Consider the following 57,671-nt stretch of genomic DNA (forward strand, 5'->3'; position numbering starts at 1 on the left):
TGTTAGTTTCAGTTTGCTAACTGTCACTTTTGTATTTTGACCTAGGAAGGGAGCTCAAACTTGAGATATAGTAAAGAATATTTACAAGCTCATTTTGATACTCAAGGTATTCAATATACTGATGAGGATATTCATCTCGTTCAAAAAATTCTAGATTTCATCAGTGAAGGTGAAGAACGTTTAAACGAGTATGAAGACCTGCAAAGCACGAAGATATTCTTGAGAAATAATATGGAGGTTATCGATCATGAGTAACAAAGAATTATTATTCAAATCTGCACATGAACTAGCTGACATGTTAAAAAATCAAGAGATCACATCAGTAGAATTAACCCAGACTTTCTTAGATCGTATTCATGCGGTTGAAGATGACGTGAAAGCCTTCATCACGGTAACAGATGACCTTGCTTTAGACCAAGCCAAACAGGCGGATCAAGAAATTCAAGCAGGAAATTACAAAGGCCCTATGCACGGGATGCCAATCGCCATTAAAGATACCTACAAAACAGCAGGTGTCTTATCAACCAGTGGTTCAGGTATGCTAAGAGACTATGTGCCTGAAGAAACATCAACTCCCGTTCAAAACATCTTAGATGCTGGTGGCGTGATACTTGGTAAATTAAACATGCACTCATTAGGCCCTGGCTCTGCTGGTTTTAACCCGTGGTTTGGTCATACCCGCAATCCATTTAACTTAGATCATATTGTTGGTGGTTCTAGTGGTGGTTCCGGTGCCGCTTTAGCAGCAGGTATGGCACCAATCGTTACCGGTACAGATATGTGGGGGTCCTTACGTGTCCCAGCATCTATTAATGGGGTGTATGGCTTTAAGCCAACATATGGCCTACTAAGCTCTGCTAATAATATTCCAACGTCAGAAACCCACGACTCGACGGGTCCTATGGCGCGCCAGGTTGACGATCTAGCCATGCTAACTAGTGTTATGTCCAGTTATGATCCCAAAGACCATAACAGTCTAAAAGATGTCGAACGTCCAGATTATACGCGCAATCTAGATAAAGGCATCAAGGGCCTAAAATTTGGTGTACCATCTTATTACCGCCAAGGACTAGATGCTGAAGTTGAACGTCTATTTAATGAGTCAATTGAAAAATTAGAAGAATTAGGCGCTGAAGTTGTGGATATCGAGATTCCAGAACTTGAGATGACTCAATATGCTGGCCAAGTGACCCCTGTCGCAGAAGCGGGAGCTAACTACTTTGAAGAACTGAAAAATCAACCAGAAAACATTGCTAAAGACGTTCGCGCCTTCTTAATGGCAGGTAGCGTGGTAACCGGTCAACAATACGTTCGCGCTCAAAAAGTTCGTCGTAAAATGGCTCTAGCATTTAATGAAGTTTTCCAAGAGGTTGATGCGATCCTTGGCCCAACGATTCCAGTCCAAGTTCCAGCATTCAAAGAAGAATCAGAAATGCCAGAACAAGCGATTGACGTTGTCCAAAGCGTGCTACCATTCACTGTTCCAGCGAACATGACTGGGGTTCCAGCACTTTCTGTTCCAATGGGCCTAGATAAAGATGGCTTGCCAACAGGGATGCAATTCTTTGGTCGCCCATTGTCAGAAGAAAAATTACTACAAATTGCCAAAGCTTGGGAATCAACTCATCCAATCTCTTATGAAGACATTGTTGTCTAAGGATTTCTCAAGCTGAGTCATTGAGAAGAGACTAGAATGAGTTAACAGCTATTTAATAAGAAAACAGCTCCCCTATCAGTGAAAAGTCACTGGCGGGGGAGCTGTTTTGGTGTAGAAAAATCTTAAGGAAGTAAAGTCAATTTTTACTCCTCTTCAGCTACCAAGGCATAGACCCGGGCAGGGAAGCTGGGGGCGCCTTTGACTTTGAGGGGAGCAACGACAATGACTGCGCCTTGGGTTGGTAGGGCGGAGAGGTTATTTAAGACTTCGACTTGGTAGCGGTCTTGGTCCAGCCAGTAGAATTCACCGGGGAGGGCTTCTTGGTCATAGTAGATGTGCCCAGAATCGGTATCCAGGTTCTCATGGCCAATGGCTTTGACGTCGCGTTCGTGGGCGAGAAATTCTAAGGCCTCCACTGTCCAACCAGGGGTATGAGCTTGGCCATTTTCGTCTTCATTATAGAAGGCTTGGGGATCGTCCCAGCGCTTGGACCAGTCACTGGCAAAGGCAACAAAAGTTCCCGCGGGAATCTTGCCGTGGTCAGCTTCGTAGTCTAAGATGACCTCCTTGGTGACAGAAAAGTCCGGGTCAGCGGCAACTTCTGCTTCTAGGTGGAGGACATAGAGCGGCAGGATCAGTTCATCCAATCCCACCCCATCTAAGAGCCGTTTGCCCGCTGCAAAGTGGCCGGGTGAATCGATATGGGTCCCGTAGGAGGTGGCTAGGGTGTATTCTTTGGCGTAGAAGCCATCCTGGTCGATTGTGTTCAAGGTTTTTTCCTGGATGGGATCAAAAGCATTGAACAAAGGAATATTTTCGTGCAATTCATGGGAAAGGTCGACGCGTTTGGCGTTAAGTAAGTGGGAAAGATCTTGTGACATAGGGCATAACTCCTTCTAATTTTTCGTTAGTAACTTATTGTTTCATTAGTTCGACTGAATTGCCCTTATCTTAGAGAAGCAAACAGGGAAATGCAAGAGTAGAGGAGTCGAGCCCAAGACTGTCGGTCAGTGGAAGCTTGGTCTAATCGGCTTTTTAGCAGGAATATGGAATAGTGATCAATGGTGATTTTAGCTGTGGGGGCCATGTCTACTTCATAACCAAAGCGTAAAACTTATTCAATTTATATCGCTATTTATCAAGTAAAACGATTAAGAAAGGGAAAAACGTTAATCTTACTGGGCTTCGGTATAGGGTATCGAAAAAGAAGGAAAAAGCCTATCAAATCAGGGATTGACAGGCTTAGTTAAAGGCACTATGATTGACCCACAATAACTTATAACTAAATGAACGAGCGGGAACACGGCTTGACAGGGCACTTCGTCTCATCTGACTGAAAGACCTCAGTCAATCCCCCGCGACCTTCAAGCATTGTGTATGTGGCTGACAGCCGCAAAGCGTTCTTAACAAGCCTCCATTCAGGCTGCTTGGAACCTTGAGGTTGGGCCGTGGAAGGGGTGGTTAAGCGAAAAATGATCAGTCGAATGTTACCCATTAGAAAAAGGGACTTGATAAAGAAAGCCTTGAATCAGTGACTTCTCTGGAAAAGAAGAACTGGATCAAGGCTTTTTTGTCGTTCTGTAAAAAGTTGGAGAATGGCCTCAGCGCTTCAGTTTTTGAATAGTCTGAATGACTTGGTCAGGCTGATTAGGATCCACAGCAATCTTTTGGGTTGATTGGGCCATTTTATAGGTTTCATTGATGTAAGTTGACTCCGGAATGGCGGAAAAGTCAGGGAGATCGAAGCGCAAGGGGATATTGTAAAGGTTAATGGTGCCGTCGTGGTTGCTGGAATAGGTCACCACCCCATCGACTAGGCGGTTGCCAGCCAATTGGGTTACGGTTTCCGGGTATCTAGCGCCATTGGCTAGGTAGGGATTGATCAGAGTGCCTTGGGGGATGATGTGAACATTGATGGCCTCGGCCGCTTGGTTAGGACCCAATTGCAGCCAGATGCGGGCGTATTCAATATCCAGGGGATCATAGCCAGCGAGGGGATCACTGGCAGGCCGGGTGTTTTGCTTGACCTGGGATTCTGCCTCATTGGGAGCGGAAGAGACTTCTTTTTCGCTTTCAGACGGGAATTGGTCTTCAGACGTGCTTTCTGAAGCTTGGGAACGACTTGCTGATTGGCTGGATTCTTGTTTCGGTGCTGATGGTTGGTTTTCTGTCTCTTTGGAAGGTGCACAGGAACAAGCAGCTAAAGTCGCAGCAAGCAGAACGAGTGAAAGGCATTTTTTCCATTTCATGACTCATCACCTCTTTAAATAATTATAACATATATTATATATAATGAAGCGCTTACTCTGAGTCTAGTTAAGGCTTATCGGTCTTTGGAAGCTTCGCTTATGAAGAGGAAAAGTAGCTTATGCTATACTAAGTAAAATTCACATGAAAAAGAGATGATAAAATGACCACAGTCAGACCGATCCAAGCCAAAGACGATGCTCAAATCGCAAAAATTATCAGAAATTCCTTAGAATCAGTGGGCTTAGACCAAGCGGGAACGGCCTATTATGACCCGGAACTTGACCACTTAAGTCAGTTTTACCAAGCCAAGCCGAAAAGTCGCGATTATTTCGTTGCCGTGGATGACAGCGACCAGGTCCTCGGTGGAGTGGGCTTTGCTGAATGTGAGCTCTTCGACCAGTGCGCAGAATTGCAGAAGATTTACCTCGCCCCTCAAGCCCAAGGTCAGGGCTTAGGTCGGGCCTTGATGGAAACATTAATCCAAGAAGTCAAGTCCGCCGGCTATCGTCAACTCTATTTAGAGACCCATTCTTCCTTGAAGGCTGCCATTGGCCTCTACCAGAAATATGGCTTTAAAGAAATCCCTCAACCGGAAAACTTGATCCACACCACCATGGACCGCTTTTTCTTGAAGGATTTGTCAGACTAGTCCTTGAGTCTAACTAGTACTATAAAAGAGAAAAAGACACAGGAAGCACTTGTTTGTTGAAGAACTTTCTGTGTCTTTTTTTCAGTTGTATTGAAAAGTCAGGATCTTAATCGACGCGGTAATAAAATTCTTCTGGAACTTCAATTCCCCCTGCGTATTGGGTTACTAGCAAGCGGTCTCGAGTATAATCAGAGGCATCGGTATAGGTATTAGAAGAGTCTGAGGCTTCAATTTGAGTGCCTGCAGGAGCGATGATTAAAATGGCACTTCCGGGGCCATTAACCACAAGGCCTGCCCATAAAGTATTGTTTTTCATCTCTGCATAGTCAACACCAACAGACATGTCAGGACCGACTTGACCATTTTCATCAATTACTAACTCATTCCCCTTGCCATTACGCCAGGTCCCTGCAAGGGTAGAGAAATCACCTTGTTGGATTTGGTTAATATCCAGAACTTGCTGACTATTAGTAGAGGGCGCTAGATCACCCGCAATTGTGGGGACAGATTGACTGCTTGCTGCAGCACTTGTAGGGGCTAAGTTTTTCCAATCGAAAGATTCGATATCTAGCTCTTTTTCATTGTCTAAGCCGAGTAAAGGCGCGGGGTCCTTGGTCTCTTGTAAGTCGTAGTCCACTTGTTTGATCTCTTCGATTTTGCCGTCATTCGTGATGCGGTAATTAGTAGCATGGGCTTCAGGGCGGGGCGAGTGGAAGTTGTTGTAAACAAAAGTGCCGTTGTCATAGATGGTGAGAATCCGACGTTCACCACCGGAACCCGCAACGCCGCCCGCTTTTGCGAGGACAGGTTTATCGTCTTGCAGGGTATAGATGGCAATAAGAGTGTACTGGTCTCTGAGAATTAACTCATCTTGACCGTCCTTATTGATGTCGTAAAAGGCATATTGGATGTTTTCGCCATCAGAATCATTGATAATGGAAACGACATAAGCAGTTTCAGGATCACCGGGGTTTGCTTTTTGAATGTCATTGTTCTTGGCCAGGTCGACAATTTCCTGGTACCAATCTAGAGTAGGTTGGTAGAGTTGGTGAACTTGCTCAGCGGTTTTACTGTCAGTCTTTTCAGCCTTGCTTTCTTGCTTGGTCTCTTCTTCTTTAGCTTTTTCTTTTGAAGAGCTGGCTTCAGAACTGACCGACTCTTGGCTTTGAGAAGCGGTGGACTGGTCAGCTTCTTTTTGGCAGCCGACTAAGAATAGGGATACTAGGACAGATAAACTGAGTAGTGTTCGTTTTTTCTGGTGAATTTTTGAAAGTAGTGCGCGTTTGGATAGGTCTATTTTCTTCATATTTCCTCCCTAGGGTTAGAATTTGATCAGTTTCTATACCATATGGATCGATCATTTTATGCAGTGAAAACCCTTTCTTTAATTAAAGCCCTTAGGAAGGCCTTTGTCAAGGGGCTTTGAGTGCCTTTGAGGGGGAGCTTTGTTAAGATGGTTTTAGTAATATCTAGCTTCAGTGATTAAGTTGTCCGAAAATTTTCTTCAGAGAGAGGAGATCACGATGATTAATCAATTAGAATATCGTAAGGCCAATAGTGAAGCGCTATTAGCCACAGCGGAACGGGTAGGACGTGAAGCAGGGATTGAAGAAGGTATAGCGACAGGACGTGAGGAAGGAATAGAAGTAGGACGTGAATCGGAACGACAATCAACGATTCAAAAAATGATAGCTAGTGGGATGACTACTGCTCAAATCGCGGAAGCATTAGGTGAACCGCTTGAAGAAATTGAGAAGTTTCTAGCGAGCCCAGAGGAGAGTCATCAGTAGCTTGCTGCTAGTTGTTGAGAATGGATAAAAATAGTTTACAGATGTAAGACACAGAAGTCCGTTATTTAGTGAACGGTTTCTGTGTCTTTTTTACTTTAATATTCCCTAAAAACAGCCAGCTTAGAGGTCTCGAGCCGGCTGTTTTTATCTAACTGAAAAATGAATCCAGAGCGACAAGTAAATGATTGCTTTTGATCGGTCGAGGAAATCGTTTTTAAAGTTGGAGATCTCGATCAGTCAACAGTTGGAGTGAAAAAGCCTGAAATGACAGCTTTTTTGAAAATAAATCCAATGCAGTGAATGTACTTTTACCAGCTTAATGGTAAAAGACCTAAAGGACCGATTATAGCTGATAGTGAATGGGTATCCTGCTCATATTGCTAGACAAAGAGTGACTATGCTAAACTTCCAAACTAATAACTGAATAGTTATTAATCCAATCCTTGATCAGAAACTTACGAGCCGAGTGCCCGTATTTTTTCTTGACTAGGAATCAAACGAAATGACCTTTGGAGGTATATACATGAAAAAAATTGTTTTGTCTCTTGTTGCAATAGCCATCGTTGCCGCGGGCTTTATCTTCTTTTCTCGACAGCAAGAAGAAAAGAAGGTGGTTCTCGGTGTCAGTGGGCAGAGTGCCGGAATGACTAAATATGTTGAACAAGCCTTGAAGGAAAAAGGCTACAAGCTAGAACTGTCTGTGGCAGAAAGTACCATTGCAAGTAATGAAGGCCTGATGGATGGGTCAGTTGACGTGAATATCATGCAACATGAAGCCTATATGAACCAATTTAATAAAGACCGTGGTGCCAGCTTAGTCAAAGCCGGCAAACCTCTCTTTGAGCAATTTATCGGTGTTTACAGTAGAAAGCATAAATCACTGGATGAGCTGCCTGATGGGGCCAAAGTAGCCATTCAAAATGATGCCTCAAATATTCAACGCGCCCTTCGCGTTTTAGAACAGGCCAAATTAATTGAAGTCAAACAAGATATTCCTAAAGGGGAAACACTAACTCCGCTCGATGTGACCTCTAATCCGAAAAATCTTGAATTTGTGGAATTAGGTGGGGGAACCTTGATTGAATCCCTTGATGAGGTGGATATTGCTATCTTTAGTGGTTTAGCAGCACATAAGGCCGGCTTTAAGACCGAAGATGCCCTGTACAAATTTGAACCCAAAGATTTAAAGGCCAACGCGCTCATCCTAGCCACCAAGGACGGCAACCAAGATAAAGAGGCGGTCAAGATTATCCATGACGCCTTTGAAACCAAAGAATCCGCTGAACTGGTGAAAGAGGTCAGTGGTGGGACCTGGTTCCCTTACACAGGTGATTAAGATGACCAAGCCCTTAGTAGAAATCAGACACTTACAAAAAAACTACGGTAATTTTCAGGTGCTTTCAGATATCAATCTCACCATCAATGAAGGCGATATCTACGGCCTGGTAGGTAAGAGTGGGGCGGGGAAGTCCACCTTGCTGCGCTGCATTAATGGTTTGGAGAGTTTCGATGGAGGGTCTATTCACGTCCTCGATGAGGATATTCAAACTTTATCGGGCGATTCGCTCAGACACTTGCAAAAGGAAATTGGCATGATTTTTCAGCAATTTGAGTTAATTAACCGCAAAACAGTCCGAGAGAATGTCGCCCTGCCCCTAAAACTATGGAATATTGAAGAGACTGAGGAGCGTATCCAGAGTTTATTGGATTTAGTGGATATGTCTAATAAGGCGGACGCCTATCCCAGCAAACTATCCGGGGGTCAAAAACAGCGGGTGGGCATTGCTAGAGCCCTGTCTTTGAACCCCAAACTCCTGCTCTCTGACGAAGCCACGTCTGCCCTCGATCCTTCAATTACCCGCTCAATCATTGACCTCTTGCAGAAAATTAACCAAAAATTGAAGCTAACTATTATTGTGGTTACCCATGAAATCGAAGTGGTGAAAAAAATCTGCAATAAGTTAGCCATTCTTGAGAACGGTAAGATTGTGGCAGCCGGGAATACGGTGGATCTTTTCCTTGACCAACCCCCGGCTTTAAGACGTTTAATGGGACTGGAAACTGAGACCGAGCCTCAAGTTGAAGCGGGGCGCTTTGAATTTAAGTTGGTTCTCCGTGATGTTGACCAGCAAAAGGACCTCTTATCCAAGATATTCTCTGACTTACAGATTCCTTACTCGATTGAGGACGCCCATTATGAGGAAATTAATGACCGGACGACCGCTTATTTTAAAATTCAAATCGATTCACGCCACCAAGCTTTATTGGAAAATTATTTGAAAGACCATCAGATTGAATGGAGGGAATAAGATGGAAGCCAGTTTAGTAAAATTATCAGCTATTTTAGGGCCATCGGTTTTTGACACGGCTTATATGGTGTTTTTTACCATGATCTTATCAACAGCCTTGGGTTTTGTCATCGCTGTGGCCTTGTATTATACCGATAAGGAAGGGCTAAGACCCAATGCACTTATTTATAGCATTTTAGATGTTTTCATTAATATTGTGCGGTCTTTCCCCTTTATTATCCTGGTCGTGGCCGTCATCCCCTTAACGCGAGGAATTGTGGGTGGGGTGATTGGGCGGACCGCGGCATTGGTGCCCTTAACCATCAGCGGCACCGCCACCGTGGCGCGCTTATTAGAGAATTCCTTCCGGGAGGTGGGGCGGCCCTTGATTGAGGCGATCCGCTCATTTGGAGCCAGTGACTACCAAATCATGAAGGAAGTCGTCCTAGTGGAAGCGGCTCCCCTGGTGATTGTGAATTTAACCGTGGCCATTATCGGGATTATCGGAACCACTTCGGCTGCCGGAACCGTTGGCGCTGGCGGATTAGGGTCTGTGGCGATTAACTACGGCTACAACAGCTTTGATTCAGTGATTATGTACGGGACCGTCCTGGTGATTATCCTGATTGTCCACTGTGCCCAATTTGTCGGCAATTACCTCTATAAGCAGTCCTTAAGATAATAGCCCTTGTAAAATCATGTGATAATGGAGAAAACAAAAATGAGTAAAATTGAATTAATCAAAAAAGTTATTAATAAAGAAGTCACCGACTATGTCCCTTTTTCCTTTAAATCCCACCTGCCTGAAGTCGACCATGACCCGGTCAAATATGCCCAGGCCCTAGCGGAAAAAGTTCACCAGTATGACTTGGATTATGCTGGTCACAGCAGTAACGGGCTCTTCACGGTGGAAGACTATGTGGATGAAGTCGATCATTCCCCGGTTTATAAGGGCGGCGTGTCCATCGTAGTCAAAACCCCTTATAACCAGCCAGCGGACTTGAAAAAGCTACCCCATGACCTCGATATCTCTACTCCTTCTTACCAGCGCGAGTTGAAATCGCTGACTTACCTATTAGATCGCTTAGGTGACCAAGTCCCTGTGACCGTGATTTCCTTCAGTCCCCTAACCATCCTGGACAAGTTGACAAAGGGTCGGGCAGTCGAGTTTATCCGCAGTGGGGAAAATGAACTCCTTCACCAAACCCTAGAAAATTTGACCAATGTCCAAGTCCAATATGTTCAGGCTGCCTTAGATTTAGGCGCCGCGGGTGTCTACCTGGCCTCTCAGTTTATTCGCTATGACCGGGTAACGAAGGAAGAATATTTAGAATTTGGTAAGCCCTATGACTTAAAAATATTAGAAGCGGCAAAGGCAGGCTGGTTTAACAGCTTCCATGCCCACGGGACGGATATTATGTTCGACCTGATCAAGGATTACCCGATCCAGGTCTTTAACTGGCATGCCTTTGAATCCTTGCCTAGCGTAGAAGAAGTCTTCAAGTATAGCGATTTCGTCCTTAACTGTGGGGTGGACCGCTTTAGTTTCAATGATTTCAATCGGAACCTGATCCGCAACCAAATCTACCAAATTTATAAAGCCACCAAAGGGCAACGCTTATTATTTAGCCCTTCTTGTGGGACCAATAGTTTCTTTGACCCCGAGCTGATCTATTATATTAAAGAAGTTAAAGCGGAAACCGACCGTATCTTTAATTTAAGGACTGAGGCTTAATAGTTTATTGGTGCTTGAAGATAAAAGGTTATTATAAAAATGAAAGACACAGAAGACCGATAGACTTTCTACGGATTTCTGTGTCTTTTTTGTAGGTTGAAGTTTAGTCTACTCGGTAAAAGAATTCATCTGGGTCTTCGATTACGTCATAGTTGTGCCCACCAATCAAACGATCACGGCTGATGTCTGAAGCATCGGAGCTGGAAGGAATCGGGACCTCAATCTGAATCCCTGCGGGAGCAATGATCAAGAGCGCTCCACCAATATAACCATCAGTAGCATTGAGACCTGCAAACAAAATTTGGTTTTCTTTTTTGGCATTTCCAAGGTAAAGATAGTGATGAGGGTCGACGCGCCCGTCTTCATAAAAGACAAACTCTTGCCCTCAACCATTACGCCAAGTGCCTACTAGGGTGGATAAGTCACCTTGCTGGATTTGATCGATGTCTAGGCCTTGCTGGGAAGTAGTGCGACCAAGGTCACCGGCAATGGTGGGGACTGACGACTGATTGGCTGAGCTTTCTGTTTCAGTATTTTCGTCTTTACTTTCGATCTTGGTTTCCTCTTCGCTAGATGCTTCTTCTTTCTTGCTTTCTGACTCTTCCTTGCTGGATTTCTTGTCTTTGGGTTCTTCTTTTTCTGAACTGGATTCCGAACTTACCGACTCTTGGCTTTGGGAAGTCGCGGTGGAGCTCTCACTGTTGTTTTGGCAGCCGACTAGGAGTAGGGTCAGTAGAACGGTTAGGCCAAGGAGCCCGTGTTTTGCTTTCTTCATCGTTGTTTCCTCCATTAAATGATTTTTGCAGGCTTAAAAAGTAATCTTGAAAGCCTTTTCTTTAATTAAACCCTGTGGGAGGTGGCTTGTCAAGGCGGATGGAGGGGGGATTTTATATATGTAAAATATTTTTAATGTAAAAGGCTCCGAAAAATGATAGAAAAAATAACATTTTTCGGAGCTTTTATTTTCTTTTTAGAGTTCGGTATATTTTTTATTGCTGCCCTTACTTTTTTCTACGGGATACTTTTGGGCGTTGAGTTTTAACTTCTCTTCGATGATTTCATGAACATCCAGGTCTAAATTATCAGCAAACATCAAGCAGTAGATTAAGACATCAGCTAATTCTTCTTTGATCGCTTGCAGGTTTTGATTGCCTTCTTCAGCCGATTTCCATTGGTAAATTTCAAGTAACTCACTCGCTTCTAGGACAATTGAGAGGGCGAGATCTTTTTCGTTATGAAACTTGCGCCAATCTCTTTCATCGCGAAAGGCATTAATTTTATCGATTAAATCCATCATTTTCTCATTCCTTTAACTCATGGTTCTGTGCTTTTTGGAGCATTTCTTGTAATTCTTTATCGACGGCGTGGATATATAAGCCGTTAATCCCACGTTTGAGAAGGACATTCAATTGATTTTGTAAGAGTTTATCAGAAATATCGACCTTTTCACCTGATTCCAAGGTACGCTTTTTAGTCATTTGATCGGATTTAGCGGCACTAACATCGTAAATCACTTTACCGTTTCGATACTTTACCGAAGGACCAATAATGACACCAGCATAATTTAAGTCGAAACCTTGGATAGTATAAGTTGAACCGACTTCATGTAGGGACTTGGGCTGTTCTGCCCAAGATTGATTGTTTTTACTACTACTTGGTTGCTTAGTATCGGTATAGTTCCAGGGTAGTTTAAAATCTCCATCCTCAACGTACCAGGCAGATTTTTCTTTTGTAGGCGCCTTCCAGTCCCAATCATAGGTAGCTAACATGCGGGAGATTCCATTATCCCGATTTTGCGCTTTTTCGATGATTGCTTGATACATGCTCTTGCTGTCATCAAACACTTTGATATTGTAGCCTAATCTATCCTCAGGGATGTTAGTAATTTTTCTGTCTTTAACGAATGTGTTGATCCATTCTACCGTTTTTGTTTCAGAATGAATCCGCATTTGATTTTCCAAATAAATGTAGTTATCGTTTTTTATACTGCGATCAATCATCTGGTCTATTCTAAGATTTTCCCAGTATTGTGTTCGTGCAATGATTTGGTCCTCATCAAAGATCAGAATAACCAGTTTAGCATGTTCTAAAATATCTGTTAATTGATCTTCTCCCCTATAGCCTTGGTTACCTTGGGTGAGTAATAGGTGGCCTTCATCAATCAATACGATATCTACTGCTTTATCAGACTTTTGGGCTTTGTTGATGAAACTAGTCGGCTTTAAGACTTTTTCATCTTTTTTCTTTTGGATATTCAATTTTAAAGCAATATCATTATAGACCTGCATTTGTTCATTGTGATTGACTAATAAATAGCAATCTAGGGGATCTTCAAGTGAATCAACAACTTTAGCATCATCGGTTTCAATATCAGAATCTTGATACCTAAGATTATTCAACTCATAAAATAAAGCACTAAGAAGAACGGTCTTTCCCGCTCCAGCTTCGCCACTGACCAGGATTAATTCAGCCTCTTCGTCAGTTTGAGAGTTCTTTCGTCGTTTAAAATTATCGATGACCTTATCGAAAATTTTCTCCTTGGCTTTTATTTGTTCGATGGTCAGTTTATGGAAAGGAGAGGCTTTAAATAAGGCATTGTCTTTAATAACAGACTCATCGGGAAAGATTTCAGGTTCGCGTTCATGTAAATCCTGCCAGATTTGAGAAGTAAAACCTTCTAAATATTCATGGGTATAATAGTTAATTTGCGGATTATTTCTTCGGTTATTCAGCTGTCCGATATTTGGATTACCAGACATATATAACATAAGCCGATTTTCGATATCTAAAGTTAACGATTTATTGAACTTCTCATGACCGATTATAAATAAGTTGGCAAATTTAGCTTGTTTAAATTCTCGCCAATCTTGTCTTTCAATAGGGTCTCTAGTCAAGTGTTGTTGGGTTCGCGAAATGATATTAGTCGTTTCACCAACATAAGCGATAAACTTTTTGCTCTTTTCCCCAGTGATCACATAGACAGTAGGATAGGTAAGGAACATATCACTTTTACTTAATGAATTTGACGGTGTTTCGGTATTATTTTGCATCGACTGTTCAAATGCCTTTAGAGCATTCGCATCATAGTCAATTTTTTCTATTATCGGTCGGTCGTTAGTCATTAGATATCACCCAAAAAATATTATTTAATAATTAGTATAACAAAAAAAGAGTAAAAGCAATGAATATTAGTTGTAAAGTTTAATATAGCACTTTAATTACAGAATTGAGGGAATATATCAGTAATATTTGTGGAAAGAGCTAAAAGTTAGCCATCGATATAGTAAAATGGACTTTAAATTACTATCTAAGAATTAAAAAACTGCAATTATGTTAAAATCTTTATAAAAATATGCAAATAGAAAGAGTGAAAGGCATGTATTCCATTGGTTTGGATATTGGGATTGCGAGCGTGGGTTGGTCTATTATTGATTCGGAAAATGGTCGAATCATTGATTTAGGGGTTCGATTATTCTCAGCGAGAAATAGTGATAATAACGCCGAGAGAAGAAGCAGTCGTAGCACCAGAAGATTATATTCTAGACGCAAAACACGTCTAAAAGACGCCAAAAAAATTCTGGAAGCACATGGCTTCAAATTGGATAAAGCTTTGCTAAATGCTTGCCCTTATGAAATGCGAGTACGCGGTTTAAGTGAAAAGTTAACTAAAGGTGAAATCTACCGTGTCATTACCCATATTGTAAAGAAGAGAGGTATTAGTTATCTAGATGAGGAAGCTGAGATCAGTGGCACAGATGCAAAAACTTACAAAGATCAAGTCAATGAAAATAGGCTGCTTCAAAAAGAACTAACACCTGGAGAAATTCAATATCAACGACTTAAAGAGAATGGCCGTGTTAAGACAGGCCTCAGTTTTGAAAAAGGCTATCAGTTGAATGTGTTTACGGTAAAGGCTTATGCGAATGAACTAAATCGTATTCTATATAAGCAACAGGAATATTATCCAGAAATCGACGACGAATTTATTAATCAATTCACTAAACAAGGCCATCGTGAAGAGGCTGGTTTAATTTATCGTAAGCGTCCCTATTATGATGGACCAGGGAACGCTCAAAATAATTCGGAGTATGGGCGATGGGCTAATTATAAAGAGGAAGGGCAACCCAAACCTAATATATTTGAACAATTAATTGGGAAGGATTCTGTTAATCCGGATGAGGTTAGGGCGAGTGCTTCGAGTCTAAGCGCCCAGAAATATAATTTGTTGAATGATTTGAACAATTTAACACTTATTCCGGAAGATCGGAAGTTATCCACAGAAGAGAAATTATCTTTAATGAATGATTTAATGACCCAGGAAATAGCCAGCTTTGGGCCAAGCACCTTGGCTAAGCGTTTAGGATTGAAGGTTGACCAAATTAAAGGGTGGCGAGTAAATAATCAGTCTAAACCAGAAATACATTCTATGAAGGTTTATCGGGATTGGCGTAAAATCTTTAAGGAATCAGATATTGAACTCAATGATTTGCCGGTTGAAGAAATAGATACGATTGCTAAAGTAATTACCTTAAATAGTGAATTACCAGCTGCTATGGCAACTTTAGACCTAGAAATTCCTTTGCTTGATGAATCCGTTAAACACGTGATTGCTAATTATTTCCATGAACTGAAGAAAAAATCTAGCAAGAGTTCTTGGCACAGTTTCTCTACAAAAACTTTGAATCTTCTGATACCTGAATTGTTGCATACGAGTGATGAACAAAATACCATTCTAGAGCGGATGAATCTAAAATTTGATCTTCGAAATAAATATGCCGATAAGAAGCAATTGCCGCTGGATGACATATTAGCTGAAATATATAATCCAACGGTGACTAAATCCATTCGCCAAACAATTAAGATTTTTAATGAGTTAGTAAAGAAATATGGAAAACAAAATATTTCCCATGTAACGATTGAAATGCCACGGGATAAGAATGAAGCTGATCAACAAAAAAATATAAAAGATATACAGTCCCTCAATACTAAACGCAAGGCTAATAGTGAAAAATATTTTCTTGAAAAGTCTGCTTGGGATAAGGCACGCTTTCAAGCGGCTTTGAGAAAACCATCCTTCGCTAGCAAGTTATTGCACTACTATTTACAGGATGGCAAATGTGCCTATAGTGGAAAAGCTATTCGTCCCGAAGATTTGTTAGATAATTCATGTGAAATTGATCATATTATTCCCTTGTCTATTAGTTTGGATGATTCCATTCATAATAAAGTCTTGGTTACTGCCAGCGCTAACCAAGAGAAAGGACAACGGACTCCTTACATGGCCTTTGAACAAGGTGCTAATTTTAATCGAACTTGGGATGACTATGTTGTTTGGGCGAAATCGAGAAAGTTTAATCGAAAGAAAGAAGCCAACTTATTAACTGAGAAAAATATTTTTGATCCTGACATCCAACAAGGTTTTGTTCAAAGAAATTTGAACGATACACGCTATGCCAGTCGAGTGGTCTTAAATGCTGTTCAAAGTTTCTTCTATGGACAAAAAGAGCTCACTAAGGTAAGGGTGGTAAATGGTTTGTTTACCCATACTTTGCGGAAAAAATGGGGAAGCGCTTTAGATAAAACACGAGGAACCCACCACCATCACGCTGTAGATGCAACTCTTTGTGCAGTATCACCTTTCATTAATATTATTAATTATCAATATCATCAAGATGCAGATGGCTCTAAATATATGATTGATATGACTACGGGGGAGAAAATTAGCTATCGTGATTTCAAGATGATGAACTACTACGATAAGAGAAGCTTTGTGCCGATTTGGGAAGATTTTATTGAACAACTAATTCCTACGTATCTTTATTCACGTATCAAATTTTCCCATCAAGTTGATAAGAAATGGAATCGAAAAGTGAGTGATGCCACTATCTATTCAACACGGAAAATAACCGAATTTAAGATTCAAAAGAATGGTAAGACAAGTTTTAAAACAGAAGATTATGTCATTGATAAGATTAAAGATATCTATACAGATGATGGCTGGAAGGTATATGACAAAAATCGTGACAAATTATTGATGAAGGAATTAGATGAGCAAACTTATAAAATACTCTTACAAATTGCTTCAGAATATCCTGACTACAAAGAAGTGCAACAAGCGAATGGCAAAGTAAAGAAGGTACCTGTTTCTCCTTTCCAATTATATTGTGAAGACCAAGGAGTACCTGCCATTCGTAAGTATTCTAAGAAGGGTAATGGACCATATATTCGGTCGGTTAAATATAGGAATAAAAAACTTGGAAATCATATCAATGTTACAAAAGATGAAAATGGCAATAGAATGGATAAAACCTCTAATAATCGAATTGCGTTTTTGACAGGCCAGAATCCATGGAGAGCAGATGTATATTTTAATCCTAAGAAAAACAGTTACGAATGGATGCGCATAAAATATAATGATTTTAGATTAAAGAATGGGCAATACGGAATACCATTATCTACCTATAACAAAATAAAAGAGCGGGAAAGAATTTCAAATGACTCGCAATTTCTATTTAGCTTATATAAAGGTGATTGTATACGGATTTATAATGATATGGAACAACTCGAGTGTCTTTTTAGCTCCAAGGCAAGGGAAAATGGCAACCAGATTGAATTGAAACCAAAGGATAAATCGACATGGAAAAATGAAATTATTCCTGTTTTTGGACTTATTAAAGATCGAGCGCAAGTAACACTTAAAGAAGGAATGAAAATTGAAAAATTAACCACTTCTTATTTGGGAGATGTGTTTAAAGTAAATCAAGAAAAAGGGCCAAAAAATATTTTAATAGATGATTGATCTATTTCGAGATGATTGTTACAATGGTAATGTAGTCGACGGACTATCACATCTGACGAGGTGTGCTGATAATTTTACTGATAGAAAATTATCGGAAAATCTACAAAAATAAGGCTTTGTGCCGAATTCACCACCTGCTTTGTTCAGGTGGTTTTTTATATATTTTTTTAGGGGAGATAGTGATGGGATTTCGTACGGTTTTTGTCAAAGATGGAGATAAGCTGAGCTTACAATTAGATAATCTTTATATTAGGAAAAAAGGTGATAAGTATGTCATACCACTGGATGATATCCAATCGATTATTCTTGAAGGACATGACACTGTTATAACGACACGTTTGTTGGCTCGATTGACCAAATATCATATTCCAGTAATTATTTGTGACCATAAACATATGCCTACTGGTATATTTTTAGAAATTGGACAGTATCACCGTGCTTCTAAACGATTACAAAAACAAGCGGCTTGGAAGCAAGAAATTAAAGATATAGTTTGGCAAAAAATTGTTCGCATGAAAATAGAAAATCAGTTTGAAGTAGCAAGTCAACTCAGCGATGATATTCATCGGCTCAATAAAATATCACAATTATCTCAAGAGGTACAAATTGGAGATTCAACGAATCGAGAAGGGCATGCAGCAAAATTATACTTTAATGCCATTTATGGAGTAGATTTCTCACGTAAAGATGATTACATCGAAAATGCCTACATGGATTATGGTTATGCCATTATACGGTCCCAGATTGCCAAGGATATTGCGGCTTCTGGTCTGCATCCGGCATTGGGAATATTTCATAAAGGAGAATACAATGCTTTTAACTTGGTCGATGATTTAATGGAACCTTTCCGTCCAATAATGGATTGGTACATCCATTTATCAGTGCATGATGGTGATAATTTTTTGACCTATGAAAAGCGATTACAATTGATTAACTTTCTTAATTTATCTATGAAAATCAATGGTCGCACTCAGCGTATTTATAATATTATGGCTGATTATGTTAATTCATTCATCAAAGCTATGGAAGAAGAAAATCCTGATGTACTTCTAAAAATTAAGGTTGTAGAGTTTATGGAGTGTGAAGCAAATGAGGTATGAGCATATGCAATTAATTTGTATGTTTGATTTGCCGGTTGAAACAAGCCATGAAAAGAAAGCTTATCGCATATTTAGAAAGGCGCTCATCGAAAATGGCTTTCAAATGATCCAATATTCAGTTTATAGTCGAGCCCTTCCCAATCGAAGTGCCTTGAAAAAGTATGAATCGATTCTGAAGCGATATGCACCAATTAATGGGAATATTCGCTTGCTTTATGTGACGGAGAGACAGTATGAAGAAATGCTTCTCTTAACCGGTAGTAAAAGTCGTCAAGAAGAAGTAGTTGGAAGCAAAAGATTGGTGATTATATGATGCAGACTTTTAGGATTGGATACCGACTTGATCATTTTCTAGAATTTGAAATAGATGATTACGTTGTAATTATTGGCAATACTTATCATTTGAAACGTGAACTTATTTTTGCCATGGAGAAAATGTTTCAAGGTAAATCTCTGTCAGATATGGAATTTAATTACTATGGCCATGATGCCATTCTTAGTATCGATGGGAAGGAAGTGAAGGCCAAAGACGTTTTGTATGTGCCAATAACGCAATATTCTTCTTTAGAAAAATTTTACTCTCTAAAGAAAGGAAGCTTATTTTATGATAAGTTAATGAGATTGCATCAAAATTATGAAATTAATCATCAAATAAGTAAAATTAATGATGAATTGTTACGACTAGAAGTAATAATGAATGATTTGAGTAGTAATTTAATAAGAAATATTGATATTGGTGTACAACATCTTGAAATGGCTACTTTGCTGAAAAATTTTGTGACCTTTACCTATGAGCATGCTGGAGAAGAAGTTCCCCTAGAATCCTTAACATTAGATATCGCCTACCAAGATATTGTGAACTTATTACGCATGCATATTGAAGAAAGTGCCCAGTTGGTAATTATTTTGTTAGATTTAGAGCCATTTCGAGCAGTCAGTTATGAATCAACAGAATTCATCAAGCAGTTATTACAGCTTGCTGAGGAAACTCATCTGCTGAAGTTGATTATTTTTGATGATGGCGATCTCAATCAACGTTTTGTTATTGACACAGCAAAAACGATTGTTGTGGCGGATGATGTGCAGCAGATGCCGGAATTTAATTTGTTTAAAGAATCTATTGCTAGACATTATCCCGATTCACTGACTATAACTGAGGAAGAGTTGCAGCAAAGATTCTATCGCATATGTAAGTATCTTGGACATAGTATTGCTACGGATATTAGTATAAGTCCTAAGGATATGATATTATTGTACGTAGTTAAGGATCTTTTAGGAGATACTAGCCATATCGAGACGTCGATTGATGACTTATCTCAAGCTGAAAGGGCTTATCTAACGTACAAGAGCTCGAATTAATGCAATTTTATCGCAAATCAATTTGAGGTTTTTGTACTCTCCATAATTTTCTATCAGTAAAACTGAACTTTAAAATGTCGAATCAGACGTATGGTTTTTGTACTCTCCATAATTTTCTATCAGTAAAACTTCTGAATGTGAATAGAGATACTGTCTATAGTTTTTGTACTCTCCATAATTTTCTATCAGTAAAACCGAGAGTGGTGCTGGAAGGGGCGCCTCCTTGTTTTTGTACTCTCCATAATTTTCTATCAGTAAAACCTAGCTCATCATAGGGTATTAACCCATCCTGTTTTTGTACTCTCCATAATTTTCTATCAGTAAAACAGCGCTATATATCATCCATCCAGTGTCCAAGTTTTTGTACTCTCCATAATTTTCTATCAGTAAAACTCAGATTCTAGCAACTGTCGAAGGCTACCAGTTTTTGTACTCTCCATAATTTTCTATCAGTAAAACTCTGGGGGCGTTTTTTTGTTTATAGGTCTAGTTTTTGTACTCTCCATAATTTTCTATCAGTAAAACACCTTTGATCCCAAAATAATTATTATAGTCGTTTTTGTACTCTCTATAATTTTCTATCAGTAAAACGAACTTGCTTATCATCGCCTAATACGGCCAGTTTTTGTACTCTCCATAATTTTCTATCAGTAAAACATAGCTGGTCACTTATCAAGGGGACAGATGGTTTTTGTACACTCCATAAAACCTCATTGATTTTCTATTATAATACTAAGAATAACTCAACTTTAAAAACTAAACTTTAAAATTGATTAATATAAATAAATTGTTTATTTATAGATTATTCGGTCACTTCTGTGATAGGATGTTTATATTATGGAAGGAGAGATAGTATGGCCGATGAAAATAAAAATTTAAAAGATAATCAATATGTTGGTGATGATGGAAAAGTATATGAAACTGTTGAGGTAAAACCTTGGTATAAAAAATGGTATCTGTGGGTAATTTTTGCTCTGGTACTATTGCTATTTATACCAATGTATCCTGTTTCTCATCCGGCAGATAATTCACAAGAAAATATGGCTTCAGAAGAAAGTATTCCGAGCGAATCCTCATCGAATACGGAAGCACAAGAGAATAATTCCTCACAGGACTCATCTCAAGCAAATAAACAGATTTATTCTGCAGGTGAAGAAGTTATGCTTACAGATGGGAATAATAATGTATCCATTACAATTAATTCTGCCTCTGCAGATCCAAATAAATTACCTAGTTACATGCATGGATCGGACTTTGTAGATAGTTCACGAATTGTTATGATTGATTTATCATATAAAAACTATGATTTACCAGAAAATTTCAGAGTTTCTACTCATGAATTACAAGTGTATGATGAAGATGGCCATGGTTTAGAAAGAATTAGTCAGCAAAATGGTCAAGATGAAGTAGGACAAGGTCGCTCAGCTGATTCACAAGTATATTTCTATTATGATAATCCTGAAGAAAAGCCTGAAACTATTCAAGTGGACTATGTTCCTATGGGATCCTCAGATTCTGTGGTAACAATCGAAGTCGATGTTGAACAATGGATAAGAAATATTTAATTTTTTAGTTAAAAATGGTCAACTATTTTTATTTTAGCACTGAACTCGGTTTTATTTTAATCTTATGTTAGGATTTTTGTAAGGGCTAACTCCCGAGAAGGGAGGTGTTAGTTATGTTAAACGAACTCCTTGCGCTGATTATTGCGCCACTACTTGTGGGAATAGCTATTGAGCTATTTTCTTGGTGGCTAAACAAGAAGCAATAATTAATTAGCCCATTAGCCACACACGTCCATACCCACCTCTGGACGAAAAAAACACCCCTAGAAGCCACTAACTTCTAGGGGTGTTGTGTTTAGTTATGAACGAACTCCTTCGCTCCACATTTTTAGTATAGCATGTATGTTGGAATTTACCAATATCTAGCTTATTTCTTTATGGCGAAGGTTTATTAGTATACTGGTCAGTCTTTAATTCCCTATCAATAGCAGAGGGGTTTACTTTATTTGAGGGCGAGTATTTCACTTTGCTGGCTAAATGGAATAATTTCTATATCAGCTTCCTTAGCTGCTTTTTTATTTCTTTCAGAAATGGAATCTTTTTCAGAAATAATGACAAATTTTAAGTCGTGTTGAATAAATTAGGGTTCTATTTTTAAATCCTCGTAAATAAATTTTTTAGACACGATATTATCAAAGCTAGGTTTACTAAAGAATTGAAACATAACATTAGGTCTCCATTTAGTGGCACCAAGACTATAGTCTATTTTGTAGTTAATGCTTGATGATCCAATAATGCAGCGATCAATTTATAAATCCTTCCTAGTCAAATTCCTCATCTAAAATTTTTCTAATACAAAGTTAAAGAAAAGGCGATTAACCCTAAAATCGGTTATAATAAAACAAAAAGCACTAGGCGAGGGCAGAAATATGGAAGATGAGAAGAAGAGTTCTAAACGGTCGGGTTGCTTTGGTAATTTTTCCCTTTTTATGGTTTTGTTAGTACTTACTGCCATGTATTATTTTCTCAATCGGACTTACCGGCAACCGGATTTTCCTGCTGCCAGCCAAGAGTATTACGTGTCGGATTATAGCCAGCGTTTGAATGATTTCACCACCCAGCACATCATGAGTGAGGGCTACAAGTTGGACCAATTAACTCAGGCCAAGCTCGCGGTGGCTGTTTTACCATGGACTGAAAGGTTCAATCGTTCCAAGTATAGCCAGACCCTGGCGGATAAATGGGGGATGACTGACAAGCCTGAAAATGAATGGGCTCTCCTCCTTTTTAAAACGGATGTCTCTTACCCCAGAGAAACTAGTGTTGATAACCCTTATATGCACTTGGAAATTGGTGGGGGCTTAAAAGACGAGCTGACTAACGAAACGACTGAAGAAGTGGTCGAGCACTATGATGATGATATTTATTATAATCAAAATAACTATGACCAGGCAGCCTTTGATTCCTTTAATACCCTGGCTCGGCAAATCTACCAAGCCCACCAGCTGGAAGTTCCCGAGTCACTGACCCAGACCTACGAAGAAGCTGCCCAGGATCCCGCTAACCAAAGTAAGATCAACAGCAATCTCATGCAGGCAGACCTCAAACAAGCTGAGTCCCAAACCTTAAGAAATCCCCAGCCCCTCTACCTCCAGTTGGGCAGAGCTTTCTTTTTTACCATCTGTACCTTACTGGCCCTAGTGGTTGTTTCTGTCGTCTGCTTCTTTTTTGCAACTGGATTTCTGGCTTTGGCTAAATTCATCTCCAAACTCTTTCATTGGGATGAGAAATAGGCGGATTTCCTGAAAAGCACTTATCTTATAGTAGATAAAATGAGTCTTTTATTACTTACTTCTCAGAAACCATCACCCTATAAAAAACGAAACCACACAAAAACACCGTTCTCCTGCATCACATACAGTGGGAACGGTGTTTTTTATACCCGACCGAGGTGGGCGAAGACCCTACCGAGAACTTCAAAGTCTTCGCTATTTTTGACTTCATTTTTAGCTCCTAGCGGCAGATAGAGGGGCAGGTCTTGGTAGATTTGGTAGCGGGCTAACTTCAATTGACCGGAATCCTTATCGGCCAGACACAAGATGTCGCCTTCCTTGATCTTGGCTAGGGGGTCGACCAGGGCGTAGTCCTTTTTACTGAGCAGGGACTGGATAGCGGGATTATTGATTTTGACCGCAAAGATTTCCTCATTAGGCAGCCCCATAGAGGCAAGTTCGAAAAAATGCTTTTTCTTAGCAGCTTTGAGCTTGCCTTTTTTGTATTTCTTATAGACCGGCACCTCAATAACATCGGCGCTCTTCATGTCGGAAAAGCCCCGCAAGTGGAGTTCGGAGACCCCATAGAGATTGGCTAACTTGGTCAGGGTTTCTTGGTTGACTTCAGACTTGCCTTGTTCGTAGCGCCAGACGGTTGAGACCGACTTGCCGATTTTTTCACTGACGGCTTCGATAGTCAGTCCGGCCGCTTCACGGGCGGATTTGAGGCGTTGGGCGAGGGTAGGCATGGTAATTCCTCCTTGTTTTACTGACTGATCATGAGAGTTTTCTCACTTTGAAAAGTGTAGTCACTTTTGCCAAAGTCATGAAACAGTCGAGTTCTTGAAAGCGTATTTTTAACTTTCATATATTATACCGAAAAAGCGACGGAAATACTTCCCAGGTGTATACTTTTGACAAAAAATGAGATAAATATCACAAACATAAGCCGAAATACTCTCTGTTTAAGAAGTGAAAAAGGTTAGAAAATTATTCTACCTTAAGTAGTAATTTTAGAAATTATTCTACTCAGTGTAGTATTTAAAAACGTGTTCCAAAAGTAAGCCCTGACGTCCACTTCATAAACGCAGGAAGAGGCTCATACAAGCCTTTCCTTCGTTTATTCCAGTGTTTCAGGGCTCTGGTTACTTTTGTCACACTCTATAAATTGTCGAAATATGAATATATAATATAAATAGAATTTATGCAAAATTATATAAAATCCCTTGCTTTTTCAAATTGTATATAATATCTTTAAAAACGAAAAGAGAAATTTAACTCTTTTCAAGGGTGGCAGACCGGGGCTTGCTGCCTAGAAAAAGGAGGGAGGAATTGATCACAAAAATCCACCAAGGATAAGAATAAGACGACAGAAACTGTCACTTTATGCATAGTCGTTGAAACAAGTGTTAAGCAGAACATTCCTAGTCAGAATTTTAGGACCTAAGACTAAGACCTTAAGCCCTTCTTTTTGCGTGGAAATTTTCTGACTCAGTTAACAACAAGTTAAAAAGATACAATCACAAGGAGGTTATGATGACTGTAAGACGTGTGGTGCCGACGAGCTTTTGGCGGTCGCTGGAAGCCTTGGACCATTATAGCCAGGAGGAACGTTATTTTGCCTTGTACTTGATGACCAATCCCAAGTGTAGTCAGGTGGGGATTTATAGTTTGCCCAAGCGGCTGATTGCCTTTGAGACGGGCTTGAGTCTGGACCAGATCGACAGGCTGCTGGAGCGTTTTAGTCAGGACTTTAAGAAGATTGCCTATTCCAATACCCACCAGGAAGTGACCCTCTTACATTCCCTATCTTATTCCATCTTTGTCGGCGGGCGGCCCGTGATGGATTTGTTGGAGAAGGAATTGTCTCTGGTTCAAGACACCGACCTGATTGAATCCACCTTTGCAGCCATGCGCGACTTTTGGTTGAAGTCGAGCCGGCGGGTGGACCAGGCCATTATGCAACTCTTCGTCAAGGAGATCAAAAAACGCCGCTATGTGGCGGGGGACGATGAGAAAGACAAAGCGACTGAGAGTGATAAAGAGGATGGGGATGAAAAACACAATGAAGAGTCGGCTGGCGAGTCGTCACTGCCTCCGAAACTCCCAAGGACGCCCTACCAAGACGACTATGAAAATCAGGTGATAGACCGGATCACGAATCGCTACCAGATTCTCTTTAACGAAGAAATGCCTGAGGCGGACCAGGAGAAGTTAAAGGCCTATTGTCTGCTCTTTGAAGGCAAGCTCTTGGAAGAAGCGCTCTACCGGGCTAAGGAGGCCAAGCACCCCTTGTCTTATTACTTCAAAATTCTCGAGCGCTGGGATAAGGACCACATTTACCGATTTGAAGACTTACCCCCTGCTAGTGAAGAAGTCAAAAAGACCAAGTTCCCTAAAAAGACGGGCTACCAGGAGATTGTTCCAGCTTGGTTTAAGAGCCAGGTCAAGTGATCAAAGTCCTAGTGGAACGGACAGTTTCAAACCGACAGAGTTCACCTAGTTTCTCAATGCCAATGGATAAAATTAAATAGAAGGAGTAACCATGACATTAACAAACAGCTTACATTTAATTGAACACTACAACCGTCTCTATGGTTTCGATTTGTTGGATGCTTACGACCACTGTGTCTTGGTCTTGACCAAGTTCGCCCTCTTGGACCAGGCTAAGAATCAAGATTCCCGTCAAGTTGAGGCAGCACTGGCGGATGCCTATATTGCCCTAGTGATGATGGCGGACTCCTATGCCCGGGTGGGAGACTTAAGCGGAAAAGGCCGAGAAGACCTACCTGCTCTTGAACAAGCTTTTACCGCTTTGGCCTTGGATGTGAGTTTTGACCGGGATTTGACGCCGGCTTTAAGTGATTTAGTGGCCCACTTATGGCAGGAAGCGGAAGGCTTGGGTCTTGAGTTGGGACAATGTTTGATTTGGCGGGTGGCTGACTTATTGAATACGGAGGAGATGGATTATGCGGCAATGGGTTAAGGATTTTATCGTGGCGGTTTTAGCGATTTTACTTTTTCAATTACGGGGCTTTCTGGTCTCTTTTGGGATGATCGTTCCCTTGCTCCTCTGCGCGACTTTAGCGGTTTTGGTGATGGCCCTCTATGAAAGCGTTAAGGATTAAAAGAGGGAAAGTCGCGTCCCTCAATGGTGTGATGGTGCCGGTGATAGTAAGCAAGAAAGGAAGACAGCATGAGACTAGACAAATTATATGCCGACCGCTTGTTGCGTGAATTTGAAGCCCTGATCCATAAAACCCTGGCCGACTTAAATATTAGGAAGTGTCACGGCGACTACCAGGACTATGCCCAAGAATTACGGCTCAAGCTTCTAGATGTGGCTGAGCGCTTCCAAGGCCAGCCCTTGGGTGAAGACCGCTACCGCTTTGTGGCCTATGCCGGCCGCTACTTGCGCTGGTGCTTACTGGACCTCTTGCGCCAGACCAGCCGTCTGCCCCAACTAACTCTGTCTGAGAACCAGGATTTCTTAACTGATTCCGAAGAAGCGGCGGATTTTGAACTGGGCGCCACAAACTTCCTCGAAGCTGCCCAAGAAATCCTGTCAGACCGTGACTACCAGCTAACCCTAGCCTTGGCGGAACCCGACTTTTCCATTACTGATATCGCCCAAAGTTTTGGCGTGGCTAGGAAAACGATCTATGCTTGGAAGCAGCGCTTGGTTGAGAAACTCCAACCCTTGAAGGGATTACTGGAAGAATAAGTTTTAAATGAAGAATGTTGATGAGCTCACCCTGGGGTGGGCTTTTTTAGTGCAAGTTAAAAAATTCGCTTTTGAGGTAACACTTGGTCCGTCTCAATTCGTCTATAGGGTGTAGCTAGCTACTAATAGAAAAAAGGAGTGATTGGAATGCAAGAATTTATCGATAACAAGTTAGTGGTCAAGGTGACCAACTTTGAGACCGACAAGGAAATTAAGACCACCTTCAATGACCTAGTGGAAAAACCTGCCATTGAAGCCATCTACGCCGTCCGTGACGCGGTGGGGAGTTTGACTAAGGATCCGGTGACGGAAGTGGAAACCGTCTGCCGCCATGTCTATGTTTAATAAATCGTCGTCAAAGTAAGGAGGAAAAATGATGCCAAGCCAAGAAAATTTCAATTTAGAGCTCTTGTTCAAGACTGAAGAGGGCAAAACCAAGAAAGTAACCATTAAAGAACCCAAGGAAGATGTTTCTGCTGAAGTGGCTCAAGCGGCGCTCGCTGCCATTGTGGACGCTGATATCTTCGCCAATGAAGACGGCTTTGATCCCTATGCCCAAGCCACTGGCGCCCGCTATGTTCGCCGGACCGTGACCGATATTTACCAAGTCGAAGCTTAAGTTAGGGATTGACCTCCCAAGCCCTGCCTAGCGGGGCTTTTTTTATGAGAAATAACTGAAAATGAGATGACAAAAAGGATATAAAACGAGGAGAAAGGAGTGGAGGGCATGACAGCGATTGAAATGGGCGGACTGGCTAGCGCTTTTGTGGCCATTATCACCCTGGTCAGTAAGATTATCCAGTTAATTACTGCCATCCAGCGCCTGATTACCCGCCTGGACGTGATGGCTTCGGAGTTGAACCAGCAAAAAGACCAGCAGAAGAGTCTCAGTGACCGGATCCAAGTGGCGGAAAACACACTAATGGAGACCGCCTTTCGCTTCCAAGCTGTGGATAAGAAGTTGAATCATTTAGTGGATTGGTTAAAGGAGATGAGTGAGGAATGCGTTTAAGTAATCAGACCTATGACCGGCTCAAGTGGCTGGCCTTGGTCTTTATGCCAGCTCTTAGCGTCTTAGTGAAGGGCTTGGGCGAGGCTTATGGCTTTGTGGGGACCGATTTAGCGGTCGTGACCTTGAATTTACTGGCGGTCTTTTTAGGGTCGCTCTTGCAGTTTTCCAGTGAAGACTACCACAAGGGAGGTGGGAGCTATGGTTACCGCCCAACAAGTGCTTAAAACGGCGCAAAAGTACCTGGGCATGACTATGGGGTCGGTGGCTCATCGGGCCATGGTCGACCGCTATAACCGGGTCTGGCCCCGGCCTGTGGGCTATGTGGCTAAGTATAGTGATGACTGGTGTGATATTTTTGTGACCGCTGTGGCTGATGAAGTGGGCGCTTCGGACTTGATCGGCCGGGAGTGCGGGGTCCAACGCCATATCCATGTTTTTGCTGGTTTAGGGATCTGGCTGGGCCGGGTTTTCCCCCAGGCTGGGGACATTATCTGCTTTGACTGGGACGGGGGCGGTTTTGCTGACCACATTGGCTTTGTTGAGGCGGTGACGGGGTCGACCATTACCACCATTGAGGGCAATGCCAGCCGCCGGGTTGCCCGCAACCGCTTTGCCTGGAATGATTGGCGGATCAAGGGCTATGCCCGACCTAAGTACGGCAGTCAGGCCAAGCGAAGGGAGAAGACCGTGGACCAACTAGCGCGTGAAGTCCTGGACCGCAAGTGGGGCAATGGAGCTGACCGGGTGCGGCGTTTAAAGGCGGCTGGTTATGACGCAAAGCTGGTTCAGGACCGGGTTAATGAACTTGTGGCAGGGCGTGATCGTGGCGAAATGGATGTTGAGCCGCTGGCAGTAGGAGCTTCGGTGCGGGTCGCTGACTGGGCAACGCACTGGCAAACGGGTCAGCGGATAGCGGACTGGGTCAAGGGACAGGTCTTTGTCGTGATGGAGCGAAAAGAGATCAACCACCCGCAAAGTGACTGGGCCTATTTGTTGAGTAACCGGGGGATTGCGATTGGTTGGTTGTTGAGCCAGGATGTGAGTGAATAGGAGAATAGAGATGGTGAAAGCAGCCTGGTGGGGGCTGCTTTTTTTGTTTGCTTATATATTTAAGAAAGAGGGTTTTACTGTATCTAATTTAATGTTGAAATCCTCTAATTGATAATCTAAGTCATCTAACAGTATTTCCAAAATAATATAGGCTGCACCTTTAACATAGATTTTAAGAGCAAATAACTGAGTATCACTTAATTTTTCATCATGATGATTATAATAGTACTTCTTACTCAAGGAAAAGAAATTATCCGATACATATCTAAGAAATTCATTAGGATTGTGTTTGTAATAATTTAAAATCATAGAGCGATATTTATCTTTTAATAATAATTCCCCGTGTAAATACATAATTTCATAATATGTTTTATTTTTTGAATTTAGAAGAATTTTATCAGCATGGTATTGATAAAAAGAAATGACTAAGTCATCGATATTCTGAAAAAAGCGGTAAAATGTTGTTCGCGATATGTTAGAAAATTCACAAAAAGATTTTACTGTAGCGTCTTTGCAATTGTCATCCAAGTAATCTTCAAAGCGGTTAAAAATATAGAGACGCGTTTTCATCGTAATCAACCCCATTTAATTTATTTGTGATTGAACATTTAAGGCGAAATGTTCATATTTGTAACATCTGAAACCATGTGAAGCTTTACACTTTTTGTGCTTATATTATCATTATATCTATAAAGAAGAATGTTATGAAGGTATTTAGAAGATCATAGATATATTGGACGACGGGCTGCTCAAAGTGCTTATGAAAATAAGAATGGCAAATAGTTATTTTAGGAGGTATATATATGGACACTAAAGTGATGAATGATAAGCATCAAGCGATCGATGAGACCTATGAAACAGATATTTTGGTAGTAGGTGGTGGGATATCTGGTTTAGCTGCCGCTGTAGAAGCTGGCCATCAAGAAGGTATAGAAGTTCTTTTAGTAGAATCTAATGCTTACTGTGGTGGAAATGGAATGGGCGTTGAGGGGATGCTCGGTGTGGATTCAGTTATGCAAGAAGAAGCAGGTATCCATTTAGATCCAGTCGAATTGATTGGCTACGAACACCAGCAAGCCCAATATACACCAAACGGTTCTTTATGGTTAGATTTAATTTATAACTCAGCAGAAAATGTGCAGTGGTGCCTTGATCAGGGAGTGGAATACGACAAGGTAGATGACTATCATGGAACATGTGTAGCGCCAACTTTCCACTGGTTTAAAGGCGGAGTTGCCTCCAAGGGTTATGTTCCTCAAATGAAGAAAAAGGCAGAGGAATTAGGGGTTAAATTTCTATTAGAAACTCCAGTCACTGACCTCATTGAAGAAAACGGAAAAATTGTTGGTGTCTATTCGAAGTCCAAGAATAAAAACATTCAAATCAATGCTAAGGCTGTCATCTTAGCTACTGGTGGTATTGGCGGCGATAAAGACTTAGTTCATCGTGCGGGCTGGAAGTTAGAAAATACGGTATTAACAGGTATGCCTAGCGTTAAAGGGGATGGCTATAAATTAGCTATGAGCGCAGGCGCTATGGATACCATTACCAACTCCTGTCAGTTAATTGTGAATTATATCCAAGCTTTACCATATGAAGGTGTTTACCCACACTATGATGAATTGAATGGAATGATGGGGCTACCTGCAGGAGGGCCTTTCTTGTGGGTAAACCAAGATGGAGATCGTTTTGTTAATGAGAATATTCGTCAAACAAATATTATGTTACAGTCACTAGCAATTAACAGTAATAAAGTAGCTTACATGATTTTTAATCAAGAAATATATGATGACTTTACTAAAGATATTGAAAACGCTAAAGAAGTTTTAGAAAAAGCTGTAGAAGAAAATAAAGGGAATTCTTTATATAAAGCGGATACCTTTGAAGAGTTAGCAGAAAAAGTTGGCTTGCCTAAGGAAGAATTCTTAAAAACGGTCGAACATTATAACGAGATGGCTGAAGAAGGAAAAGATATTGATTTCGGTAAAGAAACAGATAAGTTAATACCAATCAATGGGGGGCCATATTATATTGCACGTTTAGACTTTAACTATATCGTCGGTATTGGAGGGATTGGTAGTAATAAGTGGTTTGAAGTCATTGATGACCAATATGATCCAATTCCTGGCTTATACGTAGCAGGGATGGATACTGCTATGCAATATCATGACGTTTATACAATCAATGTTGGTGGATCAGCCTGTGCCCATAATGTTAACTCAGGGCGGACTGCTGTGAAGAGAGCTAAACAATATATCGATTCTTTATAATGAGGTGTTTAAATGTTAAAAAATGGATCTTATGAGGCTTCTGCAAAAGGTCAAATGAATGATATAACTTTAGAAGTAATCGTTAATAATAATAAAATTGAAAATATTAAAATTATTAAAGCTGATGAAACTCCTGGGATCGGTGATATTGCTTTAGAAAGAATTCCTAAAGTAATCATTCAAGAACAGTCTGTAGAGATTGATACTGTTTCTGGTGCTACAGTGACTTCAAATGCCGTTATATCAGCAGTGACGGAAGCTTTAACAGAAGCGAAAAAATAGAATGTCTTACAACAAGAATAAATATTTTTCTTTGGTGCCTAGAAGGGTTAAAGCTACTTTTTAGGCACTTATTTATTACATAAAGGTTATAAATATTCTTGTTCGAGTTCGTTTCAAGCGAATGGACAAACGATAGAAATCGCTTTCTGAAAGAGTTTTCTTTATAATGAATATATTACTGAATATTTGAATGGAGGAATGTAAATGTTTGATTTATCCAATCGTGTGGCTGTAGTGACTGGAGGCGGGACCGGTATTGGTAAGCAATTTGCTACCGCCCTAGCTGGTCAAGGGGCTAAGGTAGCGATCTTATCCCGCCGCCAAGAAGTCCTTGATGAAGCGGCCAAAGAAATTGAAGAAAAAACCGGATCCGAAGTCTTTCCGATTTCAACCGATGTGACCGACCCTGAATCCATCAAGGAAACCCACCAAGCTATCTTAGATAAGTTCGGTAAGGTAGATATCTTAGTCAATAACGCTGGTGGCGGAAATAATGCGCCGCTAGCTGAAATTACCGATGAAGCTTGGCACAAGACTTTTAACTTAGACGTGGACGGGATGATGTATATGACCCGTGAATTTGGGGCCAAGATGGTCGAAAATGGCTACGGACGGGTGATCAATGTAGCATCAATCCTCGGTTTTGGTGGTCTGCCAGAACTGCCTATTATTGATTATGCTTCCGCCAAGGGTGCGGTGGTCAACTTTACGCGGGCAGCGGCAACGGAATGGGCCACTACTGGTGTAACGGTCAATGCCATCGCCCCAGGTTTCTTCGCGTCTGAAGCCAATAACCCTGAAGCCATGGAAGCCATGAGTGACTTCATCGAACTGAGAACACCGATGAAACGTCCAGGTAAACCGGGCGAATTAGCTAGTGCTGTGGTCTTTTTAGCCGCTGATGAGTCCACCTATGTAACTGGGCAAATTGTTGGCGTTGACGGCGGCTGGACGGCGATTTAGTCTGTTGAATAGTAAGGATGAATGCTAGCAGGGCTTGATAAAGGCTCTGCTAGCTTTTTTGTTTGTATTATGCAAGTCAAATTAATACATATTGTTTTGTATTAATATGTAATTTATTTTCTGGATTTACCGTTACTAGTTGAAATTTATTTTCATAAGCATATAATTAGAAATGTAAGCGTTTTTAAAAGATAGGAGAAAAGATGTTTGGGTTTTCTGTTTATTTAAATAGTGATTTAAGTCATGAAGATAGAGCATATATTAGAAACATGAAACAGGGAGGTTTTAAAGGAGTTTTTACTTCGATACAGATTCCAGAGGAGAATCAAGAAAAGTATTTCAAACGGCTGCAAGATTTAGCTAGCCTTTGTAAAACGTTACAGCTTAGTTTAATGGTAGATATGTCATTAGCTTCATTAGAGAAGATTGGCATCAGTTTGGACAAGGTTGAAGTTTTAACTCAATGGGGAATTACTGGCATACGATTAGATGATGGCTTTTCTAACGAAGTCATTGCCAAATTGAGTCACAAAATTCAATTAGGGATAAATGCTTCAACTATTGAAGAAAATGATATTAAGGAAATTATTGCCAACGGAGCAGATAAAGAGAATATCGCTGCTTGGCATAATTACTATCCTCGTACTTATACCGGACTCGGTGAAGATTACTTTATACAAAAAAACCACCTATTTCATCAGTATGGTTTAAAGGTGCAAGCCTTCGTTTCTGGAGATCAACCCTATCGTGGACCGGTATACCAGGGTTTACCTACCCTTGAAAAGTTAAGAGGGAAGAAACCTTTTATGGCTAGTTTAACTATGCTCAAACAATATCATGTTGACCAGGTTTATCTAAGCGATCCTTATTTATCAAACCAAAGTTTAGAACAATTTTCCTATTATATAAAAGATGGAATTATTCTCTTACATGGCTCTTATGATGATAATTATAAAAGCGCTAAGGATCCCTACTTTCAAGAGGTTCAGATTTGTCGTCCAGATATTAGTGAATATGTAGTCAGGAGCCAATATGCTAGAGGAAAAATCACAGAGACAATTGCCCCCTCCAACCAAACCTTTCGAAACAAAGGGAGCATCACGGTCGATAATCACTTAGCTGGTAGGTATGAAGGTGAATTTGAAATAGTAAAGAAAGAACTACCTAGTGACCCTTCTGTCAATGTGATCGGATCGATTGCTTCAGAAGATATTTCCTTAATTCAATTTATCGGCAGTAAGCAAAAGTATTTAATTCAATGGAGGTGAGCTGATGTCTAAGAAAGACTTAGCAAAATTAACTACAGAAACAAGAAATAGGGCTACTCGCAATCTAGATAAGCTATCTGTTTTGGAAGTTTTAAAAATCATGAACGAGGAAAACAATATAGTCCAACGCGCTATAACCCAAGTTTTGCCCCACATTGAGGAAGCCGTTCAAGTGATTGTTGACTCTTTTAATCATGATGGACGCTTAATCTACATGGGGGCTGGAACTAGTGGGCGACTTGGAGTTTTGGATGCGGCAGAATGTGTGCCAACTTTTGGAACTTCTCCAGATATGGTGGTAGGCCTCATTGCTGGAGGTGAACAAGCAATGACTAAAGCCGTTGAAGGCGCTGAAGATGATGAAGAGCTAGGAGAAAATAACTTAAAGAATATTAATCTAAGACCGCAAGATACCGTAGTTGGAATTAGTGCCAGTGGGAGAACACCTTACGTTATTGGTGGTTTAAAGTATGCCGATCGGATAGGTGCTAAGACAATTGCCCTTTCTTGTAATGAGGGATCGGTAATTTCTGACTTTGCCAAGACACGTATCGAGGTTGTGGTCGGCCCAGAAATACTGACGGGTTCTACCCGATTAAAAGCGGGAACAGCACAAAAACTAGTTTTGAATATGTTATCTACCGTTTCAATGATACAAATTGGTAAAGTTTACCAGAATTTAATGATCGATATTAATGTCACCAATGAAAAGTTAGAAGACCGAGCGACAAGAATTATAAGTAATATTACTGAAGCTTCTTATGAGCAGGCACACGAGGCATTAGTAGACAGTCATTTTAACGTGAAGAATGCGGTCGTGATGTTAGCTGAAAAAGTTTCTTTTGAAGAATCTCAAAATTTACTCCAAAAAGCAGATGGTTTTATATACAAAATTATTGAAGGCGAGGCTAGGAAAAAATGAGTAAAGAAGAACACTTAGCGAAGAATATTTTTGAACAAATCGGTGGGAAGCAAAATACAAATAAAATCTATAATTGCATGACACGGATTCGGATAGATATTAAAGATTTTCAAGCAGTGAACTTGTCAGCCTTGGAAGAAGTGGAAGGAGTCTTAGGTCTAGTCAAGGACGGTAATACGCTCCAAATTGTTGTAGGCCCTGGCACCTCACAAAAGGTTGCTGATAAAATGAATGAACTAAGTGGGATTTCTCATACGGAGAGTATCGATGAAAACCTTGATCCCCATTTGACCAGTAATCGTTCTCAAGCAGAAGAAATTGCTGACCAAAATAAGAAGATTTATAAAGAAAATAATAAACCTTCATATTTTAAATCCTTTACTAGTACCATAGCGAGCGTTTTCGTGCCCTTAATTCCTGCTTTCGTAGGTGCTGGTATTATTGGCGGGATTGCTTCTGTATTTCAAAACCTTATTACTGCTGGTAATTTAGATGCGGCAACCTGGGGTAGTGCTGTAACTATACTAAATATTATCAAAAATGGTCTCTTTGCCTATTTAAATATTTATGTCGGTATCAATGCTGCTAGAGTATTTGGTGCCACTGAGGGTTTAGGGGGAATCGTCGCTGGTATTATTTATCTTACTGGAATGACTCCAGAAAATCCCTTAAAAAATATATTTACCGGGCAACCCTTAGCTCCAGGGCAAGGGGGGATTATTGGCGTACTTTTAGCGGTATTCCTACTTTCAATTATTGAAAAACAATTGCGTAAGCTAGTACCGGACTCGTTAGATATCATCGTTACTCCGACTCTTTCTTTATTAACGGTGGGCTTAATAACGATCTTTTTAATTATGCCAATAGCCGGTTGGGTTTCGGCTGGCTTAGTAGGTGTTGTGAATTGGGTACTTAATGTTGGTGGTGCCTTCAGTGGCTTCATCCTAGGCGCCTTCTTCTTACCGTTAGTGATGTTTGGACTACACCAAATACTCACGCCAATCCATATTGAAATGATCAATGCAACTGGATCCACACAGCTCTTGCCAGTATTGGCGATGGCAGGTGCGGGTCAAGTTGGAGCTGCTTTAGCCCTATGGCTTAAATGTCGTCGTAATGGCCAATTAGTAAATATTATTAAAGGGAGCTTACCAGTTGGTATTTTAGGTATTGGTGAACCTTTGATTTATGCCGTAACGTTACCTTTAGGACGTCCTTTTATCACTGCATGTATTGGTGGTGGTATCGGAGGTGCTGTTGTTGGAGGAATAGGCAGTGTTGGTGCGACAGCGATTGGCCCTAGTGGTGTCGCATTGATTCCATTAATTGCTGATGGAAAATGGATGGCTTATGTTTTAGGCTTACTCGCTGCTTATGCTGGAGGCTTCGTGGCGACTTACTTTTTTGGTGTGCCGAAAGAGGCGCAGAATGCTGATTTATTTAGTAAAAATGATAAGATCATGGAATGATAGTCATGTCTAATTATTTTTTACTAGGTATTGAAGAAAAATTAACTAAGTTGTCGGGATCTGAAGCTCAGGTCGGAAAATATATTATTGAACATGCTGATGACGTCATTCAAATGAATGTCAATGAACTCGCCAGAGAGTCTGGTACTAGTACCTCTACTGTGGTACGCTTTTGTCAGTCTATTGGACTGAAGGGCTATTCGCAGTTAAAAATAAAACTGTCTTCAGAGAGTCAATTAGTTGTTGAAGAGGGACTAACGGATATTAAACCTGGGGAAAATTTAGAAAATATCAAGACGATGTTATTGCAAGAGTCTTATTATAATTTTAGAGAAACCAGTCAATTAATTAATGAAGATGCTTTAGATAAAATTATTCATCTGATGATTAATGCACCAATTATTTATTGCTATGGTTTGGGGGCTTCACATCTTGTCGGTGAAGATTTAGTGCAGAAATTTGCTCGAGTAGGAAAAACAATATTAAATTATGAGGATTCCCACCAATTGGCTTCAGCCATGGGAACGGCCTTTAAAGATTCTCTTTTTCTTGCCATTTCTTATTCTGGTCAAACCCACGAAGTGATTGAATTAGCTAATCTGGCTCATGAATTAAATATCAAAGTCATTGTGATGACATCAAAATCAGATAATAACTTACAAAAACAAGCAGATTACCAGCTCTTAGTCGCTCAATGTCGTGAAGCGCCTCTGCGTGCTGGAGCAACGATCTCCTTACTGAATCATCTATTCTTAAATGATATCTTATTCTTATATTTCTTATCGACTACGTATGAAAAAACTCTTACTAGTTTAGAAAACAGTCGCCATGGAGTAGAGGAGCTAGTGAAGATACGTCATCAGAAGTGATTCAATAAATTTTTAGATATAATACATATAAATAAAAAGCTATGAATATTATATTTACTTCTCTAGGGGTATGAGGAGTAGATATTGACATAGCTTTTTGGTGTTTTAGCGGTTAAGAAATTATTTCATTCAATGGTGTTTTATTTTATTATAATATATAGTTTTGCTGATAAAGATTAACCCAGCCAGGTGATTCATATGCTCTCTCTAAGAAAAACTTTTCATAAACATAAGCTGCTGCTTCGACTCCTATCCATGACCTTTACTTTAGTGATTGTTACCTTATTGATCATGTTCTTTATTTTAACCCGGTCCAGTAAGCAGACCTTTGTCGACTCTCAAGCGGACATGTTGTTAAAAGTGGGGCATGAAATTGCGGACGATTCCTTCGTTCAGTCCTCTGCTGAAGACACGCATTTTTCCCAGCAGATCATCGATTACGCTTCTGCTGAAGAAGCTCGTTTTGGTTTGGATTATGTAGTTATTATGACTAAGGATAGTACTCGGCTAACCCATCCTAACCATCAATTAATTGGGAGCCCTTTCCAGGGTGAACAAGACCAGTACGATGCTCTCAATGGCAAATCCTATACTCGAGCGGGGCAAGGGCCAATGGGGCGGTCCATGCGTGCCTTTGTGCCTATTTACAATAGTGATAACCAAGTGGTAGGGGCAGTGGCTTTAGGGATCATGTTGCCCAAGTTAAATCTTTTATTTGATCAGGCGACCCAGTCTTTAAGGCTATCCGTCCTGGTGGCATTCCTGGTAGCGGGGGCCATGGCTGTCTGGCTAGCCTATTCCTTAAAGAACCGCATGTTGGGAATGGAACCTGAAGAAATCGCCCAGGTAGTGGAAGAGCGCAATGCCATGTTTAATTATACCGATATGGCTATCCTAATCACCGATCCAAAGGGAAAAATCCGTTTTGAGAATAATAGTGCGATTAGCTATATTGGTAACTATCTCAATCAAGACTATTCTACGATTTTTCCCGATTTAAAAGTAAAGAACAAGGCTTTTATGTCTTTGATTAAGTCGGTTAACCAGGATGAATATGTCGCTTCGGTGGCGCCAATTATTGTCAACCAGGAAAAGCGTGGCTATCTCTTTATTTTGCGTAATGCCTTAGAAGTGATTGATTTAGTTAACCAATTGGAGAATTCCCACTATTTTGCCAAGCAATTAGTCAAGCAGAACCACGATTTTCTTAATAAGGTCCATGTTATTTATGGTTTGAGTGATCTCGGTGAATATCAGGAATTAAAGACCTATTTAAAAGATTTAATTAGTGATAAGAGTCACTTCAATCAGAATGTGCAGTTATTGATTAACAATCCCACCATTGCAGGTTATTTACTCCTAGGGGCTAATCATTATGCCATGTACCGGCGGATTACGGTGAAGAATGAGATTCCGGAAGCGCAAAATTTCAATCAAAATAATGAGTGGCTGAAGATTGCTAATGCGCTAGAAGCCCGATTGAATGCACTCGAATCCCAAGTGACCATTGAAATTGAATTAGCCTATGAAAATGACCAGCTTGTGACGGCTTTCTATGTTTATCCTGATCAGGGCTCTTACCTTGAAGTGGGGCAAAACTTAGAACAAATAACAGCGGATCTAAAGCAGGTAGAGATCAGTAACAATGGAAAGTATTATGTTTTAACTTATCAAGTGAACTATGGAGGTTAAGTGATGTATAAGGTAATGCTTGTTGAAGACGACCGCATGGTGCAGGCGATTAATCAACAATATGTGGAAAAGCTGGATGATTTTCAAGTGACTGGAATCACGGAAACCTATGAAGGGGCCCTTGATTTATTAGAAAAAGAACACTTCGATTTGCTCTTAATTGACGATTATTTGGGCGAGTCGCAATGTCCTGGCTTGCAACTAGTGGAATATTTAGTCACCTGTCCTGACCACCCCGGGGTGATTATGCTAACTGCTCAAAATGCTAAGTCAGCTATTCAAAAGGGTTTAAATTTAGGGGTACAGGACTATATTCTCAAACCCTTTACCTTTGAACGCTTAGAAAGTAGTTTACTCCGTTTTAAAAAGGAAAGAGAATTATTAAATCAAGAGGAGGAGATTGACCAAGATACCTTGGACCAATTATATGGTTATCCGGATGACCTAGGCACTGACAGTCGTTTAGCGGACTCCGCTAATATGGAAATGAGTGACAGTATCGAAAAGGGCCTTACCTTTTCTACTATGGAAATCATTGCCGCAGCCATTGAAAGCCAGAATTGTGAATCCTTTACCATTCCTCAAATCACTAAAAAAACGCAATTATCCCATGTGACCGTGCGTAAATATATCCACTATCTGGTTAAGAAAGGCTATCTGAAGACCTTCCAGTACTATGGAACAACCGGGCGGCCTACCATTCATTACCAGCAAGTTCACCCCTTGGATAGAAGTTTGTGAAAAAGCTCTTAAATTACTTAAATAACTTTCATTTAATTAAATAATATTTTCTAGCTCCTCATTGTCAACTAGAATTCACATATAGAGTTTATCGATAAGTTCTTGTGAATTTTTTATTAAAGAGGAGCTATTTTTATGTCTTTTGGTGAAATATTGATAGCTACCCTGACAAATATGAAGTTTATTTCGGCGATTACTTCGACGATTGGAATTATCTTGATTGGTTATATTTGCCGGCGCCGTGGCGTCTTTAACCAACATGTTTCTAAAGTCTTGTCAACGGTAGTTCTAAAGTTAGCGATTCCATGTATGGCCTTCAATGCCTTTATGCAAGATTTGAATGTCCAACAACTCCACCAAAGTATGAGTGTCTTGGTATGGGGTCTATTAATTTATTTAGTTTTTATTGTTATCACCCGTCTCACTTATGCTCGTTATGAGGGGGACACGAAACTGGTTCTACGGATGTTAACCATCTTTGGATCAACCACTTTCTTTGGGATTCCGATCGTATCTGCGGTTTATGGGGCTGACGGGGTCATTTACGCCAATGTCTTTAATATTGGTTATCGGATCTTCTTATATTCTTACTGCTATATCTTGATGAGTGGCTTGCAATTTAAGAAGAGCAACCTCAAAAGTATTTTCCTCAATCCTACCATTCTGTTTACCTTGGCGGGTTTACTGATTTGGGCTATGCAGGCTTATCTGCCTCATGTCACGGTGGAAACTCTGGCTAAAACTGGGGAAATGGTTGAGCGTCAAGCCCCAATTCTCCGTTTTGACTTAACCCTGCCTTGGTTATACCAATTGATGAACTATTTATCTAAATTAGCTTCACCTTTAGCCTGGTTATCGATCGGGGCTACCTTAGGTGAAAGTGAGCTTGCCGAAGCGGTTAAGGATAACAAGGTGTGGTACTACGCCTTTAATAAAATGTTGATTGTGCCTTTAATTACCTTGGTTTGTGGGGTTTTATTTACCGTTACAAATACCTTACCAATGGACTACGCTGCTATTGGGACCACAGTTGTCATGATGGCAACCCCACCGGCTAGTGTTGCAGTTTCCTACGCCATAGGCTTTGGACGTGAAAGTAAGCTAGCCTCCAACGCTTCTTTTGTTACAACATTGACCGCTACCTTGGCGATTCCAATTTGGTTAGTGGTTATTGAAGTTTTGAAAACTAGTGGCGTGATTTAGAGCGTTAGTTGTTAAAAATGCAAAAACTATAAGAAAATAGAAAAAGGAGAGATTGTAATGACTTTTAAAGTTGCTTGCTACGGGGTACGGTCGAACGAAGTGGATATTTTTAAGCAATATAATAAATATAATTATGACCTGACCTTAATTGAAGACTTACTGACAGAAGACAATATCGAAACTGCTAAAGGCCATGACGCTGTCCTATTAAGAGGGAACTGTGTGGCTAATCGGAGAAATTTAGAACTGCTTAAATCCTGGGGCATTGACTTAGTCTTCACTCGGACTGTGGGGATTAACCATATTGATATGGAGGCTATCCGCGATCTAGGTCAAGTTGTGGCTAGAGTGCCTGGTTATTCTCCTAATGCTATTGCCGAATTATCAGTAACTTTGGCCATGAGCTTATTGCGCAACGTTCCTTATACTACCGAAGCGACAGCCAAAGAATTTGATTTCCGGGTTAAACCGCGCATGTTTAGCCGCGAAGTAAGAAATTGTACCGTAGGAATTATTGGTTGTGGGCGGATTGGTTTAACCGAAGCCAAACTTTTCCAAGGTTTGGGGGCTAAGGTAATTGGTTATGACATCTACCAATCCGATGCTGCTAAAGAAGTGGTTGAATTTAAGGATAGCCAAGATGACTTGTTGAAAGAAGCGGATATCGTAAGTATTCACTCCGCCTATATTGAAGGCGAAAATGATCAGATGATTAATAGTCATTTCATTGAAACCATGAAAGATGACGCTATCTTGGTTAATACTGCCCGTGGGGAACTCCAAGATAACCAAGCCATTATTGATGCTCTCAAGGCGGATAAATTGTATGGTTTTGCAGCTGACGTTTTACCTCATGAAGGGCCAATTTTCTTCCACAACTTTGATCGTTTAGAAGATGTTCCTGATGAAACTGTCCAAGAACTGATTAAGTTGTATCCAAGAGTCTTGTTGACTCCGCATGTTGGCTCTAATACCGATGAAGCTGTGAAAAATATGGTGGAATATTCTATGGATAACTTTGAAGAATACCTTACCACCGGGAAAGTTGCTAATTTGGTGGAGTAGACATAAAGAATAATTATTAAAATATAGGGACCAAGATTACTTCAATATAAGTTATCGCGGTCTCTTTTTATGATTATTTCTGTATTGAAAAAGCATAGTTGATATAACTTTTAATATTTCGTATTTTACCTATTCTGATAATCAATAGAAATCTCCCAACCAATATATAATAAATATCAATGAATAAAAGCGCATTCATTCTTATTTTTAATCAATTCACCATGTATAATAGAATTGACAATGTGAAATATGTAATTTGTGAGAGGAGCAAAAACAATGGGAGAAAACATCCAATTTACTCCAGGGGAATATAAAACAAAGGCTAAGGGTCACAACAGTGCTTTAGATATGGTGGTGACTTTTTCAGATTCAGCCATTAAGTCCATTGATATTGATCAATCTTCAGAGTCAGAAGGCTTATCTGATAAAGTGTTTGAAATCATTCCTCAACAAATTGTCGACTTTCAAACTTTAAATGTTGATACTGTTTCAGGAGCTACGATTTCAAGTCTAGGAATTATCGATGGGGTTTCTGAAGCGGTTAAAGAAGCAGCCGGAGACCAAGCTGTAGAAACACTTAAAAATCGTCCTAAGCCGGTTATTGAGAAATCAACTAAAAGTATTGAAAAAGACGCTGACTTAGTAGTTGTTGGCGGCGGTGCAGCCGGGATTAGTGCTGCACTTAGAGCCTCACAATTAGGGCGCGATGTTATCTTAGTGGAAAAACAAAGTTTCGTTGGTGGGGCTATCTCAATTAGTGGAGGTAATCAAGTCGTCTTCGGCTCACAACTACAGCAAGACTTAGGTGTTGCTAATGATAGTGCTGAATCCATGGTTGAAGATTTTAAAGCCAATGGTAACTATGAAAATGTCGATGAGCTGATTGAACTTTTGGCTAACAATGTTGGGAAAACGACTGACTGGTTGAACCAAGATATCGGGATACAATACGATACAGAAGAAGGTTTACATAATTTACCTGAGTATTCCTATGACCGTGAATTGGCCTATAAAGATGGGGGTCACGGCTTTGCAGCTACTGCTCGGAAAGCTTTGGAAGATAGTGATGTATTAGTTCTCAAGGAAACTCGAGTACAGAAACTCCTTCTCGATCAAGCTGATAGTGTGTCTTCTGCTTCAGTAAGTGGCGGGTCCGCTGATGTTATACCGCAAGTTGTTGGAGTTCAAGCGGTTGCTGAAGATGGTACAACCTATACGATTCATGCTAAACATGTGATTTTAGCTAGCGGAGGGTATGGCAATAACAAAGAACTTCTTTCTGATGAATTGAAAGATGTTCTCTATTATGGACCAGCCTCTTCTACTGGAGATGCGATTAAACTCACTGAACCGGTCGAAGCGGGAACAAGAATGATGCATTATGGAAAAATTTATCCGAATGGTATCGAAGTTTCACCAGGACGGGCCAAGTCGACTATCGGCGGAAATATCCCAGTCTTAAAAATCAATGGTATTTTGGTTAATGATCAAGGAAAACGGGTGATCAACGAAAGAGCTTCTAACCATGAAGTCTTAAATGCTCTCATGCAAGAAGAAAATAAAGTTCTCTATCTATTGCTCGATAAAGAACGCTTTGCTATTTTCCAAGATGGCGTATCTGAAGGCGGTATTTCTAAGAGTGATATCGATCAATGGATAGATCAAGATGGCGAGATGGCACCGCTCTTTGTAAAAAGAGATAGTCTATCTGAATTAGAAGATAAGCTAGGTTTCCCCGAAAATAATTTAGTTGAAACAGTAAAAAACTATAACCAAGCTGTTGAAACGAAAGAAGATCCGTTAGGGCGGGAAGAGCAATTCTTAGAAGAAAAGATTTCCGAGGAAGGACCTTACTATCTCGTTGAACAAAAACCACGCTTTGCGACAACGATGGGCGGTCTCGTGGTAAATGATCAGCTTCAAGTTAAGAATAGAGCTGGAAAAGTCATTCCTGGACTCTATGCAGCGGGTGAAGTTGTTGGTGGAGTCATGGGAACCGACTCCCCGTCAGGCGCTAATAATGCCTGGGCCTTGACTTCAGGGAAATTAGCCGCTGAAGCTGTGGTGAAATAATTTAAAAAGAACTATTAAGTATACAGGCCTCTTCAGTAATGAAGGGGTCTGATTTTCTTAGTAGTCCTTTTTGGTTTATCTAAAGGAAACTTCTTTAATAAATGAGATAAAGTCCTCAACAACAGGGGCATGGTAGATATCGTTACGATAGACCATGTAATAGGAACGTTTATAATTGAAATCTTTTATAGGAAGGATGGCTAAGGGATAGTTGTTGAGGACTTTATTATTTGCAATATAGGCAATACCAAAGCCTTCAGAAACAAGTCCGGCGACTGTTTCGTCTTCATCAACTTCCAAAGCAATACCAATACTATCCTTAATATTTAAATCATGAGTAATCTTATCAATGATCGTTCGCATGCCGGCTCTTTTAGAAAACCACACTTGGGGATAGGCTAGGGTCTCAAAGATATCGACTTCTTCCTTTGATGCTAAGGGGTGGTTTTTAGGAGTAATAAGAACAATGCTTTCCTCAGCAACTTTAATGAAGCTAAGACTAGGATCATTAACGTCAATTTTAGTACAAAATGCCAAATCAGTTTTTTTATTTTGAACACTTTTAATCATTTCCCCACTTAGGCCGTGTGCGTTACTAAATTCAAAACTGATATTTTTTTCTGGGTTTTGATCAATAAATTGTCTGGCTAGACTGGGGACTAAACTACTGAGGACTCTTAGTAAATTTAAACGAATTAGACCTTCGCCATGTCCTTCCTTTTCTGCGTTAGTGATACCAAGATCAAGAATAGCTAATGATTCCGTCACATTTCGAAGAAAGTTATTACCAACTCGGGTTATTTTGACGTTACGCCCGTCTTTCTCAAATAATTGGATGCCCAATTCTGTCTCTAAAGACTTAATAGCATTACTAAGTGTGGGCTGAGTAATACGTAAGTCTTTGGCAGCTAGAGTGTAGTGTTCATACTTAGCCAATGTGACAAAGTATTTTAAGTGATACAGATTCATAACTATCCCTCTTCTTATTGTGCGTAAATTCACTTTATTTTTAGTTATTTATGATTATTAGCGTTATATTTGTTTACACACTTAATTAAGCGATTACAATACTTAGATAACATAATTTCGCTTTTATTGGTGGATAAGTATAATTTACCATTATCCATTCAAAAAATCTATAGATTAGATGCTAATTATCAATTTGTTATTTGTGAATGTGAAAACTATAATTTGTATAGAAAGAAAATTTGAATTTGATAGAGAAAGAGGTTTTACGAATGACAGAACGTTTAGACGGACATACCTTATTAGTTTCCTTACTGGCCACACCTATTAGACATAGTAAATCACCAACGATGCATAACGAAGCCTTTGCTAAGTTAAACCTTCCTTATGCTTATCTTGCTTTTGAAGTGGGGAATGATGAGCTAGCTGATGCTATCCAAGGCATCCGGGCCCTAGGTATCCGCGGTTCAAATATTTCTATGCCTAATAAACAAAAAGTTATTCCTCTATTAGATGAACTTGATGAAAGTGCTGAGTTAATCGGTGCTGTCAATACAGTAACCAATAAAGATGGTAAAGGGCACTTAGTTGGCTATAACACAGATGGTGTCGGAGCCATGAGGGCATTGGCTGAAGAAGACGTTGAAGTCAAAGGCGCTACTGTAACCTTAGTAGGTTGTGGGGGAGCTGGGACGGCCATTGCGGTGCAAGGTGCTTTAGATGGTATTAAGGAATTACATATCTTTAACCAAGATGATGAATTCTATCCTAATGCAGTGAGTGTGGCTGAACGTATCAATCAAAGAACAGACTGCAAAGCCACTGTAGAATACTTAGAAAATCGCGAAGCCCTTAAAGAAGCCATGGATAAAAGTAGTATCTATATTGATGCCAGTGGCGTAGGGATGCATCCACTTGAAAATGAATCCGTTATTACTGATCCTAGTTTCTTACGTGAAGATTTAGTTGTTTTTGATACAGTCTATTCTCCGGCGGAAACTGAATTATTAAAATTTGCTAAGGAACATGGTGTTAAAAAAGCAATTAATGGTTTAGGTATGATGCTTTATCAAGGAGCAGTAGCTTTCAAACACTTCTGCGGTGAAGATATGCCTGTTGAATACATTCATGAATTACTATTTAAGGATAATTAAATGCAACTTTAATGAAGAAAGTGAGGAAGTAAAATGAGAAATAATCGTTACTTACCCACAGCCTTAGGATTATATATTAACTATATAATCCACGGTATGGGGGTAATCATCATTTCCCAGAATCAGAACATGCTCATGGAGCAGTGGGGTACTGACTTAGCGGGTATCGGTTCGGTTATTGGGTGGTTAGGTATTGGTCGTTTAATTGCAATTGTAATTTCTGGTCCACTCTCAGATAGATTTGGTCGTAAACCTTTTGTTTATTTAGGAATGGCAACCTACATGGCCTATTTCTTAGGACTTATTTATAGCCATAGCGTAGCGATGGCCTCTGTTTTCGCCTTGATTGCAGGTTTATCGAACTCATTTTTAGATTCAGGAACTTACCCAGCTTTAATGGAGTCATTCCCTGAAAATGCTGGTACTGCAAACGTCTTGATTAAAGCCTTTGTGCAAATTGGACAATTCCTCTTACCATTGATTATCGGTTTCTTAACCAATAACTCACTATGGTTCGGTTGGTCATTTATTATTGCCGTAGCTGTTTTAGGGATTAACATGTTAACCATGTGGAGAATGCCATTCCCTGATGAAGACGCTAAAGAACAGGCAGAAGAAACTGGTGGCGATGACTTTGTGTCTGCCGTTAAGTTCAAATCAAAACCTAAATGGTATATCGAAGGGATTGCCTTTGTAGTTTACGGGTTCATTTCCCAAGCAACCTTTTATTTAATTTCGCAATCATTAAATACTTATGGACAACTCGCAGCAGGCTTATCAATGAATGAGGCTAATGCTTTAATGTCTTACTATTCCGTTGGTTCTTTACTTTGTGTCTTTGTGACAGCTGTTATCGCGACAAGAATTCGTTCGGTAAAACTTGTTATGGGATACACCTTTATGTCTCTAGTTGCTGCAGTCTTAATGTGGCTATATCCAACACCTACTATTCTTAAAGTAGGGGCAGCCTTGATTGGTTTCTTTGCTGCTGGTGGTGTCATGCAGTTAGGTTTAACGGTTATGGGAGAAATGTTCCCTCAAGGAAAAGGTACCGTTACCAGTATCTTCTACACCTTTGGTAGTGTTGCTTCATGGCTCATCCCTAATATCACTCCTTGGTTAATTGAGAACTATGACATTAGCGCTGTGATGTTATTTGAAGTGATTATCGCTGCTATTGGTTTCGTTATCGGCGTGATTATCTTTATCCGTTACTATCAAGTTGTTGATACTAGTGAAGTACCAGAATAAAAGAAGGAGCAATTATGAAAGAAGTAGTTGTTAAGGACGTAGTTATTGGAAAGGGTCGTCCTAAGATTATTATTCCAGTGGTAGGTAAAAGTGAGCAAGAAATCATCGATACTTTCTCAAAAATCAACCAAGAGCCCTGTGATTTAATTGAATGGCGGATTGACCATTTTGATGATGTCTTAAAAGAAGGTGCTGTGGCATCCTTAAGCCATAAATTAAAAGAAGTTTGTTCAAAACCACTTTTAATTACTTTCCGTACTCATCATGAGGGTGGCGTTTGTCAATTAGGAGATGAGGGTTACAAAAAACTTTATCAATCCCTTATTGACGATGCTGACTTCGAGTTACTAGATATCGAAATGATGATGCCTGATGATATGGTTACTACACTGATCGAACAAGCTCATCAAAAAAATATCAAAGTAATTTTAAGTAATCACGATTTTGATAAGACACCTGAAAAAGCTACCATTATTAAGCGCTTAACCTTGATGGAAGAAAAGGGTGCTGATATCGCAAAAATTGCTGTTATGCCTAATGATAAAAGTGATGTAGTGACCTTGCTTAATGCAACTTTTGAACGTTCTCAGGTTTCCGAAACACCTTTAATTACTATGTCTATGGGGCAATTAGGTATGGTAAGTCGTTTAGCTGGAGAACTCTTTGGCTCCCAAGCGAGTTTTGGTGCCCTGGGTCAAGTTTCCGCACCAGGTCAAGCACCTGTAGAAGACCTGCATAATGTTCTTAATTTATTGACTTTAAATGCGGAATAATCGATGCGAGTAAAAGCCGCTTTCTTTAAGAGAGCGGCTTTTTGGGGAAGGAGGAAGAATTATGTTAGCCATTATTGCCTTATTAATGATTTGTACCTTTGTTTATTTCTTACTAAGTCAAAAATTAACTGTCGTGGGGTCACTATTGATCATTCCATTAGTATTCGGAGTAGGGATTGCTTTGTTCACTAATAGTGGATTAGATGCGGTTTTTAAGTGGATCTATGAAGGAATCTTTTACAGTATTGATGAAGTCAGTGGAGAAATTATATCTGGTGTCGCTCCAGCAGTCTTTCTGATATTATTTGCTATCTTCTACTTTAATATGATGCTGGATGTGGGACTCTTTGATCCTATCATTGAATTCTTTATTAAAGAAATGCGTGGCGATCCTCTACGTGTAACTATATTAACTGTTTGTTCATCAATTGCAGTTTCGTCAACCGGAGACACGACAACTGCAGTAATTATTCTACTCGCTGCTTTTGTTGACTTATATAAACAAATGGAAATGCGCTTACCTATATTGGCATTATTGATTATTGGTCCTAATACTATTTTAAATATGCTGCCATGGGGCGGACCAGCGGCGGTCATCTCATCGGCTTTGAATATTGAATTAATGGATCTTTCCTTTGCCCTATTTCCAGGAATGGCAGGAGGTATATTGTATACTATATGCTTAGCTTTCTATTTTGGGTATAAGGAGCGTCAACGTCTCAATTTTGATAAAGAAGCAGAATTAGATGAAGAGCAAAAAGAAAAAATGCTTGCCTCCATCCGTAATCGGCGAGTGGAATATAAACGGCCGCACTTGTATTGGGTGAATTTACTATTAACCTTTACTATTATCGGTTTGCTTATCTTAGGTTACGGGCATGGTTCAGTTCTATTCCTCTTAGGCAGTATTATAGGAGCCACGATTAACTTTGGGGATTCTACAATTGTTATGGACCGAACCCGTGAATACGTGGCTAGTGCTATTGCACCGCCGATGGCAACTTTGGGTGCTGGGGCCTTTAGTGGGATTCTCTATGGCTCTGGGATGTCCCAAGCCCTAGCCTTTGGCGTGGTTAAGGCAATTCCAAGGTTCTTAGGACAACATATGGCTTTAGTCTATACTTTAATAACTATTCCGGGCTTAGTCTTCCTTCCACAAGAAGCCTATTATTTCGGTATTTCAAGCGTCATGGTTAATGTTATGGAACAGTTTGGAGTAACTCCTTTACAAACTGGGGTAGCTTCCATGATTCCACAGGCTTTTGGTATGATTTCTCCAATTATTCCTGCTCTCTATATATTAACTGCCCAAACCCAACAAACTTTCTTTGAATATCAAAAACGCTATATTAAATATCTCTGGCCAATTTTTGCTATTTTCTGCATTATCTACATTTTAACTGGCAGTTTACCAGTATAAAAGGAAATCGATAAGTACTGAGTGAAACGGTGCTTATCGGTTTTAATTTGAAAGTGTAATAAATGACACTAATAGTGTATAAAAATTATTTAGTGTTTTTTGGATTGTGTTATATCTAGCAAAGAAAGGAGAGAAACTATTGATTGAATCCAATAAAAATAATAGATAAATTCCAGTGAATGACTTACAAAAATACTGGTATTAATATTGTATAACAACTCTCTGACTTTATTTATAATTTATATTAAAAACATAAAATAAATACCTAGTTTATATTGACTCATTAAACACTTTATATTAAATTATATGTAAGCGCATTCAGAAAACGTATACATGAAAGGTGATAAAAAGATGAATAAAAAATTAAATGTTGCAGTTATTGGTGCGGGGATTTACGGTATTCATCACGTTGATGTGTATAATCAAAGCCCTTATGTAAACTTAGTAGCAGTTTGTGACTTTAGTAGCAAAATTAGAGAAAATATCGAAAAAGATTATGGCGTAAAAACATATAGTGATGTTGAAACTATGTTATCTGAAGAGGAAATTGATGCTGTATCTATTGTTACACCTGATCATTTACATAGAGAACCTGCTGTCCAGTGTGCCAATGCGGGCAAACATTTATTAATTGAGAAACCTTTAGCTTCTACCGTGGAAGATTGCCAAGCAATTTTAGAAGCCGCTGAAGCAAACAATGTCAGAGTAGCCGTTGACTTTCATAAACGCTGGGACCCAACAGCTATTCATGTCTTTAACACACTAAACGAAGGCGATGCTTATCCAATTAGAGGCTATATGAGTATGGATGATATTGTTGATGTGCCCACAAAATGGTTTAAATGGGCTGACCAATCTGACCCTGTAAACTTCTTGGGGATCCACTGTGTTGATTTGATTCGCTGGTATATGGGCTGTGAAGCTACAGAAGTTTATGCTGTAGGTACCAAAAAACTTTTAGCAGATCAAGGTATTGACTCCTACGATAGCGTGACCTCTTTAATTACTTTTGAGAATGGTTGTCACTGGGTTGTGGAAAACTCTTGGGTTTTACCTTCTGGTTTTGCCAAAAATAATGATGGCCGAACAAGTATTTTAACTACAGATAACTATATTCGTGTCGATAACCAAGATAGAGGTATTGAAGTATTTGATAGTGAAAAACAACATACGCCGAACGTCTTCTTCTTTAACAACTTCTATGGTAAAGTCTTCGGTTTTGGTGCTGACCCTATTAACAGTTTCATTGATAGTTTGATTAATGATACAGAATTTGTAGCGGATGGTTACGATGGTTTACAAGCTACTAAAATTACTGAAGCCATTCACAAGAGTTTAGATACTGGAGAACACGTAAAAATTAAGTAATAGTTAGAAAAGGTGAATTCAATGGCTAATCAAAAAATGGTTAGAGTAGATTATCGTTTGGTTCATGGTCAAGTAGTTGCTAAATGGATTAAGTATAACCCAGTAAAAAGATTAATTTTGGTCGATAATGACCTCGTAAATGATGACTTTATGGGAGATATTTACCGTATGGCAGCTCCTGATCAAGAAGTTGATATTGTAGCTGTTAACGACTTACAAGCTGCTCTAGATAAAAAAGACGACAATGTCATGATTATATTTAAAGATATAAAGAGTGCTGAAGAAGCAGCCGATAGCGGAGTAGAGTTAGCTGAATTGAACGTTGGAGCGGTGCCAAGCTCAAAAGATAGAACAACCGTTATTCAAGGTGTATCTTTGTCGAAGGAAGAATTTGCTTCATTAAAAGCTCTACAGGAAGAAGGGGTAAATGTTTATTTACAACCCATTCCAGAAAATTCAAAGGTAGGCTTAGAAAGTGTTGAAAATAAAATTAAATAAGATTAAAAAGTTGTGAAAGGACTAACCTATGGACGGACAATTGATAGTTATGGCTATCGCAATGGGGTTAATATATTGGTTATCTAGAAGTATGATTGGTGGCTATTTTGCCTTATTCTTTGTAGGTAACGCAATTGTCGTAGGAGCTATTGCCGGATTCATTCATGGTGATATATTACAAGGTCTGATACTAGGTGGGGGGATCTCAGCCGTGTTTGCTGGGATTATTGCCCCTGGGGGGAATTTACCTACTGACCAAACGATGGCTGCTACTACAATGATTCCTATTGCATTAGCAAGCAATTTATCTGTGGAACAAGCAGTAGCTTTTGCTGTTCCTCTAGGACTAGTAGGTGCACAATTAATCAACTTAAGAAAAATTATTAATGTTAATTTTGTGCACATGGCTGATAAAGCGGTCGAAAGCTGTGACACAAAAGCTATTAGTAGAGATGCTGTATTATACCCAGCACTTACCGCATTCCCATTGCTATTTTTACCAGTTTTCCTTGTTGTTTTGTTAGGACAAAATGTAATGCTTTCAGTTCTAGAATTTATTCCAAGCTGGATCTTACATGGCTTAGAAGTTGCTGGTGGTGTAATGCCAGCTGTAGGTTTCGCACTAATTATTAATTCTATCGGGAAACCTAGATTAATACCATATACCTTAATTGGCTTTATTTTAGTGAAAGTACTTGGGCTAAATAATATCGTGACTGGTATTTTGATCATTAGTATTGCATTAATTGTTGTCTTTAATAAGAAAAATATTGATGAAACGGTTGGTGCATAATCATGAGTGAAAATAATGTGACGATTACAAAAAAAGACATTAATAATACAATGTTGAGATGGTATTTTGCGACTGAAATATCCTTAAACTACGAACGTATGCAGTCGTTAGCTTTTACTTATGCTTTTTTACCTGTTTTAAAGAAGTTATATCCTGATAAAGCTGACCTTCAAGAAGCTCTTAACCGCCACTTGGAATTATTTAATACTAATGCCACGGCTGGTGGGTTGATATTAGGTACAACTTTAGCGATGGAAGAAGAGAAAGCTAATAATGGGTCAATAAGTGGCGATGCAATCGTAGCGATAAAAACAGGATTGATGGGACCAGTTGCAGCATTTGGGGATTCTTTTAGTGCAGGGACACTGCAAACTCTCTTTATACTAGCAGCAAGTGCAGCAGCTGCTGCAGGGTCTTTCCTGAGTCTTTTATTACTTTTCATTGGTAACGCTATTCTTATGGCTGAATTAGTGATAACTACAAACTTAACCTATAAACGTGGTAGAGAAGCTATTAGAGATGTTCTTTCATCAAAGACCATGAATTATATACTTGAGGGTGCTAATATCTTAGGTATGGGAATGATGGGGGCATTAACAGCTACCATGGTAGATTTAACTACCCCGTTAAGTGTTACCTTTGGAGAGACGGCGGTTGCTCTGCAAGATAATCTAGATAATTTAATGCCAGGGTTACTAACTTTAGGCGTCTTATTCATATTTTATTATCTAATTAATAAAAAGCAGTTAAGTATTACTAAAATTGTTTTAGGGACTATCGCAGTATCCTTGGTACTATCCCTATTTGGTATTGTATAGAATGTTTGAGGTAGGTTATAAAATATGAAGGGTATTATTTTAGCAAGTCATGGGCAATTAGCGGATGGACTTTACGATGCATTAAAAATGTTTTCAGGTGATATCGAGCAAATCGCTACTTTATCCTTAAAACCAGAAGCTGATTTGAAAGAATTTATTGACTTACTAGAAGAAAAAGTGAAATTAGTTGATTCAGGCGACGGTGTAACTGTTTTTGTCGATTTATTATTTGGTACACCAAATAATTTAAGTGGTAAACTCTTAAAAGATGAACTCTATCAAGAGAAGGTAGATATCATTACCGGTATGAATTTACCAATGGTATTAGAATATACAAACAGTCGCATAGGCTCCCCTAGTGTCGACGAGATTATGTCTGTTGGAAAAGATGGTATTGCCTATTTTAATGATATCTTGAAAGATAGACAGTAGAGAAAATCGACTTATAGTTATAGGTTATATTATATTTGGTGCTAATGAGGACCACTGGGTCTTAATTAGCACCTTTTTTGATATACAAAAGCTATGGAAATTCCATACTGAGAATACAATCCTAACGCCGAAAAGCGTAGTCCATGACTCAATCCAATTATCATTAAGGCTATTTGATAAAAGGTGTTTTAAACAATACATTAGTTATCTCTAGAAATTTGGATCTTTAGTAACTATCAAATAGAGCACGGTTATGAAAAGTAAGCCCTTCAAATTATACATCTAATAATTTGGAGGGCTGTTACTTTGAATATTAATATGCGTGATCTTCATCATAATTTATATTGTCTACGGCAAAAGCGATTTAAGGAAAGGAATTGATTCACTATTTAAAGAGAAAGCTCTGCGGTTGTTCAAAATAAGACTCGCCAATTATTACATTATTTTCGAAAATTCGTTGTGAGAATGCTATTTAGTATAGCTATAAATGTACTACTTGTTCAAGAAAAGCAGATAAAGAGATAATAATTAGTGTAGATGTACCAATATCTATCTTTAATGATAGCCATGCGACCAAAGGTATCGTCTCTCACGAATTTCAGGAAATATGAACTAGAACTTCCTGTCTATCGTCAGGAAGAGGATTGGGAAAAGATGGGATTACCTTTATCTCGTTAGATCCTAATTAACTAGCAGGAAAATCTCCAGAGTATTACTTCAAGATGTTTTATTGATTGCTCTCTAAAAAGTTTATCAAACAGCATGTCATCCACATGGATGAAACGAGTTATAAGGTAATTGAGCATGAGAAAGAAAAGATCTATTATTTGCTAGCTTACTCTTCCCGAAAACCTTAGCAACAAATCTATCTTTATCACCATACCTCTGTACGATGGTTTAATTATTTTTCCAATGAATGGCTGCTTATGGAGACGTAATTCATTGTGACGTGTGGCAAGTCTATCCAAAATAGGGGGAGCGATTATTGCTGGTTGCTAGTCCCATTTAAGGGAGATTTTTATGAAGCTTTACCACTTTAAACTACCAAGATCAATTTGCCAGTTCAACAATATGGTCAATCTTTCATTAGAAAAGAAAGGGCTAGATTTATCGATAGCTGAACGAACGTCTAGATAAATGTCAGCAAACTTAAACATGAAAATTGATCGTTTTTTCAGATAACTTAGTGAGAAATCTCATACTGTTGGATGAAATTAGGAACGGCTATTGCCTATGCTTTTAAATATGAAGCGCATTCTCAGAGTTTTTTGTAAAACGGTACGGTTAAAATGAGCAATAATCCTGCAGAGCGTGGCATAAAAGCATTTGTATTAGATAGAAAAAATGGATATTTTCTACCTATTTGAAGGGTGCTCAGCATTTTGGAATCACTCTATCGATAATTGAAACAGCTAAGGTCGACGGTCTTGATATTGAAAAGTATCTCATCTTTTTATAAGTGTTATGCCGAATGAAGAAAGTCTAAGTGAAGGAGTACGTGAAGACTATCTTCCCTGGTATTCTGCTATTTAAGCGATCTGTCAAAAAATCAAAATATAAAATCCTTAGCTAACAAAAAATTTGATCATTTAAGCTTAAAGAATACTTTAAAATACTCATCGCTAACTTATCAAGATTTTTTAGAATTTAGTTTCTTATTTGACGTTGACTAAAAAATATAGAATGGAGAATTCGATTGTAAAATATATTAAATCAAATGAATTTTATAAATAAATTTTAACTAAAACAAATTACACAATACTATATATTTAAATATTTACTAGATTAATAAGGTAAACATTGGAATGAAATAATCAGTTACAACACTTAAAATTAACGTGAATAAAGGTAGTGATGGTAGTGGAAGCAAATATATTTAATTTTATAAAATATCTTGAAAAACAGGAGGGATATGTCACAAGTGATTCACTATCCCGTCTCTTTCATTTGTCTCCTAAAACAGTTTTAAATAGGATAGATCAATATAACGAATTACTTAAATCTTATGATATTTATATATCAAAGTTGCCTAGAAAAGGTATTAAATTGGAATTGAATAATGAGGAAAATATAAATACTTTTTTTGAAGATAATTATGTATATTTTATGACTCCGGATCAGCGTAGAGATTACATAATCATGAAATTGCTTATGTCATCATGTCCAATAAGCAATGATGAGTTTCAAGATGAATTATTTGTGAGCTATTCAACTCTTCAAAATGATTTAGTTTATGTTAGAGATTTATTAAAAAAGAATAATTTATATTTGTCAAATATCAGAAAGAAAGGTTATGAGATTAAAGGAGAGGAGAAAAATATTAGGCAATATTTTTCTCAATTTGTTAGTAAAAAGACAGAAATTATGTCTTTCTTTTCTATTGATTCAGAAATAAGAATTAAAAAGGATCTATTTTATATAATTAATCACCATGAATTTGATATATCTGATAATGCTTTTAATGATTTATTTAAACATATAGTAATAGCTATAAAAAGAATTAAACATATCAGTCACTCTGACATAGAAACATATAGATCTGATTTAGGTAATAATGAAGAATTTCCTGAAAAAGTTAAAAATGTATCTAAAGATATTGCAAAGTTAATAGAAAAAGAAACAGGAAAATTTATAAACAGAAATGAAGTAAAAATTATAATGATCAAACTCGCTACTTCACAAAGTGTGGATAATGAAGATGATATTGTTTTTATAAATAAAGTGAAAAAGATTGTTGATAAAATTGTTTACCTCATTAATATTTCGTTTAGATTTAATTTTGAACATGATTCTCAATTAAAAAGAAATTTATTATTCCATATTTCTCCCCTAATTTACAGGCTTAAGTATAATTTACAAATCGAGAACCCTTTAAAATATGAAATTATTAAAAAATATCCAGCAGGGTATATTTTAGCTAGAGTTGGTTCAAAAGTATTAGAAAAAGAATTTATGAAGGATATGACTCAAGATGAGATTGCATTTCTAGCATTACATTTTGCTGTTGCTATAGAAAAAGAATTGAATAAAGATGCTTTATTGCTTGATATTTTAATAGTTTGTGGCTCTAGAAGAGGAAGTGCTAAATTAATCGAATATAAGATTAAAGACGTCTTTGGACAATTGATTAATAGGATTGATTCTATAGGATTATATGGTTTAAAGGATATTGATGAAGAAAATTACGATTTAATTTTAACCACATTAAAAATTGATAGTGATACTAAGATTCCTATTTTAAAGATTAACAGTTTATTGAACTCGATTGATTTAAATGAATTGTCAATTGTTTTTAATCAGATATTCAAAGAAAAGCAAGGTAATATGACCTTTTCAAAAGATTTGTATTTAAATAATATAAGTGCAAAATCAAGGAATGATGCACTCTACAAATTAATTTCATTAGTATCTGATCAAATAAGCATTGATGATGATGCATTCCAACAGATAATTTTGAGAGAAAATATTATTACTACAGAAATTGGTAATCTTATAGCAATCCCTCATTCTTTAGAACCTATAACGCAAAGAACTACAATTGCTATTGGTATTTTAGACTCACCAATAAAATGGCATGAGCAAAATGTTCAACTTATTTTTTTGTTTTTGATGGGGGAAGATAATTTACCGATTAGCAAAGATGTTTATGATGTCATTAATTTATGTATGAATAATAAGGTTATTGTAAAGGATATTATTAAAACAAGAACATATGAAGAATTTTTAAATATTATTAACAATAATATAGGAGATGGATTAGATAATGAATGATGAATTATTGTATGATACACCTCCAAATAGTTGGGATGAAGCATTACCTATTGGTAATGGGACATTAGGAGCTATGATTTTTGGCAATGTTGGTAAAGAGAGGATTCAATTAAACGAAGATTCTCTTTGGTCGGGGGGATTTAGGGAACGAGGTAATTCTTTATCAAGTGATTCTTATAAAGATATTAGAAAATTGTTACAGAAAAAAAAGTTTGTTGAAGCGGAAAGAAAAATAAAAGAAACTATGTGGAGTTATTTTTTACATTCTACTCACTACCAAACTGCTGGAGATGTTTGGTTGGACTTTGATATGTATAGAACTCCCTACGAAATATTAATGGAAAAAGATGAAGTTGGAATTCCTAGAAGCATTGAAAAAGGGGAAAAGGCTAAAGATTATATAAGAAAAATTAATATAAAAGAAGGTGTGTGGCATTCCTCATACATATATGGTGGTCATCGGATTTCTAAAGAAGCCTTTGTATCGAAAAATAAAAATATAATATTTTATAAAATAAAAGGTGATGATCTTTCTTTTATGATTAGTTATACCCGAAAAGATAATGGCCGAGCAAAAGTAGCTAGTTATATTGATAAGGTCTACACCGATGGAAACAATTATATTTTTGGAGAAGGACATAACGGCTCTTCACAGGAAGGAATAGATTATTGCGTAGGAATTCGAGTCGATAGCAAAGGAGGAATTAGGGAGTCTAATGGCTCATCGATATTTATAAAAAATGCTCAAGAAGTATTAATATCAATTACTATTCGAACATCATTTAGAAATACAAATCCTAAAGAATATTGCAAAAAAGTTTTGTTAAGCAATAAATATAGTTATCAACTCATAAAAACTAGACATGTTGAGAATTTTGTGGAGCAAACTAGTCGGTTTAGTTTGGAATTTAGTGATAGTA

At 38.9% G+C, this 57,671-nt stretch carries 56 protein-coding genes, 2 pseudogenes and 1 CRISPR repeat array (1 of these 59 cut by a window edge); of the genes and pseudogenes, 48 read left to right on the forward strand and 10 right to left on the reverse strand.

Going from position 1 to position 57,671, the window contains the following annotated elements; genetic code table 11:
• Window positions 1-60: 60 nt before the first annotated feature.
• A complete protein-coding gene (locus JFU01_RS05410) occupies window positions 61-255 on the forward strand; it encodes a hypothetical protein (RefSeq protein ID WP_195856133.1) in 195 nt (64 codons plus the stop codon).
• On the forward strand, window positions 248-1,657 hold the full coding sequence (locus JFU01_RS05415) for an amidase (RefSeq protein ID WP_195856134.1): 1,410 nt from the start codon (window positions 248-250) through the stop codon (window positions 1,655-1,657). Before JFU01_RS05410 ends, JFU01_RS05415 begins: the two co-directional genes overlap by 8 nt.
• Before the next feature lie 143 nt (window positions 1,658-1,800).
• Here JFU01_RS05415 and JFU01_RS05420 read toward each other — a convergent pair whose 3' ends face one another.
• Entirely contained in the window at window positions 1,801-2,538 is a 738-nt protein-coding gene (locus JFU01_RS05420; protein WP_195856135.1) for a cyclase family protein, read from the reverse strand.
• A 720-nt stretch (window positions 2,539-3,258) separates the two neighbouring features.
• Window positions 3,259-3,906 carry a hypothetical protein gene (locus JFU01_RS05425; protein ID WP_195856136.1) on the reverse strand — a complete coding sequence of 216 codons (648 nt, stop codon included), beginning with the start codon at window positions 3,904-3,906 and terminating at the stop codon, window positions 3,259-3,261.
• Window positions 3,907-4,067: 161 nt separating this feature from the next.
• Between JFU01_RS05425 and JFU01_RS05430 the strand changes: the two genes are divergently transcribed.
• Window positions 4,068-4,556, forward strand: a complete 489-nt coding sequence (locus JFU01_RS05430; protein WP_195856137.1) for a GNAT family N-acetyltransferase — start codon at window positions 4,068-4,070, stop codon at window positions 4,554-4,556.
• Window positions 4,557-4,662: 106 nt separating this feature from the next.
• On the opposite strand, the gene JFU01_RS05435 is transcribed toward JFU01_RS05430, so the two are convergent.
• Complete coding sequence (locus JFU01_RS05435; RefSeq protein ID WP_195856138.1) at window positions 4,663-5,862, reverse strand: DUF6287 domain-containing protein; 1,200 nt, start codon at window positions 5,860-5,862, stop codon at window positions 4,663-4,665.
• Window positions 5,863-6,079: 217 nt separating this feature from the next.
• On the opposite strand from JFU01_RS05435, the gene JFU01_RS05440 reads away from it, so the two are divergent.
• The 5 genes from JFU01_RS05440 to JFU01_RS05460 all read left to right on the forward strand — a co-directional run bounded on the left by JFU01_RS05440 (window position 6,080) and on the right by JFU01_RS05460 (window position 10,369).
• Window positions 6,080-6,346, forward strand: a complete 267-nt coding sequence (locus JFU01_RS05440; RefSeq protein WP_195856139.1) for a hypothetical protein — start codon at window positions 6,080-6,082, stop codon at window positions 6,344-6,346.
• Between the two features lie 523 nt (window positions 6,347-6,869).
• Window positions 6,870-7,682, forward strand: a complete 813-nt coding sequence (locus JFU01_RS05445) for a MetQ/NlpA family ABC transporter substrate-binding protein (protein WP_195856140.1) — start codon at window positions 6,870-6,872, stop codon at window positions 7,680-7,682.
• 1 nt (window position 7,683) lies between these two features.
• Window positions 7,684-8,655, forward strand: coding sequence for a methionine ABC transporter ATP-binding protein (locus tag JFU01_RS05450; RefSeq protein WP_195856141.1), 972 nt, complete (start codon window positions 7,684-7,686; stop codon window positions 8,653-8,655).
• 1 nt (window position 8,656) lies between these two features.
• A complete protein-coding gene (locus JFU01_RS05455) occupies window positions 8,657-9,316 on the forward strand; it encodes a methionine ABC transporter permease (RefSeq protein ID WP_064293419.1) in 660 nt (219 codons plus the stop codon).
• Between the two features lie 39 nt (window positions 9,317-9,355).
• A complete protein-coding gene (locus tag JFU01_RS05460; protein WP_195856142.1) occupies window positions 9,356-10,369 on the forward strand; it encodes a uroporphyrinogen decarboxylase family protein in 1,014 nt (337 codons plus the stop codon).
• Between the two features lie 103 nt (window positions 10,370-10,472).
• On the opposite strand, the gene JFU01_RS05465 is transcribed toward JFU01_RS05460, so the two are convergent.
• From JFU01_RS05465 to JFU01_RS05480, 4 genes are all read right to left on the reverse strand, one after another.
• Entirely contained in the window at window positions 10,473-10,667 is a 195-nt protein-coding gene (locus JFU01_RS05465) for a hypothetical protein (RefSeq protein WP_195856143.1), read from the reverse strand.
• A gap of 87 nt (window positions 10,668-10,754) precedes the next feature.
• Window positions 10,755-11,144 (reverse strand): DUF6287 domain-containing protein, encoded by a 390-nt coding sequence (locus JFU01_RS05470; RefSeq protein ID WP_195856144.1) that lies wholly within the window; start codon window positions 11,142-11,144, stop codon window positions 10,755-10,757.
• Between the two features lie 195 nt (window positions 11,145-11,339).
• Window positions 11,340-11,666 (reverse strand): nucleotide pyrophosphohydrolase, encoded by a 327-nt coding sequence (locus JFU01_RS05475; protein ID WP_195856145.1) that lies wholly within the window; start codon window positions 11,664-11,666, stop codon window positions 11,340-11,342.
• A 4-nt stretch (window positions 11,667-11,670) separates the two neighbouring features.
• Window positions 11,671-13,491: a DUF2075 domain-containing protein gene (locus tag JFU01_RS05480; protein ID WP_195856146.1), complete on the reverse strand. Its 1,821-nt coding sequence runs from the start codon at window positions 13,489-13,491 to the stop codon at window positions 11,671-11,673.
• 254 nt (window positions 13,492-13,745) lie between these two features.
• Between JFU01_RS05480 and cas9 the strand changes: the two genes are divergently transcribed.
• The 7 genes from cas9 (at window position 13,746) to JFU01_RS05515 (ending at window position 22,925) form a co-directional block, all read left to right on the forward strand.
• Complete coding sequence (cas9, locus tag JFU01_RS05485) at window positions 13,746-17,168, forward strand: type II CRISPR RNA-guided endonuclease Cas9 (protein ID WP_195856147.1); 3,423 nt, start codon at window positions 13,746-13,748, stop codon at window positions 17,166-17,168.
• A gap of 182 nt (window positions 17,169-17,350) precedes the next feature.
• The gene (gene cas1 / locus JFU01_RS05490) at window positions 17,351-18,268 is read left to right on the forward strand and encodes a type II CRISPR-associated endonuclease Cas1 (RefSeq protein WP_195856148.1); all 918 of its coding nucleotides are present in this window, start codon (window positions 17,351-17,353) and stop codon (window positions 18,266-18,268) included.
• Between the two features lie 4 nt (window positions 18,269-18,272).
• The gene (cas2, locus tag JFU01_RS05495) at window positions 18,273-18,581 is read left to right on the forward strand and encodes a CRISPR-associated endonuclease Cas2 (RefSeq protein ID WP_195856149.1); all 309 of its coding nucleotides are present in this window, start codon (window positions 18,273-18,275) and stop codon (window positions 18,579-18,581) included.
• Complete coding sequence (csn2-St, locus tag JFU01_RS05500) at window positions 18,578-19,627, forward strand: CRISPR-associated protein Csn2-St (protein WP_195856150.1); 1,050 nt, start codon at window positions 18,578-18,580, stop codon at window positions 19,625-19,627. Before cas2 ends, csn2-St begins: the two co-directional genes overlap by 4 nt.
• Before the next feature lie 27 nt (window positions 19,628-19,654).
• Window positions 19,655-20,284: direct repeats of the CRISPR family, unit length 36 nt; unit sequence GTTTTTGTACTCTCCATAATTTTCTATCAGTAAAAC.
• Between the two features lie 197 nt (window positions 20,285-20,481).
• Window positions 20,482-21,192, forward strand: coding sequence for a hypothetical protein (locus tag JFU01_RS05505; RefSeq protein ID WP_195856151.1), 711 nt, complete (start codon window positions 20,482-20,484; stop codon window positions 21,190-21,192).
• Window positions 21,193-21,305: 113 nt separating this feature from the next.
• Entirely contained in the window at window positions 21,306-21,398 is a 93-nt protein-coding gene (locus JFU01_RS05510) for a type I toxin-antitoxin system Fst family toxin (protein WP_195856152.1), read from the forward strand.
• A gap of 663 nt (window positions 21,399-22,061) precedes the next feature.
• Window positions 22,062-22,925: a TPM domain-containing protein gene (locus JFU01_RS05515; protein WP_195856153.1), complete on the forward strand. Its 864-nt coding sequence runs from the start codon at window positions 22,062-22,064 to the stop codon at window positions 22,923-22,925.
• Window positions 22,926-23,068: 143 nt separating this feature from the next.
• Here JFU01_RS05515 and JFU01_RS05520 read toward each other — a convergent pair whose 3' ends face one another.
• Entirely contained in the window at window positions 23,069-23,653 is a 585-nt protein-coding gene (locus JFU01_RS05520; protein ID WP_195856154.1) for a helix-turn-helix domain-containing protein, read from the reverse strand.
• A 787-nt stretch (window positions 23,654-24,440) separates the two neighbouring features.
• Between JFU01_RS05520 and JFU01_RS05525 the strand changes: the two genes are divergently transcribed.
• The 9 genes from JFU01_RS05525 to JFU01_RS05565 all read left to right on the forward strand — a co-directional run bounded on the left by JFU01_RS05525 (window position 24,441) and on the right by JFU01_RS05565 (window position 28,690).
• Complete coding sequence (locus JFU01_RS05525; RefSeq protein ID WP_195856155.1) at window positions 24,441-25,358, forward strand: hypothetical protein; 918 nt, start codon at window positions 24,441-24,443, stop codon at window positions 25,356-25,358.
• A gap of 91 nt (window positions 25,359-25,449) precedes the next feature.
• Window positions 25,450-25,890: a hypothetical protein gene (locus JFU01_RS05530; protein ID WP_195856156.1), complete on the forward strand. Its 441-nt coding sequence runs from the start codon at window positions 25,450-25,452 to the stop codon at window positions 25,888-25,890.
• Complete coding sequence (locus JFU01_RS05535; protein WP_195856157.1) at window positions 25,874-26,032, forward strand: hypothetical protein; 159 nt, start codon at window positions 25,874-25,876, stop codon at window positions 26,030-26,032. Before JFU01_RS05530 ends, JFU01_RS05535 begins: the two co-directional genes overlap by 17 nt.
• Window positions 26,033-26,100: 68 nt before the next feature.
• Window positions 26,101-26,628: a sigma-70 family RNA polymerase sigma factor gene (locus JFU01_RS05540; RefSeq protein WP_195856158.1), complete on the forward strand. Its 528-nt coding sequence runs from the start codon at window positions 26,101-26,103 to the stop codon at window positions 26,626-26,628.
• Window positions 26,629-26,775: 147 nt separating this feature from the next.
• Entirely contained in the window at window positions 26,776-26,973 is a 198-nt protein-coding gene (locus tag JFU01_RS05545; protein WP_195856159.1) for a DUF1659 domain-containing protein, read from the forward strand.
• A gap of 31 nt (window positions 26,974-27,004) precedes the next feature.
• Window positions 27,005-27,247, forward strand: a complete 243-nt coding sequence (locus JFU01_RS05550; RefSeq protein WP_195856160.1) for a DUF2922 domain-containing protein — start codon at window positions 27,005-27,007, stop codon at window positions 27,245-27,247.
• Window positions 27,248-27,355: 108 nt separating this feature from the next.
• Window positions 27,356-27,640: a hypothetical protein gene (locus JFU01_RS05555; protein WP_195856161.1), complete on the forward strand. Its 285-nt coding sequence runs from the start codon at window positions 27,356-27,358 to the stop codon at window positions 27,638-27,640.
• Complete coding sequence (locus JFU01_RS05560) at window positions 27,631-27,864, forward strand: phage holin (RefSeq protein WP_195856162.1); 234 nt, start codon at window positions 27,631-27,633, stop codon at window positions 27,862-27,864. Before JFU01_RS05555 ends, JFU01_RS05560 begins: the two co-directional genes overlap by 10 nt.
• Window positions 27,839-28,690 carry a CHAP domain-containing protein gene (locus JFU01_RS05565; protein WP_232617432.1) on the forward strand — a complete coding sequence of 284 codons (852 nt, stop codon included), beginning with the start codon at window positions 27,839-27,841 and terminating at the stop codon, window positions 28,688-28,690. The genes JFU01_RS05560 and JFU01_RS05565 overlap by 26 nt, the downstream gene beginning before the upstream one ends.
• Before the next feature lie 51 nt (window positions 28,691-28,741).
• On the opposite strand, the gene JFU01_RS05570 is transcribed toward JFU01_RS05565, so the two are convergent.
• A complete protein-coding gene (locus tag JFU01_RS05570) occupies window positions 28,742-29,260 on the reverse strand; it encodes a TetR/AcrR family transcriptional regulator (protein WP_195856164.1) in 519 nt (172 codons plus the stop codon).
• 233 nt (window positions 29,261-29,493) lie between these two features.
• Here JFU01_RS05570 and JFU01_RS05575 point away from each other — a divergent pair, with 233 nt between their 5' ends.
• From JFU01_RS05575 to JFU01_RS05630, 12 genes and pseudogenes are all read left to right on the forward strand, one after another.
• On the forward strand, window positions 29,494-30,960 hold the full coding sequence (locus JFU01_RS05575; protein WP_195856165.1) for an FAD-dependent oxidoreductase: 1,467 nt from the start codon (window positions 29,494-29,496) through the stop codon (window positions 30,958-30,960).
• Between the two features lie 12 nt (window positions 30,961-30,972).
• Window positions 30,973-31,242 carry an FMN-binding protein gene (locus JFU01_RS05580; RefSeq protein ID WP_195856166.1) on the forward strand — a complete coding sequence of 90 codons (270 nt, stop codon included), beginning with the start codon at window positions 30,973-30,975 and terminating at the stop codon, window positions 31,240-31,242.
• Between the two features lie 204 nt (window positions 31,243-31,446).
• Complete coding sequence (locus tag JFU01_RS05585; RefSeq protein ID WP_195856167.1) at window positions 31,447-32,205, forward strand: SDR family NAD(P)-dependent oxidoreductase; 759 nt, start codon at window positions 31,447-31,449, stop codon at window positions 32,203-32,205.
• Window positions 32,206-32,408: 203 nt separating this feature from the next.
• Window positions 32,409-33,473 carry a MupG family TIM beta-alpha barrel fold protein gene (locus tag JFU01_RS05590; RefSeq protein ID WP_195856168.1) on the forward strand — a complete coding sequence of 355 codons (1,065 nt, stop codon included), beginning with the start codon at window positions 32,409-32,411 and terminating at the stop codon, window positions 33,471-33,473.
• Between the two features lie 4 nt (window positions 33,474-33,477).
• The gene (gene murQ, locus JFU01_RS05595) at window positions 33,478-34,395 is read left to right on the forward strand and encodes an N-acetylmuramic acid 6-phosphate etherase (protein WP_195856169.1); all 918 of its coding nucleotides are present in this window, start codon (window positions 33,478-33,480) and stop codon (window positions 34,393-34,395) included.
• Window positions 34,392-35,816, forward strand: a pseudogene (locus JFU01_RS05600) (PTS transporter subunit EIIC); the annotation flags it as partial. The gene murQ and the pseudogene JFU01_RS05600, both read left to right, overlap by 4 nt.
• Before the next feature lie 53 nt (window positions 35,817-35,869).
• Entirely contained in the window at window positions 35,870-36,733 is an 864-nt protein-coding gene (locus tag JFU01_RS05605) for a MurR/RpiR family transcriptional regulator (RefSeq protein WP_195856171.1), read from the forward strand.
• Between the two features lie 255 nt (window positions 36,734-36,988).
• Window positions 36,989-38,425, forward strand: coding sequence for a Spo0B domain-containing protein (locus JFU01_RS05610; RefSeq protein ID WP_195856172.1), 1,437 nt, complete (start codon window positions 36,989-36,991; stop codon window positions 38,423-38,425).
• 3 nt (window positions 38,426-38,428) lie between these two features.
• Window positions 38,429-39,166, forward strand: coding sequence for a response regulator (locus JFU01_RS05615; RefSeq protein WP_195856173.1), 738 nt, complete (start codon window positions 38,429-38,431; stop codon window positions 39,164-39,166).
• A gap of 135 nt (window positions 39,167-39,301) precedes the next feature.
• Complete coding sequence (locus JFU01_RS05620; RefSeq protein ID WP_195856174.1) at window positions 39,302-40,369, forward strand: AEC family transporter; 1,068 nt, start codon at window positions 39,302-39,304, stop codon at window positions 40,367-40,369.
• 57 nt (window positions 40,370-40,426) lie between these two features.
• Window positions 40,427-41,434: an NAD(P)-dependent oxidoreductase gene (locus JFU01_RS05625; RefSeq protein WP_195856175.1), complete on the forward strand. Its 1,008-nt coding sequence runs from the start codon at window positions 40,427-40,429 to the stop codon at window positions 41,432-41,434.
• A 276-nt stretch (window positions 41,435-41,710) separates the two neighbouring features.
• Complete coding sequence (locus JFU01_RS05630; RefSeq protein WP_195856176.1) at window positions 41,711-43,507, forward strand: FAD-dependent oxidoreductase; 1,797 nt, start codon at window positions 41,711-41,713, stop codon at window positions 43,505-43,507.
• Window positions 43,508-43,582: 75 nt separating this feature from the next.
• On the opposite strand, the gene JFU01_RS05635 is transcribed toward JFU01_RS05630, so the two are convergent.
• Complete coding sequence (locus tag JFU01_RS05635) at window positions 43,583-44,476, reverse strand: LysR family transcriptional regulator (RefSeq protein ID WP_195856177.1); 894 nt, start codon at window positions 44,474-44,476, stop codon at window positions 43,583-43,585.
• Window positions 44,477-44,745: 269 nt separating this feature from the next.
• On the opposite strand from JFU01_RS05635, the gene aroE reads away from it, so the two are divergent.
• The 12 genes and pseudogenes from aroE to JFU01_RS05695 form a co-directional block, all read left to right on the forward strand.
• On the forward strand, window positions 44,746-45,627 hold the full coding sequence (gene aroE, locus JFU01_RS05640; protein ID WP_195856178.1) for a shikimate dehydrogenase: 882 nt from the start codon (window positions 44,746-44,748) through the stop codon (window positions 45,625-45,627).
• Between the two features lie 33 nt (window positions 45,628-45,660).
• The gene (locus JFU01_RS05645) at window positions 45,661-46,878 is read left to right on the forward strand and encodes an MFS transporter (protein WP_195856179.1); all 1,218 of its coding nucleotides are present in this window, start codon (window positions 45,661-45,663) and stop codon (window positions 46,876-46,878) included.
• 14 nt (window positions 46,879-46,892) lie between these two features.
• Window positions 46,893-47,651, forward strand: coding sequence for a type I 3-dehydroquinate dehydratase (gene aroD / locus JFU01_RS05650; RefSeq protein WP_195856180.1), 759 nt, complete (start codon window positions 46,893-46,895; stop codon window positions 47,649-47,651).
• A gap of 61 nt (window positions 47,652-47,712) precedes the next feature.
• Window positions 47,713-49,071 (forward strand): CitMHS family transporter, encoded by a 1,359-nt coding sequence (locus JFU01_RS05655; protein WP_198434198.1) that lies wholly within the window; start codon window positions 47,713-47,715, stop codon window positions 49,069-49,071.
• 351 nt (window positions 49,072-49,422) lie between these two features.
• Window positions 49,423-50,439, forward strand: a complete 1,017-nt coding sequence (locus JFU01_RS05660) for a Gfo/Idh/MocA family protein (RefSeq protein WP_195856182.1) — start codon at window positions 49,423-49,425, stop codon at window positions 50,437-50,439.
• A gap of 21 nt (window positions 50,440-50,460) precedes the next feature.
• Window positions 50,461-50,937, forward strand: a complete 477-nt coding sequence (locus JFU01_RS05665) for a PTS sugar transporter subunit IIB (protein ID WP_195856183.1) — start codon at window positions 50,461-50,463, stop codon at window positions 50,935-50,937.
• 28 nt (window positions 50,938-50,965) lie between these two features.
• The gene (locus tag JFU01_RS05670) at window positions 50,966-51,730 is read left to right on the forward strand and encodes a PTS mannose/fructose/sorbose/N-acetylgalactosamine transporter subunit IIC (protein ID WP_111846146.1); all 765 of its coding nucleotides are present in this window, start codon (window positions 50,966-50,968) and stop codon (window positions 51,728-51,730) included.
• A 2-nt stretch (window positions 51,731-51,732) separates the two neighbouring features.
• A complete protein-coding gene (locus JFU01_RS05675; RefSeq protein WP_195856184.1) occupies window positions 51,733-52,548 on the forward strand; it encodes a PTS system mannose/fructose/sorbose family transporter subunit IID in 816 nt (271 codons plus the stop codon).
• 24 nt (window positions 52,549-52,572) lie between these two features.
• On the forward strand, window positions 52,573-52,980 hold the full coding sequence (locus JFU01_RS05680; protein WP_195856185.1) for a PTS sugar transporter subunit IIA: 408 nt from the start codon (window positions 52,573-52,575) through the stop codon (window positions 52,978-52,980).
• A 1,286-nt stretch (window positions 52,981-54,266) separates the two neighbouring features.
• Window positions 54,267-54,347 (forward strand): annotated as a pseudogene (locus JFU01_RS09010) (hypothetical protein); the annotation flags it as partial.
• Between the two features lie 493 nt (window positions 54,348-54,840).
• On the forward strand, window positions 54,841-56,751 hold the full coding sequence (locus JFU01_RS05690; protein WP_195856186.1) for a BglG family transcription antiterminator: 1,911 nt from the start codon (window positions 54,841-54,843) through the stop codon (window positions 56,749-56,751).
• Window positions 56,744-57,671, forward strand: the beginning of a protein-coding gene (locus JFU01_RS05695; protein WP_195856187.1) for a glycoside hydrolase family 95 protein. Its footprint extends 1,340 nt past the window's final position; 928 of the gene's 2,268 nt are visible here — the first part of the coding sequence; it begins with the start codon at window positions 56,744-56,746; the stop codon falls past the right edge of the window. The genes JFU01_RS05690 and JFU01_RS05695 overlap by 8 nt, the downstream gene beginning before the upstream one ends.

The organism is Aerococcus sp. Group 2, assembly GCF_905125285.1.
Lineage (GTDB): Bacteria > Bacillota > Bacilli > Lactobacillales > Aerococcaceae > Aerococcus > Aerococcus urinae_E.

Bases quoted from the DNA above. Each gene is read 5' to 3' on its own strand.
- JFU01_RS05510 (WP_195856152.1), top strand. From the start codon at position 21,306: ATGTTAAACGAACTCCTTGCGCTGATTATTGCGCCACTACTTGTGGGA.
- JFU01_RS05670 (WP_111846146.1), top strand. From the start codon at position 50,966: ATGGACGGACAATTGATAGTTATGGCTATCGCAATGGGGTTAATATAT.
- JFU01_RS05620 (WP_195856174.1), top strand. From the start codon at position 39,302: ATGTCTTTTGGTGAAATATTGATAGCTACCCTGACAAATATGAAGTTT.
- JFU01_RS05570 (WP_195856164.1), bottom strand. From the start codon at position 29,260: ATGAAAACGCGTCTCTATATTTTTAACCGCTTTGAAGATTACTTGGAT.
- JFU01_RS05680 (WP_195856185.1), top strand. From the start codon at position 52,573: ATGAAGGGTATTATTTTAGCAAGTCATGGGCAATTAGCGGATGGACTT.
- JFU01_RS05480 (WP_195856146.1), bottom strand. From the start codon at position 13,491: ATGACTAACGACCGACCGATAATAGAAAAAATTGACTATGATGCGAAT.
- JFU01_RS05625 (WP_195856175.1), top strand. From the start codon at position 40,427: ATGACTTTTAAAGTTGCTTGCTACGGGGTACGGTCGAACGAAGTGGAT.
- JFU01_RS05585 (WP_195856167.1), top strand. From the start codon at position 31,447: ATGTTTGATTTATCCAATCGTGTGGCTGTAGTGACTGGAGGCGGGACC.
- JFU01_RS05420 (WP_195856135.1), bottom strand. From the start codon at position 2,538: ATGTCACAAGATCTTTCCCACTTACTTAACGCCAAACGCGTCGACCTT.
- JFU01_RS05660 (WP_195856182.1), top strand. From the start codon at position 49,423: ATGAATAAAAAATTAAATGTTGCAGTTATTGGTGCGGGGATTTACGGT.
- JFU01_RS05645 (WP_195856179.1), top strand. From the start codon at position 45,661: ATGAGAAATAATCGTTACTTACCCACAGCCTTAGGATTATATATTAAC.
- JFU01_RS05615 (WP_195856173.1), top strand. From the start codon at position 38,429: ATGTATAAGGTAATGCTTGTTGAAGACGACCGCATGGTGCAGGCGATT.
- JFU01_RS05515 (WP_195856153.1), top strand. From the start codon at position 22,062: ATGGAAGATGAGAAGAAGAGTTCTAAACGGTCGGGTTGCTTTGGTAAT.
- JFU01_RS05430 (WP_195856137.1), top strand. From the start codon at position 4,068: ATGACCACAGTCAGACCGATCCAAGCCAAAGACGATGCTCAAATCGCA.
- cas2 (WP_195856149.1), top strand. From the start codon at position 18,273: ATGCAATTAATTTGTATGTTTGATTTGCCGGTTGAAACAAGCCATGAA.
- cas1 (WP_195856148.1), top strand. From the start codon at position 17,351: ATGGGATTTCGTACGGTTTTTGTCAAAGATGGAGATAAGCTGAGCTTA.
- JFU01_RS05440 (WP_195856139.1), top strand. From the start codon at position 6,080: ATGATTAATCAATTAGAATATCGTAAGGCCAATAGTGAAGCGCTATTA.
- JFU01_RS05525 (WP_195856155.1), top strand. From the start codon at position 24,441: ATGACTGTAAGACGTGTGGTGCCGACGAGCTTTTGGCGGTCGCTGGAA.
- JFU01_RS05545 (WP_195856159.1), top strand. From the start codon at position 26,776: ATGCAAGAATTTATCGATAACAAGTTAGTGGTCAAGGTGACCAACTTT.
- JFU01_RS05580 (WP_195856166.1), top strand. From the start codon at position 30,973: ATGTTAAAAAATGGATCTTATGAGGCTTCTGCAAAAGGTCAAATGAAT.
- JFU01_RS05445 (WP_195856140.1), top strand. From the start codon at position 6,870: ATGAAAAAAATTGTTTTGTCTCTTGTTGCAATAGCCATCGTTGCCGCG.
- aroE (WP_195856178.1), top strand. From the start codon at position 44,746: ATGACAGAACGTTTAGACGGACATACCTTATTAGTTTCCTTACTGGCC.
- JFU01_RS05655 (WP_198434198.1), top strand. From the start codon at position 47,713: ATGTTAGCCATTATTGCCTTATTAATGATTTGTACCTTTGTTTATTTC.
- JFU01_RS05675 (WP_195856184.1), top strand. From the start codon at position 51,733: ATGAGTGAAAATAATGTGACGATTACAAAAAAAGACATTAATAATACA.
- JFU01_RS05460 (WP_195856142.1), top strand. From the start codon at position 9,356: ATGAGTAAAATTGAATTAATCAAAAAAGTTATTAATAAAGAAGTCACC.
- JFU01_RS05560 (WP_195856162.1), top strand. From the start codon at position 27,631: ATGCGTTTAAGTAATCAGACCTATGACCGGCTCAAGTGGCTGGCCTTG.
- JFU01_RS05590 (WP_195856168.1), top strand. From the start codon at position 32,409: ATGTTTGGGTTTTCTGTTTATTTAAATAGTGATTTAAGTCATGAAGAT.
- JFU01_RS05630 (WP_195856176.1), top strand. From the start codon at position 41,711: ATGGGAGAAAACATCCAATTTACTCCAGGGGAATATAAAACAAAGGCT.
- JFU01_RS05635 (WP_195856177.1), bottom strand. From the start codon at position 44,476: ATGAATCTGTATCACTTAAAATACTTTGTCACATTGGCTAAGTATGAA.
- JFU01_RS05535 (WP_195856157.1), top strand. From the start codon at position 25,874: ATGCGGCAATGGGTTAAGGATTTTATCGTGGCGGTTTTAGCGATTTTA.
- csn2-St (WP_195856150.1), top strand. From the start codon at position 18,578: ATGATGCAGACTTTTAGGATTGGATACCGACTTGATCATTTTCTAGAA.
- JFU01_RS05470 (WP_195856144.1), bottom strand. From the start codon at position 11,144: ATGAAGAAAGCAAAACACGGGCTCCTTGGCCTAACCGTTCTACTGACC.
- JFU01_RS05575 (WP_195856165.1), top strand. From the start codon at position 29,494: ATGGACACTAAAGTGATGAATGATAAGCATCAAGCGATCGATGAGACC.
- JFU01_RS05610 (WP_195856172.1), top strand. From the start codon at position 36,989: ATGACCTTTACTTTAGTGATTGTTACCTTATTGATCATGTTCTTTATT.
- JFU01_RS05550 (WP_195856160.1), top strand. From the start codon at position 27,005: ATGCCAAGCCAAGAAAATTTCAATTTAGAGCTCTTGTTCAAGACTGAA.
- JFU01_RS05665 (WP_195856183.1), top strand. From the start codon at position 50,461: ATGGCTAATCAAAAAATGGTTAGAGTAGATTATCGTTTGGTTCATGGT.
- JFU01_RS05520 (WP_195856154.1), bottom strand. From the start codon at position 23,653: ATGCCTACCCTCGCCCAACGCCTCAAATCCGCCCGTGAAGCGGCCGGA.
- murQ (WP_195856169.1), top strand. From the start codon at position 33,478: ATGTCTAAGAAAGACTTAGCAAAATTAACTACAGAAACAAGAAATAGG.
- JFU01_RS05415 (WP_195856134.1), top strand. From the start codon at position 248: ATGAGTAACAAAGAATTATTATTCAAATCTGCACATGAACTAGCTGAC.
- JFU01_RS05605 (WP_195856171.1), top strand. From the start codon at position 35,870: ATGTCTAATTATTTTTTACTAGGTATTGAAGAAAAATTAACTAAGTTG.
- JFU01_RS05450 (WP_195856141.1), top strand. From the start codon at position 7,684: ATGACCAAGCCCTTAGTAGAAATCAGACACTTACAAAAAAACTACGGT.
- JFU01_RS05565 (WP_232617432.1), top strand. From the start codon at position 27,839: ATGGTTACCGCCCAACAAGTGCTTAAAACGGCGCAAAAGTACCTGGGC.
- aroD (WP_195856180.1), top strand. From the start codon at position 46,893: ATGAAAGAAGTAGTTGTTAAGGACGTAGTTATTGGAAAGGGTCGTCCT.
- cas9 (WP_195856147.1), top strand. From the start codon at position 13,746: ATGTATTCCATTGGTTTGGATATTGGGATTGCGAGCGTGGGTTGGTCT.
- JFU01_RS05435 (WP_195856138.1), bottom strand. From the start codon at position 5,862: ATGAAGAAAATAGACCTATCCAAACGCGCACTACTTTCAAAAATTCAC.
- JFU01_RS05455 (WP_064293419.1), top strand. From the start codon at position 8,657: ATGGAAGCCAGTTTAGTAAAATTATCAGCTATTTTAGGGCCATCGGTT.
- JFU01_RS05530 (WP_195856156.1), top strand. From the start codon at position 25,450: ATGACATTAACAAACAGCTTACATTTAATTGAACACTACAACCGTCTC.
- JFU01_RS05425 (WP_195856136.1), bottom strand. From the start codon at position 3,906: ATGAAATGGAAAAAATGCCTTTCACTCGTTCTGCTTGCTGCGACTTTA.
- JFU01_RS05505 (WP_195856151.1), top strand. From the start codon at position 20,482: ATGGCCGATGAAAATAAAAATTTAAAAGATAATCAATATGTTGGTGAT.
- JFU01_RS05475 (WP_195856145.1), bottom strand. From the start codon at position 11,666: ATGATGGATTTAATCGATAAAATTAATGCCTTTCGCGATGAAAGAGAT.
- JFU01_RS05555 (WP_195856161.1), top strand. From the start codon at position 27,356: ATGACAGCGATTGAAATGGGCGGACTGGCTAGCGCTTTTGTGGCCATT.
- JFU01_RS05540 (WP_195856158.1), top strand. From the start codon at position 26,101: ATGAGACTAGACAAATTATATGCCGACCGCTTGTTGCGTGAATTTGAA.